Below are 55,284 nucleotides of genomic sequence, written 5' to 3'. Positions count from 1 at the left end.
AGCGCAACACCACGGTCCAGTCCGGGCTGCCGATTTCCAGCGACGTGAGCCCGCTGCCATGTCCGACCAAGGCGGCGATCACCAGGATCGGAGCGGCAAAGGCGGCAATGAACGCCTGCATCGCCAGCGGGCTGGCAGCCCCGGCAACGGCGCGGTTCGCCATGAACAGGATGCTCATCCCGGCAGCCGAACCGAGCGGCAGCAACGCAGCCAGTCCCAGCGCGGAGAAATTAGGCCGCAGCACGATCAGCACGCCGACAAAGGCGATGCCCGATGCGATCCAGGTCACCCGGCGGGATTTCTCCTTCAAAAAGATCGGGGCCAGCACCGCCGTCAGGACAGGGCTGACGAAGACGATCGTGGTCGCTTCTGCCAGCTGCATGACGAACAGAGCGGAAAAGAAGCACAGCGTGGCGAACGCCACCGCAGCCCCGCGCAGCAGCTGGAGGCCGGGATGCGGCATCCGGAAGCCCGCCCTGCCCTCGGCCATGAACAGCAAGGTGCACAGGCCGATGGCGCCAGCGACATAGCGCAGCGCGGCAATCGCGGTGGGCGCCCACATGCCGTTCATGGTCTTGATGATCGCGTCACCACTGCTGAGCAGGATGAACCCGCCCGCCGTGAACAACAGGCCGCTGCGGTCGTTCTGAAGCACGCAATTCCCCGGAAATCTGCCGGTCCGGCAAGTTTTGCAGGACCGCCGGACCGCGCCTAGCCGCATCCGCGGCCGAAAGAAAGGACGCAGGGCTTCGATGTTCCCCGGCCCGGCTTAGGGAATTGAAAAGGTTTCCCCGATATTCACCAATTCCGGGAAGGCGGCATCTACCAGTTTCTGGCTGATGCAGCCCCACATGAAGGATCAAGGGACGAGGCATGAGCGCATTCGGGCGGAAAAACGGACCGGCAGGGATGAACCCGGGCGGGCGGCCTTCCTTCGGAGTCGCGAAGCCCATGCGCGGTGGCAGCGGCAAAGCCGCGTCGCCCGATCGCGGCGGCGAACAGTTCCCGCCCCTGCCCGGCGACGATGCGAACCCCGTCGCACCGTCTATCGCAAACGACCGCAACGTCGATGCGATGACTCGTCTGGCCGACCGGGCCAACAATATTCACGAGCAGGTCGAAGTCGGCGGATTCGAAGCCAGCGTCCACAAGATCAAGGAACAGGTTCTTCCCCGCCTGCTCGAACGAGTCGATCCCGAAGCCGCCTCGACCCTGACGAAAGAGGAATTGTCGGAAGAATTCCGCCCGATCATCCTCGAGGTGCTCGCCGAACTGAAAGTCACCCTCAACCGCCGCGAACAATTCGCGCTGGAAAAGGTGCTGATCGACGAATTGCTCGGCTTCGGCCCGCTGGAGGAACTGCTCAACGATCCCGAAATTTCCGACATCATGGTCAATGGCCCCGACCAGACCTATATCGAGAAGAAGGGCAAGCTGGTCATGGCGCCGATCCGGTTTCGTGACGAACAGCATCTGTTCCAGATCGCCCAGCGTATCGTCAACCAGGTGGGCCGCCGCGTCGACCAGACCACGCCGCTGGCCGATGCCCGGCTGAAGGACGGCAGCCGCGTCAACGTCATCGTGCCGCCACTTTCGTTGCGCGGAACGGCCCTGTCCATCCGCAAGTTTTCGGAAAAGCCGATCACCATCGACATGCTCAAGGACTTCGGTTCGATGAGCGACAAGATGGCGACGGCGCTGAAGATCGCCGGCGCCTGCCGGATGAATGTCGTCATTTCCGGCGGCACCGGTTCCGGCAAGACCACGATGCTGAATGCGCTGTCGAAGATGATCGATCCGGGCGAACGCGTGCTGACGATCGAGGATGCCGCCGAATTGCGCCTGCAGCAGCCGCACTGGCTACCGCTCGAAACCCGCCCTCCGAACCTCGAAGGCCAGGGTGCGATTACCATTGGCGATCTGGTCAAGAACGCCCTGCGTATGCGCCCCGATCGCATCATCCTGGGGGAAATTCGCGGCGCGGAATGTTTCGACCTGCTGGCCGCCATGAACACCGGTCATGACGGTTCCATGTGCACGCTTCACGCCAACAGCCCGCGCGAATGTCTCGGCCGTATGGAAAACATGATCCTGATGGGCGACATCAAGATCCCGAAGGAAGCCATCAGCCGCCAGATCGCCGAATCGGTCGATCTGATCGTGCAGGTGAAGCGCCTTCGCGACGGTTCCCGCCGCACCACCAACATAACCGAAGTCATCGGCATGGAAGGCGATGTCATCGTCACGCAGGAATTGTTCAAATTCGAATATCTCGACGAGGGCGAGGACGGGAAGATCATGGGCGAATACCGCAGTTCCGGCCTCCGTCCCTACACTCTGGAGAAAGCGCGCCAGTTCGGGTTCGATCAGGCGTTTCTGGAGGCCTGCCTCTGACCGGCACCGTCAATTCGTGATCAGCCCCTTGACGGACAGGGTGATGAACGCCGCGGCGATTACGCCGCATATCAGGAACAGCCCCGTCCAGGGCACCCAACCGACCTGATCGATCCGGTCGCGCCGGATGCGCCGCCGTTCACCCAGCAGCGCCAGCACGATGAATGCGAGGCCCCAGAGACCGAGGATTTCGGCATCGCTGGCAAAGGTGAGATCGGTGGTAAGCCCCATGTCCGGCGGCATATGGCCACCCCTGCCTGCTGGAACAAGGCGGCGCCCGGCGAATACTTTTGCCGGGCATCGGCCTTGCGCTTGAACGTAGTGGCATCGGGCGTATGGCTGCCGGATGGACGGTTCTGTCGCGCTCCCTCGCCCCCTCCTTGCCCTTTCGCTGCGCCTGGCGACGGCGCTGGCGCTTGCCACCATGTCCATGCTGGTCAAGCTGGCGGCGTCGCGCGGGGTGCATCTCGCTGAACTGGTGTTCTGGCGGCAGGCGCTGACCTTCTGCCTCATCGCCGGCTGGCTGGCCCTGGCTGGACGGCTCGCCAGCGTGCGAACGACGAGGATCGGGGCGCATTTCCGCCGGTCGCTCTACGGCATCATCGGCATGGGCTTCGTTTACGGAGCCGTTATCCTGCTGCCTCTGGCGGAAGCGACTACCATCAGTTTCACCACCCCGATCTTCGCGGTTCTCCTGGCGATGGTGCTGTTCCGTGAAAAGATCGGTATCTATCGCTGGACGGCCATCGCGCTCGGCTTCGCGGGCGTTCTCTTCGTCACCCGGCCGGGCGGCGGCGCGATCGACCCGCTGGGACTCGGCGTCGGACTGGTCGCAGCCTTTCTGGTGGCCCTCATCTCGCTGCAGATCCAGGATCTGAACAGGACCGAGAGGCCGTTCACCATCATCTTCTGGTTCACGGCCATGACGGCGCCGCTGGCGGCCCTCGCCCTACCCTTCGTGACCGGGCCGCATGACGGGCTGACCTGGGCGATCATCGGCGGGATGGCGTTCTGCGGGGCCGTGGCGCAGATACTGCTGACCACCAGCCTTCGCTATGGATCGGCAGCGACCATCATCGTGATGGATTATACCGCCTTGATCTGGGCGACCCTGTACGGGTGGTTCGTGTTCGACAATATGCCGCCGGTCACCTTGTGGCTGGGTGCCCCGCTGATCGTCGCTGCCGGGCTGACCATCACCTTGCGCGAACATCATCTGTCACGAAAGAAGAAGCTTACGTCCCTCGAACTTTAGGAACCTAAGCGGCGATAATGCATTCCATCTGCGGCACCTATAACGATAATTCGGAGGAAAATATGGTACGCAAACTTATTCTGACATTCGGAATTTCCGTTCTCTCGCTCGGCGCGGCGGCATGCAACACGGTCGATGGCGCTGGCGAAGATATCGAATCTGTCGCCAATGAGGTTGACGAGGAAATATAAGCTCGCATGGATTGCGGCTGATCGGATGACGCTCGCCGGACCACCGGCGGGCGTTTTGTCTTATTTTCCCTGAGCGGCGGTTGCGCGGGACAAGGCAGGCGTAGCCCGCGCGATATCGGCCGCCTTAGAAGAACGCAGCCGGCGCAAACGGCCATGCAGCAGATGGTCGGCCCGGGGGTCGAGGAATGCCGCGGCATGTCGGCAGGACTGTTAGCGCCCTCGCGCCTGCCGGGCAGCAGGCCGGGCTGGAGGGTGTCGAACCTTTCGAAGCCAAGCCGCAAGACACACTCCGACCACCGCCATGCGCCGCATGTCAGACATTGCTCAATCCGCCGGGCCGAATGCCATAGATCTCGGCACAGCGTTCGATGGCGAAGCGATCCGTCATTCCCGCGACGAAATCCGCAATGTGGCGGCTTCGCATGGGTTCGAGTTCGGGCAGACTGCCCAGCCAGTCCTTCGGCAGCAGCGTGCTATCCTGCGCATAGGCTGCAAACAGCCGCGCGACGACATCCCCCGCCTTCTCGGCGGTTTCGCGCTGTTCGGGATGCAGATACAGACGTTCATACATGAAGGTTTTCAGCCGCCGTTCCTGCGCGGCCATGCCCGGCGAGAAGCAGGCAACCGCCTTTTCGGCCTGCCGTATATCGCAAGAGGAAGAGGCGTCCAGGCCGGCAATGGCATGGCGGGTGGTATCGATCACGTCGTTTACCATGATCCCGATCTGGCTGCGGATGAGTTCCCGCAGCTTGCGCTCATGCGGAGCGCCCGGAAAACGCCGGTCCACTTCCCGCCACTGATCCGCGACGAAATCCAGCGTCAGCAGATCGTCCAGGTCGAGGAACCCCGCCCGCAATCCATCGTCGATATCGTGATTGTCATAAGCGATATCGTCGGCAACCGCCGCAACCTGCGCTTCCAGTGACGGCCACTGGCCGAGCGCCAGCGGATAGGCTTCGTCCAGTTCCGCCAGCGCCCAGCCGGGCGCGGCGACCGGCCCATTATGTTTCGCCAGCCCTTCCAGAACCTCCCAGCTGAGATTCAGCCCGTCATGATCGGGATAGGGGCTTTCGAGGCGCATCAGCACCCGCAACGTATGGGCGTTATGATCGAAGCCGCCGTGCCGGATCATGGAATCGGACAAGGCATCCTCGCCCGCATGGCCGAAGGGCGGATGGCCGATATCGTGCGCCAGGCACAGCGCTTCGGTCAGATCCTCGTCGAGGCCGAGCGTCCGGGCGATGACGCGGCCGACCTGCGAAACTTCCAGACTATGCGTCAGCCGGGTGCGGTAATGGTCCCCGTCCGGCGCGATGAACACCTGCGTCTTGCCGCGCAACCTGCGGAAGGCGATGGAATGGATGATGCGGTCGCGATCGCGCTGAAAATGGCTGCGCGGCCCTCGCGCGCCGCCGCGAGCTGCGGGAAATTCGCGGCCGCGCGAACAGGCGGGATCGGCGGCATAGGGGGCAAGGTTCGGCACGGCGCCGGTTTAGGAGGGCAGCCTTCCACCGACAACGGGAACAATCGGGCAACATAAGCTCACGCGCGCCTATGCCTTTTCGCGCCCTGAGCGACGAAGCGGCAGCCCGAAGGTCCGTAATTACCTGGGCTCAGCTTATGTCCGCGCCGGAAAGTGTATCGTCCAGCATCCAGTCTGCGGCCGCTTCGCAATGGATCCGGGTGGAATCGAAGATCGGCAGGACATTGGCATCGACATCCACGACCAGCTCCAGTTCGGTACAGGCCAGCACGATGGCATCGGCACCGTCCTGTTCCTTGCGGGTGATGATAGTCTTCAACGCCCGTTCCGCATCGCGCGTCACCCGGCCCAGCAGCAGTTCCTTGTTGATGATGCCGTCGACCATGGCGACCGTGTCCATGTCAGGCGCGGTCAGATCGACGCCGTGGGACACCAGCCGTTGCCGATAGAAGCTACCCGTCATCACGTCGCGCGTGCCGATAAGGGCGGCGCTGTCGATCTTGCGCGCCGCCATTGCCTGTCCGACGCTTTCGGCGATGTGGATGACGGGCACCTGGACGGCAGCGGCGATTTGATCATAGACGCGGTGCATCGAATTCGCCCCGATCAGGATCGCGCCTGCTCCGGCCCGTTCCAGCCGCCGTGCCGAATCCGTCAGTATGCCTGCCGCACGGTCCCAATCCCCATTGCTTTCAAGCCCGTAAAGCTCCGTCATGTCGAGGCTGTCGATCACGAGCGGCGCACTGGCCAGTTTGGTCAACCGGCTTTGCACGATCTTGTTGATCCGTTCGTAATAGGTCCGGGTCGCAACCCAGCTCATCCCGCCGATAATACCCAATGTTCGCAAAACGCGAATCCCCTGCAATCCCGAAAGGTCCGATGGGCTGTGCCCGGTGGTCGTCTGGCTATAATGCATGGCAGACGGTGTTTTTCCCGAACAGTCCCAAAAAGGTGATCGGGCCGGGCAATCGGCGGCAATCCACAGCCATGTGGCATCCTTGTGGCGCGCCGGGCCGTATGGTGTATGTTGATTGCCGATATGGTCGACCAGACGATGTCCGTGGCCGGTCCGGCCGCGCATGAGTTTCCGGAGAATTCCTGTATGCGGATGATTGTCTCGTTCCTCGCCGCCGGCCTTGCCATGCTGCCTGCGTCAGCCATTGCGGCGCCTGCCGACATTACCGGTAAATGGAAAACTGACGATGGGCGGGCCGTGGTCGAGTTCTATCGCTGCGGTGACGCGATGTGCGGAAGGATATCCGATTTCCTGGTGCCGGAACCGGCAGGCGGCGTACGCGATACCGAAAATCCGGATGCAGCGAAACGATCGCGCAAATTACGGGGTTTGCGAATATTCTGGGGTCTCGCGCCCGATGGCGACAGGTACGAGGGCAAAGGCTACAGCCCCGAAGACGGGCGCTATTTCAATGCCGATGTCTATCGCAGCGGCACCAACCTCAGGATCAAGGGCTGCATCGCTGCCTTCCTGTGCCGGTCGCAGACCTGGAAGCCTGCCTGAACGCTCATGCAGATCGCTGGCGGCAGATCACCGGAAGCGGGTTACCGGGCCAGCCCGGTGGCGCACAGTGCGGCGGAACTGGCGGTGACCGTGATGACCTCGGCATCGCCGATATTGCGGACCCGCCGTACATAGCTGGCCAGGTCGGTGGGTTCGCCCTTGCGGGCCTTCATCGCCTCCAGCTTGCGGAGCTGGTCGATAGTCAACCGGTCGACCATGCGGCCCGCCATGCAGTCGGCATTGCTCTCGGACAGCCCGGCATCGACCAGCGCGCTCTGCACCCGGCCTTCCGCGATGGTCTGAACGCAGCCGGCGGACAGCAGGGCGACAACCGCCGCGGGAGCCAGAAGAAGCAGACGCATCAATCCAGCGCCTTCACGATTTCCTCGACCATCTTCTTCGCATCCGAAAGCAGCATCATCGTCTGATCCATGTAGAATACCTCATTATCGACACCGGCATAGCCCGCCCCGCCCATGCTGCGCTTGATGAACATCACGGTCTTTGCATTTCCCACGTCGAATACGGGCATTCCGTAGATGGGCGACCCCTTGTCCGTCTTGGCGGCAGGGTTCACCACATCGTTCGCCCCGATAATGAAGGCAACGTCGGCTTGCGCGAATTCGCTGTTGATATCCTCGAGTTCGAAGACCTCGTCATAAGGCACATTCGCCTCGGCCAGCAGGACGTTCATATGCCCCGGCATCCGCCCGGCGACGGGGTGGATGGCGTATTTCACGTTCACGCCTTCCGCCTTCAGCATGTCGCCCATTTCGCGCAGGGCATGCTGCGCCTGCGCGACGGCCATGCCGTAGCCGGGGATGATGATGACATTCTCCGCCTGCTTCAGCATGAAGGCCGCGTCCTCGGCGCTGCCGCGTTTCCAGGGCCGGTCGGTCTTCACCGCATCGCCCGAAGCGCCGCTGCTGTCCGCCCCGAAACCGCCCGCGATGACCGAGATGAAGCTGCGGTTCATCGCCCGGCACATGATATAGGACAGGATGGCGCCGGACGATCCGACCAAGGCGCCGGTGATGATCATCGCCGTATTGTGCAGGGTGAAGCCCATCGCCGCAGCCGCCCAGCCTGAATAGCTGTTCAGCATGGATACGACCACCGGCATATCGGCCCCGCCGATCGGGATGATCAGCAGGAAACCCACGATAAAGGCGAGGATGGTCAGCGCGGCGAAATATCCGCCTTCCGCGATGGTGCCAGTGGCAAACAGCGCGGTCAGCACGATGATCGCGGCGATGATGCCGAGATTGATCGCGTGGCGGCCGGGCAGCAGGATCGGCGCGCCGCTCATCTTTCCCGCCAGCTTCAGGAAAGCGATGACCGAGCCTGAGAAGGTTATGGCACCGATGGCGACGCCCAGCGCCATCTCGATGCGGCTGGCGGCGGCGATCGTCATCACGATCCCGACGAGGTCGCCCGAACGTTCGATGCCCCCCACCACCAGAAGATCGAAGGCGGCAGGATTGAGGAACGCGGCCCAGCCGACGAGGACCGCTGCCAGACCGACCAGGCTGTGGAAACCCGCGACCAGTTGCGGCATGTCGGTCATGGCGATGCGCCGGGCGATCAGCCAGCCGATCCCGCCGCCGATGCCGATGGCGATCAGCGTTTCGCCCAGCCCCGCGATGTCATGCGTCACCAGCGTGGTTACCACCGCGATCAGCATCCCCGCCATGCCGAGGCGGTTGCCCATGCGGCTGGTCGAGGGCGAGGACAGGCCGCGCAGGGCGAGAATGAACAGGACGCCCGCCGCCAGATAGGCGAACGCCACCCACGGATTTACCGCATGTGCGTTCATCATGTCCCCGATCTGCGGAAGGGCAGGCGCCGGAGATGGGGGCGGCGGCGGGGGTGGTGGCGGGGGCGGCAGGATGCTCATGAACGGGAGCCTTTCCCTGCCGCGTCGTCGCGGACAGCGGCAGGCGACGGCCGTTCCTTCTTCTTGTACATCGCCAGCATGCGTTCGGTAACGGCGAAACCGCCGAAGATGTTGATGCTCGCCAGGACGACCGCGATCAGGCCGAGCCATTTCGCCGCCGTGCTGCCGGCCTCTGCGCTGGCGATCAGTGCGCCCACGATGATGACGGAAGAGATCGCGTTGGTGACCGCCATCAGCGGTGTGTGCAACGCCGGGGTGACCGACCAGACCACGTAATAGCCGACGAAGCAGGCCATTACGAAAATCGACAGAATGGCGATGAAACTCATGCCTTGCTTACCCCCTCCAGCCGTTTCGGGCCTGTTTGCAGGCAGCCTATCGCAAGCCTTGCGGGTCTGTCGATGTAAAAAGGGTGCCGCTTGCCCGTCGGCAGCGGCACCCCGTTCGCGCGATGAAGCGCGACTGATTACATGCTCGGCATCAGAACGCCGTTCACCACATGGATGACGCCGTTCGACTGCATGACATTCGCCTGCGTGACATAGGCACTGCTGCCGCCCTTGCCCATGATCATGACATTGCCGTCACGCATGTGGAAGGTCAGCGCCTCGCCGGCCACGGTGTTGTACATGGCGGTCCCGCCGCCCGCGCGGATCTTCGCCGCGATGTCGGCCGCCGTGATCCGGCCCGGCACGACATGATAGGTCAGCACCTTGGTCAGCGCAGGTTTGTTGGCGGGCATCATCAGGCTGTTCAGCGCGGCCGCGGCAACCCGGTTGAAGGCTTCGTCGGTCGGCGCAAAGACGGTGAACGGCCCTGCGCTGTTCAGCGTATCGACCAGGCCAGCCGCCTGCACCGCCTTGACCAGGGTGGTATGAATGGGCGAATTGACCGCGTTCTGAACAATGGTCCGGCTGGAGTACATTTCCGCCCCGCCAACCAGCGAGACATCGGCACGGGCCGAAGTCTGCATTCCCATCTCGTCATCCATGCCGGTCTGCATATTCGCACATCCGCCGAGGGCGAGCAGTGCAGCGGCAGGCAGGATGGCTGTTCTTATAGTTTTCATCATGTTTACTTCCTCGTGAACCACTTCTGTGTGTTCTTACGTTCAAGGAAGTGAAACGGCTTCAATCCGGTGGGGATTGTCCGACAAGTTGCGGGTGAACCACCGCCCCGCCGCGCGTCAGGCGAATGGCGTCGCCGATCTCTTCATCAAGCTGGGGGCGTCCGCTTTCCTCGTCCCAGAAAGCGGAAAAGAAGTTGAACAGGTTTCGGGCGTAGAGCGCCGAGGCATCGGCGGCCAGCAGCCCTGCGGTATTGGCATGGCCGATCACCGTCACCCCGTGGATCGTCACCGCTTCGTCCGCACGGCTGCCTTCGACATTCCCGCCCTGCGCCGCGGCCAGGTCGTAGATGACGCTGCCCGCCTTCATGCTCGCGATCTGGCTGTCGGAGATCAGACGCGGTGCCGGTCTGCCAGGGATCAGCGCCGTCGTGATGACGATATCCTGTCTGGCGATGTGAGAGGATACGAGTTCGGCTTGCGCCGCGCGGTATTCCTCGCTCATTTCCGAGGCATAGCCGCCGCTGCCTTCGCCCTCGATCCCCTCGACATTTTCCACGAAGACGGGCTTTGCGCCCAGCGACTGGATCTGCTCCCTCGTGGCGGAACGCACGTCGGTGGCGGATACCTGCGCGCCGAGCCGCCTGGCCGTGGCGATTGCCTGCAATCCGGCGACCCCGACGCCCATTATGAAAACCCGCGCGGCGCTTACCGTACCTGCCGCAGTCATCATCATGGGGAAAGCGCGGCCATAGGCATTTGCAGCAAGCAATACGGATTTGTAACCTGCGAGGTTGGACTGGCTGGACAGCACATCCATGCTCTGGGCGCGGGTGATGCGCGGCATCAGTTCCATTGCCAGGGCCTCCAGCCCTGCTGTGGCGTAACCCTGCACCCGGTCCTGCCTGCCGAATGGATCGAAGATCGCCGCTACCATCGCACCGGGTTTCGCGCCCTGCAGATCGTCAGGGGGCGGCGCTTGTACGGCAAGGACAATGTCCGCCCCCTCGGCCGCCTGTGCCCTGCTCGTCACGCTGGCACCGGCCTCGACGTAATCGGCATCGGAGATCGCGGCGTTCTGTCCGGCCCCCGCTTCGACGGCGACATCCGCCCCTAGCGCGATGAATTTACGCGCTGTCTCCGGCGTCAGCGCCACACGGGATTCACGCTCCGCGCGTTCCCTCAGGACGGCTATCCGCAATTCAGCTGGCGATCAGGAGAACGACGATCGCCACGATCACGCAGACCAGCGGGACCGACCATTTCAGATTGGCGATAAACGATTCGTAGGTCTTGGATGCGGCCTTCATGTCATTGGCGGATTTCATCGTCTTCACCCTTGATGAGTCTGGATATTTGCACAACGATACCGCCATGAACGCCGGCACTCAAGGGGCCGTCACAACTCGCCTGCCCGGGCCCGTCCTGCGGCGAAAATCATTGAAACTGTTGCCGTTCGCTCGCATGGCCGCTACATTGCCGCTCAACAAAGCCGGTCGCTTGCAAACTTAATCACACCTTTACCTGTCCCCGATAAACCGGGGGCGCGTACCGCAACGGGACGGTTTGGGATACGGTTTAACACTTATGGCTGACAGCGACGATCGCCTGCTGATGCTTATCGATGACGAGCCGGCGCAGAGCAGGCTCATCACCGCGCTTGCCGCGCGGGAAGGCTGGCGTACGCTGGTGGTGAGTGATTCGGAAACGGCAATCGCCACGCTGGGCACCCGGCAGGGAATGCAGCTTTGCGCAATTATCCTCGATCAATGGGTGCCGGGCGACGAAGCCTGCGACCTGATTGCGGAACTCAAGAAGCGCCGTCCGGCCATGCCGATCCTGATGCTGACGGCCAGTGCCAGCCCGCTGCTGGCGGTGGAGGCGATGCGGGCCGGAGCCACCGATTACCTGATCAAGCCAGTCGCACCCGACCGGTTGATGCAGGCGCTGCGCAGCGCCACGAGGCGCGAGGCTCCGCGCGATGAATTGCAGCCCCTCACCGAAAAACTGGATGCGGAACTGGATTTCGACGCCATGATCGGCACGGCTTCCACGTTCCGTGCGGCACTCGCCCGTGCGGCCAAGGCCGCCCGCGGGCACGGCCCCGTGCTGATCGAAGGGGAGAGCGGCACCGGCAAGGAAATGCTGGTGCGCGCCATGCATGGTGCCAGCCCCCGTGCGAAATCGCCGCTGCGCATCATCAATATCGGCAGCGTGCCGGCAAATTCCATCGAATCGGTCCTCTTCGGGCATGAACAGAACGCCTTCCCCGGAGCCTTCGACCGCCAGATAGGCGCCCTGCAGAGCTGCGACGGCTCGACGCTGGTCCTCGACGAGCTCGATCGCCTGCCTGAAACCCTGCAGACACGCCTCGCCGAAATGCTGCAGACGGGCATTGTCAGGCCGGTGGGTGCGAAACATGGCTTCAAGGTCGATGTCCGGCTGATGGCGGCGAGCAATCTGCCGCTGGGAGACCTCGCGGCCCAGAACCTGTTCGAGCCGCGGCTCGTGGAGGCGATTTCGGCAACCCGCATCGTCCTGCCGCCGCTCCGCGAGCGGACCGGCGACATCGCTGCCCTTGCCCGACATTTCCTGGCGCGGATCGGTGAACAGCCCGGCCTGCTCCCACTCTCGATATCGGACAGCGCCCTGGCTCTGCTGGCAGCCTACGGCTGGCCGGGTAATGTGCGCCAGTTGCAGACCGTCCTCTTCCGCGCCGCCGTCTTCTGCGATGGCGAGACGCTGACACCCGAAAGCTTTCCGCAACTGCTGAAACTGATTGGCGATTGCGACGAGACGCGCAACGTCAGCCAGGAAGGGGTGGGCGTCCTTCTCTATACCGAAGACGGCAATCTTCGCCCGCTGGAGGAGATCGAGGCAGACGTGATACGCCTTGCCATCGGGCATTACCGCGGCAGGATGACCGAGGTTGCGCGCCGCCTCGGCATCGGTCGGTCGACACTTTACCGCAAGCTTGGCGATCTTGGCATAGACGACGCCGCCTGAAGAATATCGCCAGGAACTAGGCTGATTTCTGCCTGCCCGTCATCTCGTCGCTAAGATTACGTAGCGCATCGGCCAACTGCCCCAGCGTGTAGACCAGCGCGCCCTTGGCCGCGTGGTGAAGATCACCCCGCCCCTCGTCGTTCAGAGCCAGATCCCTCGCCTCCTGCACACCCCGGTCGATATCGTCCAGAATGCCGTAATCAGGCTGTTCGCCATTGCCGAGTGCGGTAAGCACCTTGCAACTATTCCTGCTGACGGCATCGATCCTGTCGATAAGCTCCTCGCCGAAACTGTCATCCGCCTTGCCGATCCGATCGATCGAACGCGCGGCTCCCCATATCTGGTCGACATTGTCGATCTGGTCGTCGTAAAATGCGCTATCGTTCATGTGAATGGCAGCGGACGCCTCGCGCGCGTCAGAAATGCTGGCGGTATAGTCGCCGCGCAAATCCTCGTCGCTGCTGCTCCTGTCACCCGCCCGGTCGCCCACCCGGTCAATGGCCCTGTCCACATAACCGGCCAGCGCGTCCATCGCGCGGCGCAGGTGGCGCATGGTCCGTTTTTCCGAACTTTCACGCCAGACGATCAGCGATACCAGCGTACCGATCACGACGCCCACACCGATCGCCAGACTTCGGTCGATGGCGGTCTGCATCACGTCGGAACCGGAACCCAGCGCAAGCGCGACCGCAGCGACGGTGCCGTAACGCCATTCCGGCTTGAAACCGGCCACGAAATTGATCGCCAGCATGGACAGTGCCAGCGCCGCTGCCGTGCCATAGCCGCTGGGCATCAGCGCCAGGCAGGCGAAGCCGATCGCTGCACCCACCAGTGTGCTGACGAACCGATCCTTCGCCTCGCTCATCGCCGCCCCGGCGGTGGGCTGGATGACCATGACCGCGCTCAGCACGCCGATGAAGCGTTCGGGCATCCCGGTCACTTTCATCAGCGAGAACATGATCGCGGCAGCCAGAGCGGATTGGAGGGCGAGGCGTGTTGCATCGCGCAATTCGCCTTTCGAAATGTCGATATCCGGTAATTGCATGGTCTGGTAACTGACCGGCACCCGACTCGTTTCAATTTTACCTGGCCGAGGGAGAGTCGGCGGGCGGATCGGCCAGCGGCGCAAACCCGGCTTGCCGCCCGCCGCGGCTGCGACTAGCCTTGCCTGATGGATGACGTTATGAATTTCACAGGCAAGACCGCGCTGATTACCGGCGCGGCTTCGGGTATCGGTGCCGCAGCGGCGCGGTGGCTGGACGGGCGCGGTATCGCGCGCCTGGTCCTTATCGATCGGAATGGCGAGGGACTGAACAGCCTGGACCTGTCCTGCAAAACCGACTGCCACGCCGCCGATATCTCCGATCCGCAATTCTGGCAAAGGCTGGAGCCGAAGCTGAAAGGCCTGGACTGCGCTCTTGCCAATGCCGGGATCGGTGCCAGCGGGCCGATGGCGGAACAATCCTTTGCGGACTGGCGCCGAATCATGGACGTGAACCTCGACGGCGCATTCCTGACCATGTCGACCGCCATCCGCGCCATGCGGGCATCGGGCGGTGGCAGCATCGTCGTCACCGCATCGGTCACCGGGATCAAGCCTGTAGCGGGCATCGGCGCCTATGGCGTGGCCAAGGCCGGTGTCGCCCACATGGCCCGTATCGCCGCAGCCGAGGTGGCGAAGGACGACATCCGCGTCAATGCGATCGCTCCGGGCGGCGTCGATACGGCGATCTGGGAGAGCGGCGAGGATTTCCGCAGGAATGTGGCCGCCCATGGCCGCGACGCCGTGCTGAAACAGATGGCGGCCACCACGCCCCGCGGCCGCTTCGCCACACCCGACGAACTGGCGGGCGAAATCGGCTTCCTGCTGTCTGACCTGTCAGCCAACATCACCGGCAGCGTGCTGGTAAGCGACGGCGGTTATTCGCTGTAAGTACCATGCGCGCGAGCAGAGCTTTTTTGCGATAGCCATGTCCGCTCGCACGCGCATTTTCGTAGTCGTCGGTTGACCGACTTTGGGGTGGTAAGCGGGCCCTAGCATCGCACCCTCTGCCACTGCTACGAGTAGACGACGGCATAGGAGGTGGAATTGGCTACGGTTAGTATTCCCGGCGGTCTTACTTGGCAGCTTTTGATGAATACCCTCGGCGACCAGCTAGTTGCTGGCTTCGGCAGCTTCGAAAACCTAGCCCAATTAGAGGAGGCCCTCTACATCGCACTTGAGCGGGATGGCCCCTCGGAAATCATGCACACTGGGCCGCTGAGCGTGACGACGGAGGAATTAGCAGCTTATCTCGAAGTCCTTGCTTCCGTGGCTGAAGATGAGCCCCTGAAGGTCAGCTTTGTCGACGCAGCGATTGGCGCATTCCTTGTGCGCCGCTCAAGTAAGTAACTTGCTAGGCCAACGTCCAGAAAGGAGTCGTTAGCTGTTAGGCAGTTTTTGGCAATAAAATGCAGAAAGCAGCCGGTCCGCTTTCGTGAAGGGAAATCATGAGTAAAGCGATTGATAAGCAGACCCTCATGACCGGAAAGTTACCCCTTGCGGCATCATCTGCGGTGCGACCGGTCGGCTCCGCCTAGCACAGACTTGCTGTTACAAGCTCAATCTGCGGGCAGATCGCTGAAGTCCGTCAGCGCCGCGTCCCGCAATCCGCGCCAGACATTGCGGGCCTGCACCGTTTCGAACACATCGTGCACGCGCAGGATGTGGACGCCGGCCTCCATGCCCTTCAGCGCCAGCGCGACGCTGCCGCCGAGGCGCTGGTGGCTCGCGACCTCGTTGGACAGCGCGCCGATCATCCGCTTGCGGCTGGCGCCCAGCAGCAGCGGCTGGCCCAGGGCATGGAACAGCGGCAGCGCATTCAGCAGCGCGAGATTGTCGGCGAGAGACTTGCCGAAGCCGATGCCCGGATCGAGGATGATGTTGGCCGCGGAAATGCCTGCTTCCAGCGCGGCGTCGCGGCGCGCTGCCAGCCAGTCGAACACGTCGAAGACGACATTGCCATAATCGGCATCGGCATGAAGATTGTCTGCGCCTGCACCCGGTGCATGCATCAGCACCACGGGACAGCCCCTTGCGGCGACCAGTTCGAGGCTGCGGGGATCATGGCGAAGGGCGCTGACGTCGTTGACCACCTGCGCGCCTGCGTCCAGTGCCGCCTCCATCACCGCAGGGCGGCGCGTGTCCACGCTGACGGCGGCGCCCATGGCGGCGCAATATTCCACGGCGGGAAGCACGCGATCAAGCTCGTCCCCTTCCCACACCGCAGGCGCGCCGGGGCGGGTGCTCTCGCCGCCGATGTCGATGATGGCGGCCCCGCTTTCCAGCATGGCGGCCGCGTGCTCCCGGCCTGCCTCCGCATCGTCGAGGAACTTGCCGCCATCGGAGAAACTGTCCGGGGTGACGTTGAGAATGCCCATCACCTGCGGCTGGTCCAGCCTGACGGTGCGCTGACCAAGCGTCAGCGGCGCATGAACGCTGCGCAGCCCCGCCCACTGAGCTTCGGCACTTTCTCCCACGCTGTCAGGCAACTGCCCCAGCACGCCTGCGATCCCGTCCGCATCGGTCAGCCAGCGCGCGACGACATCTCCGTCACGCCGCAGGGATATTGCGAAGCGGTGGGCATAGACCATGCCGCCGCCGATACGAACCGCATTGCCCTCCACCGACTGCGGGCTGGCGACCGGGCCGATGGGCCGGAGGTAGACCTTGTCCATGCGAGAGCCGATCAGTCTTCCGTCGCCAGCAGATACAACTGACGAATGGCGTCGACAGGTTCGACCTTGCCGTCCTTTTCAATGTGCCAGAACGTCCATCCGTTGCAGCTTGGCGCACCCTGCAGCTCCTTGCCCAGCCCGTGAATCGAACCGGTCTGCTTGCCATGGACCAGCGAGCCATCCGCGCGGACGATGGCGGTCCACTGCCGCTTCCTGTCGAAAAGCCGGGTGCCGGGCGTAATCATGCCATTCTCGACCAGGGCACCGAAAGCGATGCGCGGCGCGTTCGTCTTCGCCTGCATGGTTTCGAGCGCGCTTTCGTCGAGCGGCAACTCCTTCTCGATGCGGGCGGCGGCGATATCCCGGTAGAAATCCTCCCGCTCGCAGCCGATCCATTCACGGCCCAGACGCTTGGCGACGGCGCCGGTGGTGCCGGTGCCGAAGAACGGATCGAGCACGACATCGCCCTTCTCCGTCGTCGCCAGCATCACGCGGTAGAGCAGCGATTCGGGTTTCTGCGTCGGATGCGCCTTGCGCCCCTCGTGCTTCAGCCTTTCCTGCCCGCCGCAGATCGGCAGCAGCCAGTCAGACCGCATCTGCAATTCATCGTTCAGCGTCTTCATGGCGCGATAGTTGAAACGGTAGCGCGCCTTCTCACCCTGACTCGCCCAGATCAGCGTTTCATGCGCGTTGGTGAAGCGGGTGCCCTTGAAATTGGGCATCGGGTTGCTCTTGCGCCAGACGATGTCGTTGAGGATCCAGAATCCCAGATCCTGCAGGCTCGCGCCGACGCGGAATATGTTGTGATAGGAACCGATGACCCACAGCGATCCGTCGGGCTTCAGCACCCGCCGTGCTTCCGCCAGCCATGCGCGCGTGAAAGCATCATAAGCGGCGAAGCTGTCGAATTTGTCCCAGTGGTCGTTGACGGCATCGACACGGCTGCCGTCGGGCCGGTCCAGATCGCCGCCGAGTTGCAGATTATAGGGTGGATCGGCGAAGACCATGTCCACGCTGGCATCGGGGATGGCGCGCATCGCAGTGATGCAGTCGCCGGGCAGGATCTGGCCGAGCGGCAAATCTTCCCTGACGACCGGCAGCGGCTTGGCGACGCGAGGGCGGCGCGTGGTCACCACTGCTTCGCCCAGCTGTTTTTCCTTGCTGCGGACACGTGTTTCGGCGGTTTGCAGAACCCCCATTCATCCTTTCCCCCCTGCTGACTTATCCACAGGGTGAATCCTTGGGGACTCGAGGTCAAGATAACATTAACCTTGACGCTATCTTTACGTCGATACGGCTAGAGGGAACGAAAGGAGCCCACCCCAAACTCCTGATTGCAAAGGCATTCTTATCTAACCGCCGGCCACGGTGTTGCATGCAGGACTCACCTTGGGGGGTTCAGAACAGCGCCATCTGCGCCACCGGGGCGAAGCTGCGCCGATGCAGCGGCGTCGGCCCGTGGCGGCGCAATGCCTCCATGTGATCGCGCGTGCCGTAGCCCTTGTTGCTCTCCCAGCCATAGGAAGGATGAAGCCGGGCAGCATCCAGCATGATGCGATCGCGCCATTCCTTCGCCACGATGCTGGCGGCGGAAATGCAGGGTTCGATGGCATCGCCGCCCACGATCGGCCTTGCCCGCCAGCGCCACTGCCGGTTGCGGCCCTGCGGCGTCAGATTGCCGTCCACCAGAACCTCGTCCGCATCGCGTTCCATCGCGCGGCTGAGATTGTCCATCGCCAGGGTCATCGCCAGCATGGTCGCCCCGAAGATGTTCAGCCTGTCGATGTCGTGGACATCGACCACGCCCACCCCCCAGGCGCAGCGGCGGCGCACGGCTTCATCGAGTATCCGGCGGCGGGATGGACCGAGTTTCTTCGAATCGGCAAGACCGCCAGGTCGCGGCTTGCACAGCGCCACCGCAGCAGCCACAACCGGTCCGGCAAGCGGACCACGGCCAGCCTCGTCCACTCCGACGACGAGCGGGTCGGAGCCAAATCCGCAATGAGGGGTTCCATAGAACATGAGCATGACAGCCAGATTTATCGCGACCGCCTCCTTACCCCTTGCAGCCCTTCTCGCAAGCTGCGGCGCGCAGGCGGGCGGAGACAGCACCGTTGCCGCGCAATCCACGCCTTCCCCGCAGGCCGCGCGATCGGGCGCGCCGTTCGCCACCACGACCTATGGCACATTCGACGAACCCTGGGCCGCGGCCTTTGCACCGGGCACCGGCATGTTGTTCATCACGGAAAAGCCGGGCACGATGAAAGTCGTCGACACCACAACGGGCCGAACCGGATCGGTGACAGGATTGCCACGCGTCGATTACGGCGGCCAGGGCGGCCTTGGCGATATCGCCTTTCTGCCTAGCGAATCGGCGGACGCGGTTGGTCGCCGCACCATCTATCTCAGCTGGGTCGAAGCGGGCCGGGGCGACACGCGCGGTGCCGTTGTTGGCAAGGGAACGCTGGATTGCACGGCGGCGGCAAGCTGCCGCATCGAAGGCCTGAACATCATCTGGCGCCAAGCGCCCAAGGTCAGCGGCCGCGGCCATTATTCGCATCGGATCGCGTTTTCCCCGGATGAAAAATACATGTTCGTCTCCAGCGGCGACCGGCAGAAGCTGGAGCCTGCGCAGGACCGAGCCAACACGCTCGGCACCATTGTCCGGCTGACGCTCGATGGAAAGCCTGCGCCGGGCAACCCCTTCGCGAACCGGGGATCGCCCACCGACGAAATATGGTCCTATGGCCATCGCAATACGCTGGGCCTTGCCTTCGACAGCGCCGGACGGCTTTGGAACATGGAACATGGCCCCGCGGGCGGAGACGAGATCAATCTTATCGAACCCGGCACCAATTATGGCTGGCCCCTCGTTTCGGACGGCGAACATTACGACGGGCGGAACATACCGGATCACTCCACACGGCCCGAATTCCAGCCGCCGGCCATCGGCTGGACGCCGGTGATCGCACCGGGCGACTTCATCTTCTACAATGGCGATGCGTTTGCAGGCTGGCAGGGCGATGTCATCCTCGCTGGATTGAAGACCGAGGCGCTGATACGCGTGGACATGAACGGCACCACCCCGGTCGAGGTCGCCCGCTACAAGATGGACAACCGCCTGCGTGAAGTGGTCGAGGGGCCGGATGGCGCCATCTGGGTGCTGGAGGATCGCGAGGGCGCTAGGCTGATCAAGCTGTCGCCTTCCTGATTTTCAATGCAGGAGGCGAATTGGCGGGCAGGAAATAATGTCGACAGCATGACGCGGGCACCGTAACCGCTCCGCCATGCCTTCCATAATCCCCCTGAGCGCCGTTCCCGGTGACATGGTCGAACAATTGCTGGACCAGGCATTCGGGCCGCAGCGTCATGCCCGCACCGCCTACCGCATTCGCGATGGTGTGGACTGGCTTCCCGCCCTCAGCTTCGCTGCGCTGGACGACGACGATTATCTCGCGGCGACCATCCAGATATGGCCGGTCGCCCTGTTCGATCCCGATGGCCGTCCGCACCCGATGCTGATGGTCGGCCCGGTGGCCGTCCTGCCCCAGCTGCAAGGCCAGGGTTACGGAAAGGGGCTGGTTACAGCAGCACTTGCCGAAATGGACGAAGGCGCGCTGCCGCAGGTGCTGATTGGCGATGCAGCCTATTACGGGGCCTGGGGCTTTTCCGCAGAGCATACCGGCGGATGGCATTGCCCCGGTCCCTTTGATCGGAACAGGCTGCTGGTGCGTTTCGGCAATCCGGCGGTCCTGCCGCCTCGGGGCATGCTCGGCCCGTGGCGACCTGCCGACATGCCGCCGCAGACCGCAGACTGACATATCGGTTGGCGAGAGGCGGTCGATCTGGCATCTCGCGGCTTATGCCTTATGAACCGCCACCCGAGATTGCCGGCCTTTCCCTGGCGCAGATTGCAGAGCAGGTGAAGGCCCGCAAACTGCCCCCGCTGGAGGAATGGTCGCCGCAACAGATTGGTGACAGCCTGATGCTGATCGCGGCTGACGGCAGCTGGCTTCATAAAGGATCGAAGATCGAGCGCAAGGCCATGGTCCGCGCCTTTTCCAGCCTGCTGATGCGCGAAAGCGACGGCGGCTATTCCCTCGTCACCCCTTTTCAGAAATTGTCCGTCGAGGTGGAGGACGCCTGCTTCATCGCCGTCGACGTCGCCCGCCGCGAAGGCAATCTGGTGTTTCGCCTCAATACCGACGATCTGGTGATCGCGGGCCCGGATCACCGGCTGACCGCTCGCGGAGATCCCGATACGCCCACCCTGTACCTGCATGCCCGCCGTGGATGCGAAGCGAAGCTCGACCGTTCGACCTATCAGCAACTCGCCGCGCTGGCGCTGGAGGAAGGCGGCGACTGGACCGTCACCAGCAATGGCGAAACCTATTCCTTAAGGCCGCGATGAGCGCATTGTTCGACGATCTTTCGCGCCTGTTCGACGAAGGGCACCGCCAGGACGTGCCGGACCTGTTGACCGACCGGCAATTCGCGCGGGGCAAGCCGCGCGCCGCTGCCGTATTGATAGCGGTGACCGAACGCCCGGTGCCGGGCGCGCTGCTGATCCACCGCCCGCACGATATGCGCAGCCATCCCGGACAGGTCGCCTTCCCCGGCGGCAAGCTGGACCCGGGCGAAGACGCGATCACTGCCGCCCTTCGCGAAGCCCATGAGGAACTCGGCATACACCCGCAGGACGTGCGGATCATCGGTGCCACCGATCCATACCAGACCGGCACCGGTTTCGACGTCACCCCCGTGCTCGGCATCATTCCGCCCGACCTCGACATAAACCCCAACCCGGCCGAGGTTGCCGACTGGTTCGAGGCACCCTTGCGCTTCCTTCTGGACCCCGAAAGCCGCCGTGAGCGGCAGGCAAGATGGCGCGGCGATACGCGGCATTATTACGAGATGGACTGGCAGGGCCACCGGATCTGGGGGGTCACCGCGGCAATCATCGCCAATCTGTCGCGGCGGCTTGCATGGCAGGAACTGCTCGATGGCTAGGCACCTGCCGGCAGTGGAATGGACCCGGCGGGACGATCTTGCCGAACTGGTCGCCGCCTTGGGCGCAGGGCAGTTGCGCTGGGTGGGCGGCGCGGTGCGTGACACGCTGCTGGGATTGCCGGTTGCCGATATCGACGCTGCCACGCCCCTGCTGCCTGCGGTGGTCATGGCGCGGCTCAAGAAGGCCGGCATCCGCTGCATACCGACGGGCATCGATCATGGGACCGTGACGGCACTGCTGGCCGGTGGCCCGGTTGAAATCACGACATTGCGGCAGGATGTCGCGACCGACGGACGTCATGCCGTGGTCGCGTTTGCGGAAGATTGGCAGGCAGATGCGGCGCGGCGCGATTTCACCATCAATGCGCTCTATGCCGAACCCGGCACGCTGCTGATCCACGATTATTTCGGCGGGTTCGACGATCTGGCGGCCGGGCGCGTGCGCTTCATCGGCGATGCGGCCCGGCGCATCCGCGAAGATCATTTGCGGATCCTTCGCTATTATCGGTTCCAGTGCCGCTTCGGCGCCGCTCTCGATTCACATGCCGAAGCCGCCTGCGTTGAACTCGCGCCGCTGCTTGAAAAATTGTCGGCCGAGCGGGTGGCGATGGAATTGCTCAACCTGCTCGGCCTGCCGGACCCTGTCGCAACGGTCAGCCGCATGGCGGACAATGGTGTGCTGAATGTCATTCTGCCGGAAACCGGCGCGGCGGAACTGACCTGCCTCGCCTCTCTGGTGGCGAATGAATCCCGCGAAGGCGTGGCCGCCGACTCCATTCGCCGCCTTGCCGCCCTTTTACCGGCTTGTGCAGGCACCGCGCGCAAGGTTGCCAGGCGCCTGCGCCTCTCCAAACGGCAGCAGGATCGCCTCGCCTGCGCCGCCGGACGGGGCGGAGATTCAGGAACGCCGCCGCGCGAACTGGCCTATCGATTGGGGCTAATTTGCGCGCAGGATCGCCTGCTGCTGGCAGGAGGTCCGCTCGCGTCGTTGCAGGGCTGGAACGGCCCGACCCTGCCCGTGAGCGGGAAGGATGTTCTCGCCAGGGGCATCGCGCCCGGTCCGCAGGTCGCGCGCATTCTGAAGCAGGTCGAGGCATCCTGGATCGCCGAAGATTTTCCCGGGAATTGCCGTGCCGAAGAACTGCTCGACCAGATCCTCGCAAAAGAATAAGCAACCTTTGCGTAATTTGATTGCTTATTCCTGCACTCGCACCTATCTGGGTGTCCTGCCATCCGGTGCGAAGAATATCGCGCAATCGGCTGCGAGCGTGAACCTGCCTACAGGCTGGTCCCGCAGCGACTAGCGGACCTTGGCACTCGAAGCTTCCCCAAACACGCAAGGGTCGCATTGACCGACCCCCGGGCGCCCGGACAGCTTTTGCCTGTTCGCAACGGCGCTGCATGAAAGTATACTTATGTCCTATTTCGAAACTCTCGGCCTTACCGAACCCTTGCTACGCGCCCTGAAGGCGAAGGATTACAGCGAGCCCACCCCGATCCAGCGGCAGGCGATACCCGCTTTGCTGGAAGGCCGCGACCTGCTCGGCATCGCGCAGACCGGCACCGGCAAGACGGCGGCATTCTCGCTGCCGTCACTGCACCGGCTCGCCGCCAATCCCGTCGGGCGTCACCCCGCTTCCTGCCGGATGCTGGTACTTTCGCCGACGCGCGAGTTGGCAGCGCAGATTGCCGAAAACATCCGCGCCTATGCGAAGTTCCTCGACCTGTCGGTCCAGTGCATCTTCGGCGGTGTGCCTGCCAGCAAGCAGGCGAAGAAGCTGGTGCAGGGCTGCGATATTCTGGTGGCGACACCGGGCCGCCTGCTCGATCTGTGCGACCAGCGCGCGCTGACGCTGCGGAATGTCGAAATCTTCGTTCTCGACGAAGCCGACCAGATGATGGACCTCGGCTTCATCAAGCCGCTGACCCGCATCGCCAACATGCTGCCCGACAAGCGGCAGAGCCTGTTCTTTTCCGCCACCATGCCCAAGGCGATCGCCGATCTGGGCAAGCGGTTCATCAAGGATCCGGTGCGCGTCGAGGTCGCGCCGCAAGCCACGACGGCCGAACGGGTCGAGCAATATTCGACCTTCATCGACCAGAAGGAAAAGCAGGCGCTGCTTACGCTGAGCCTGAAGAAAGGCCTGGAAAGCGGCGAGATCGAGCGCAGCCTCGTCTTTACCCGCACCAAGCATGGCGCGGATCGCGTCGTTCGCCATCTGGTCGCGGCCGGCATCAATGCCGCCGCCATTCACGGCAACAAGAGCCAGGCGCAGCGCACCCGCGCTCTCGATGGTTTCCGCGACAATCGCGTGCCGGTTCTCGTGGCGACTGATATCGCCGCGCGGGGCATCGACGTTCCGGGCGTGAGTGCGGTCTTCAATTTCGAGCTGCCTAATGTCGCCGAACAATATGTTCACCGCATCGGGCGGACCGCGCGCGCCGGCCGCGATGGAATGGCGATTTCCTACGTCGCACCTGACGAGAAGCCCTATCTGCGCGATATCGAGAAACTGACCGGGGTGCGCCTGACTGCCGTTCCGATTCCGGAAAACTTCGTCACGCAGGCAGCAGCCCTGCCCGCCGCGAGCCGTCACCCCTCAGGTGCTGAACGCGCGGAAGGCGATCGTTCGCGCGCGCGCCGCGGCAATGGCGGCGGCAACGGAAGCGGCAGGCGCAAGCCCCAGGCTTCCGCCCGACCGGCCGGCAGTGGTGGCGGCCAGCGCAACCGCAGGCCCCGCGCCGGCGCCTGACGCCTCTGGGCGATCAGAAGCGGTAGAGACGGTTCGGCGGGGCAAGTTCGGCGCGGACTTGCCCCGCTTCGCATTCGCGCTCTAAAGAGGATGGCGGATGCGCCGCCCGCCGCCCGCCTTGTGCAGTTCAGCCCGATGTAATCTGCGCGGTGCCATGGTCGGAGCATCGGTCGCGCTTCGTGATTCCCGGACGCGCATGGTCCTGCGCCCTTCAGGGTGCGGGCCGTTCCGTTAGCCGGCGTGGCCGCTTCTGCACCGCTTGCGGCCTCGCCACGATAACACGATTTGGAGCTTTTCTTATGAAATTCGCGAAACTCGCCGCTGCTACTGCCATTGCATTTGGCGTTCCGGCAGCAGCTTCCGCCCAGGATGCCGCACCTGCCGTATCCGCCGCTGCAGAACTGACGATCGCCCCCGGCGTGACCATCTACGATCCGCAGGGCGGCCTCGTCGGCACCGTTCTCGAAGTCAGCGACGACGTGGTCCTGGTCAACACCGGCAAGCACACCGCTCCCCTGCCGAAGAATGCTTTCGCCAAGGGCCCGAATGGCCCCATCATCTCAGTCACCCAGACACAGCTGAACCAGATGTTGGACGAACAGATGGCACAGGTTTCAGCGCAGCGCGATGCCGCGCTGGTCGAAGGCGCCATGGTTCACACCGTCGACGATGCGATGCTGGGCACCGTGACCTCGGTCGATGGCGATAACATCATCGTCACCGGCGATAATGGCCCGGTTGCAATGCTGCGCGATCAGTTCGCGGTCAATCCGCAGGGCACGCTGATCGTCCTCTTCACAGAGGCGCAGATTGCCGAAGCGGCCGCCGCCGCGACGCCGGCAGGCTGATCGCCAGAGCCTGTAGTGCAGAGGGCCGGTTGCGACAATCGCGACCGGCCCTTGTCACGTCAGAAGCGATTGTCGCGCGGAAAACCTTGTGGCGGCATCCTGCCTGCGGCACCGCGCGCCACCTTCCACTGCCACATGTCGGTTTCCGTCCGCGTGCGCCCGGTTTCCCCGCCCATGGCCCAGCTGAGGCCGTCCTCCAGCTTGAAGGTCAACGCGTCGGACATGCCGCCATCGCGGTAGCGTTGCAGTTGCACGCCCTGACCACGTGCCAGCACCGGCAGTTCTTCCAGGCTGAACACGACCAGCTTGCGATTATCGCCCACGACCGCGACGTGATCGTGGTCGGGTGCGATTTCCCGAACCGTGACCAACCGGTTATCTCCCTTCAGATTGACCACCTGACGGCCCTTTCGCGTTTCGGCCAGCAATTCGGCAGTCTGTGCGGCGAAGCCCTTGCCGTTCGCCGCAGCCAGCAGCAATTGTGCTTCGGGACGGTGGCGGATCATGCCGACAATCCGCGCGTCGGCATCGATGTCGAGAGTGTTGCGCAGCGGTTCACCAAACCCGCGAGCGCCGGGCAGCTTATCCGCCCCCATCGTGAAGAACCGGCCATTATCCGCCGCAACCAGCAGCTTGTCCGTCGTCTGTGCGTGCAGGACAAAGCCCGCCTCGTCCCCTTCCTTGTATTTGAAATCGGTATCCAGCGGCACGTGGCCCTTCGCCGCCCGCACCCACCCCTTCTGCGACAGGATTACCGTGACCGGCTCTTTCTCGATCATCGCCTCGGGCGAGAATTCCACCGTTGGAGCAGCCTCGGCAATGGTCGTGCGGCGCGCGCCCAGCGGCGTACCCTTGCCATATTCCTTCTGTAGTTTTCGTAGGTCGCGCTTGAGGCGGGTCCGCTGGCGCGCCGGAGAATCGAGCAGTGCCTCCAGCTCCTCACGTTCCTTCAGCAGATCGTCGCGCTCGCCGCGCAGCTGCATTTCCTCCAGCTTGCGCAGGGAACGCAGCCGCATGTTGAGGATGGCTTCGGCCTGGCGGTCGGTCAGCTCGAATTCAGCCATCATCACCGGCTTGGGCTCGTCCTCGCCGCGAATGATCTCGATCACCCGGTCAAGATTGAGATAGGCCGCGATGTAGCCTTCGACCAGTTCGAGCCGCAGGGCGATCTTCTCCAGACGGTGACGGCTGCGCCGCTGCAATATGTCGATCTGGCTCGCGAGCCAGTTCGAAAGCAGTTCCTTCAACCCCATGACCAGCGGCGTGCGCGTGGCATCCAGCACATTCATGTTGAGGCCGAAGCGGGTTTCGAGATCGGTCAGCTTGTAGACCGATTCCTTCAGCAGTTCGGGATCCACCTTGCGGCTGCGCGGCACCAGCACCAGCCGGATTTGTTCATCGCTCTCATCGCGCACATCTTCCAGAATGGGCAGCTTGCGATCGGCGATGGCGGCGGCGATCTGTTCGATCAGCTTGCCCTTCTGTACCATATAAGGAATTTCGCTGATGACGAGCTGCCACTGCCCCCCGCTCAATCGCTCGATCCCGGCTTCGCGATCCGCTTCCTGCGTGGCTTCGGCAGCATGGAAGCGGCCCCGCACCCTGAACGACCCGCGCCCAGTGCGATAGGCTGCGGACACGGCCGCCTGGCTGTCGACGATCAGGCCTCCGGTGGCGAAATCCGGCCCCTGGAACAGTTCCATCAGCCTTTCGTGCTCGACCTGCGGATTGTCGATAACCTCCAGCGCCGCATCGATGATCTCATGCGCATTGTGGCTGGGAATGCTGGTCGCCATGCCGACGGCGATGCCGCTGGAACCGTTTGCCAGCAGGTTCGGGAACAGGCCGGGGAAGATCTCCGGCTCTTCCTCCTCGCCATTATAGGTCGGGACGAAATCGACCGTACCCTCGTCCAGCCCCTGCATCAGGCTCATCGCCGTGCGGGTCAGACGTGCCTCGGTATAGCGATAGGCAGCGGCATTATCGCCGTCGATATTGCCGAAATTCCCCTGCCCTTCCACCAGCGGGTAACGGAGCGCGAAATCCTGCGCCAGCCGCACCATCGCATCATAGACCGACGCATCGCCATGCGGGTGGTACTTGCCGATGACGTCGCCGACGACGCGCGCCGATTTCTTGAAGGCGTCGGTGGGGTTCAGCTTCAACTGACGCATCGCCCACAGCAACCGGCGGTGGACCGGTTTCAGCCCGTCGCGAAGGTCGGGCAGGGAACGCGCGGTGATGGTGGACAGCGCATAGACGAGATAGCGTTCGGACAACGCCGCGTCGAAAGGGGCATCGATTATGCTGTCGAAGGGATCGGGTTCGGCAAGGCCGGTCTTGTCGCTGGGCATGGTGCCCGCCCTAACACCGCTTTGCCCAGGTGACAAAGCGGGAACATTCAGATACCCTGCATATCCCTGCTTTCGGGCGGAATACGAACGGTCAGCCCGTCGAGGTCGCCAGTCAGGTCGATCTGGCAGGCAAGCCTGCTCGTCGGCCCGGCGCCCGTCGCCAGGTCGAGCATGTCCTCTTCTTCCTCGCTCGGCTCGGCGAGGCTGCCGAACCATTCGGGCGTGACGATGACATGGCAGGTCGAACACGCCATCTGCCCTTCGCAGGTTCCTTCCAGATTCATGCCGGAGGCCTGCGCCACGCGCAGCAGATTGTCGCCCTCGTCGGCCTCGGCCCTGATAGTCGTGCCATCGGGGGCGATGAATTGCACGGTAACACTCATGCGGTCTGCTCCCTTGCAGCGCGGTTGATCGCCGCCGCCGCCGTTTCGATATCGTCCAGGCTCGTATAACGTCCGAAGCCCAGCCGGATGGAATTGCGCGCCTCGACATCGGACAAGCCGATCGCTTTCAGCACGTGGCTGGTACGGCCCGATCCGCTGGCGCAGGCCGAACCGGCGGAGAAAGCCACATCGCGCACCTCGGACATCAGCCGGTTCACGTCCAGCCCGTCGCGGCGCAGGTTCAGATTGCCATGCCAGCGATCCTGCGCGCTGCTGTTGAGGGTCCAGTCGGAGAAGAGATCGCGCGCCGCCTGCCACAGGCGTTCCACATGCGCGGCGTCCTCCTCCATCCGCTCCAGCGCGAGGCTCGCTGCCGCACCGAAGCCTGCACACATCGCCGGGCTGAGTGTGCCTGAACGCACCGCGCCTTCCTGCCCGCCGCCGGTGATGACAGGATCCAGCGTGACGCCGTCCTTCATCCACAATGCGCCGATCCCCTTCGGCCCATGCAGCTTGTGCGCCGAGACGGCGATCAGATCGCCTTCGGCGATCGTCATTCGCCCCGCCGCCTGCACGGCGTCGACCAGCAGCAAGGCTCCGTGCTTTCTCGCCAGTTCCGCAGCCCGGCCGATGGGCTGGACGGTTCCGATCTCATTATTGACCTGCATGACAGCGACCATTCGCGGCGCAGCTTCGATCGGCGGAACTGGCAAGATCAGACCCTCGGCATCGACGGGCCAGATTGCATAAGGGCCAGCATCTCGCGCAGTGTCGAGCACGGCGGCATGTTCGATGGCGGAGGCGAGCACCGGGCTATCGGCGTCGCCAGCAGAACCGCGGATGGCCAGATTGATGCTTTCCGTCGCGCCGCTGGTGAAGATGATTCGCCCGCCCGGCGGAAACAGGCCCGCGACCTGTTCGCGCGCGACTTCCACCGCTGCCGCTGCGCGCCGCCCCATCCGGTGCGGGCTGTGCGGATTGGCGAAGCCCTCCCCCTCCGGCCCGTCCAGCCAGTGCAGCATGGCCGCTTTCGCTTCGGGAGCGAGCGGCGTGGTCGCCTGATAATCGAGATAGATCATGTCGTACCCGCCGCGATTTTCAGCCATTGGGCGGCAAATGCCTCCACATCCCCTGCAACGGTGCTCCAGCCGGCGCTGATCCGGATCACCCGGCTGGCCAGATCGTCCTCCAGCTGCATCGCCTTCAGCACATGACTGCCCTTCAGGCTGCCGGACGAACAGGCGGAGCCAAGACTGACGGCGAAACCCGCCATATCGAAGCGCATCAATTGCGCGCTGCCCGACAAGGCGGGCATGGCGATCCCGTGGATGAGCGGCGTTGGCCGGGGCAACCGGTCCGACAGCCAGATACCGCCAGCGCCGCGCACCGCATCGGCAAGCCGGTCAAGAGCCGCCAGCACAGCGGGCGGGCAGAACGGCTGCGTCGCCTGTTCCAGAGCGGCAGCGAAGCCGAGTGCGGCCGGCAGGTTCTCCGTTCCGCGGCGATAGCCCCGTTCCTGGCCGCCTGCGGGGGCGAGCATCGCGAAATCGCGCACCAGCAGCGCCCCTATCCCCGGCGGTCCGCCCAGCTTGTGCGCGGAGATGATCGCCATGTCGCAATCACCGGGCAGCGGGTATTTTCCTGCGGATTGGGCGCAATCGGCGATCAGCAACCCGCCGGTTGCATGAACATGGGCAGCAACAGCGTCCATGTCCTGCGCCGCGCCGGTCTCCGAATTCACCGCCTGCACCGCCACGACCGGCGATGCTGCGCCCGAGAGCGGCTCCAGATCGACCATGCCGTCCGGCTGCACGTCAAGCAGTTCCGCATCCGGCGCCGCACCGATCACCGCGTCATGTTCGACTGCGCTTACATAGCGCCTGTTGCCGCCTGCGCCGTCGCCGCCGCGACCCTGCCTTGCCGGGGGAACGGCACGGTGCAGCGCGAGCCAGGCCGCCTCGCTCGCGCCGCTGGTCAGGATGATCTCCCCGCTCCAGCCGAGCGCCTTTCCGATGCGGTCACGCGCATCTTCCAGCGCGATGCGCGCCTTGCGCCCCTCGGCATGGGGGCTGGAGGGGTTCGCCCAGCGGCTCATGCCCTCCGCCACCGCCGCCACCGCTTCGGGCCGCATCGGAGTCGTCGCTGCATGATCGAGGTAGATACGCCGGATGACAGGTTCCTTCGCTGCGCGCGTGTGCCGATTGCGAAACGCGCATCACGCACTATATAGCGCCGGTCCGCATATGCGCCACCGCATGTGCCCCTTACATTTCCGACAGGTTCCCGCAAATGCCCTCAGTCATCTTTCCCGGCCCGGAAGGGCGCCTCGAAGGCCGCTATTCCCCCGCTCCGCGCCCGCGCGCGCCCGTCGCCATGATCCTGCACCCGCATCCGCAGGGCGGCGGCACGATGAACGAACGCATCACGCAGCGCCTGTACAAGACATTCGTCGATCGCGGCTTTGCAACGCTGCGGTTCAATTTTCGCGGTGTCGGCCGCAGCCAGGGCAGCTTCGATAATGGCGTCGGCGAATTGAGCGACGCCGCCAGCGCGCTCGACTGGGTGCAATCCATCCACCCCGAAGCGCAGGTAACCTGGGTCGGCGGCGTCAGTTTCGGCGCGCTGATCGGCATGCAATTGCTGATGCGCCGCCCCGAAGTGCGCGGTTTCATATCTATCGCGCCGCCCGCCAACATGTATGATTTCAGCTTTCTCGCGCCCTGCCCGGCCAGCGGAATCTTCATACAGGGCGCGGCTGATACGGTCGTCCAGCCTGCCGCCGTGCAGAAGCTGGTCGACAAGCTGCGCACCCAGAAGCACATTACCATTCACCACGAGGAAATTCCCCGGGCGAACCATTTCTTCGAAAACGAGATCGAGGATCTGATGGGGTCGGTCGACAATTACCTCGATTTCCGCCTCTCGCCGGATTGTCCGATAAAATAGGCAAGAGCCGTATGGCTTAATGAAAAAGCCTGCTCCGACATTCGGGGCGGGCTTTTTCCTTGCGCGAAATTCAGTTGCGAAAGGCCACGCGAAATCTCTTGCTGGTGGTGATATCTTGTATCACTATGCAATGTTATATCATACGCAGAGGGATAGACTGGTGCGATGGTATAGAGAGAGGAGCCGCAAAATGGCCTATGTAAATCAAGTAGGGAACAACGCCCGAACCAAAGCGATCATCGGCGTCGTCGGCATCCATGCCATCATCGGGTATGGGCTGGTTACCGGATTGTCGTTCGAAAAGATCACTGCGGCGCTGGACAATCCCGAAGGTATCTTCATCCCCGTTCCGAAACCGACCGTCACGCCGCCACCGCCGCCCCCTGCCGATCAGAAGCCCCTGGAAAAAACCCTGCCCGTCCCCGCGCCGGCTCCCCATGTTCCGCCGGTGCCTGTGCCGCTCGCCACCAGTGCACCCGATGTATCGACGTCGGAAATCATCCTGCCGCCGCTCCCGCCGCTTCCGAAGCCGGGCAATGGGGGCGTTAAAACCGGCGGCGCGGGTGATCTGGTCCTCCCTCCGCCTGCGCCCAAGGCAACCCCCACCGGCGTGGAACCCAGCCCGGCGCGGGCGCGCGGGAATCCGGGCGAGTGGGTGACCAACGATGATTATCGTTCCTCCTGGATCGCCCGGGAGATGGAAGGGTCGGTAACGTTTCAGGTGGCGATCGACGCACGGGGGCGGGTTACGCAATGTTCTGTTCTGAAAGGGAGCGGCCATTCCGAACTGGACGCGGCAACCTGCGCCAATGTGAAGCGCCGCGCCCGGTTCGAGCCCGCACGCGATGCACAGGACCGCGCCGTACCATCGACCTACAGCAACACGGTACTCTGGCGAATTCCGGATTGATCTCCGGGTCGCGGGATCATTCTGCCACCTGCTCGGCGGGCACGCGCCCGTCGGGTGTCGGCACGATCCAGATAGCGACATTGACGGCGGCGATTACCACCAGAACCACCATCAGGATCACCTGCCTGCGCGGTCCGCCGCGCCTGTGCAGAAACCATGCACCGGCCAGCAGGGCGAGGGCCGCCAGCATGACGAGGGAAAGAACCATGTCCATGGCGGCGACCATAACAAGGCACGGGCTGCGGGGGAACCGCCGGCGACTCCCATCTGTTTGACAGGAAAGTGCGGCAACGGGCCGTGCTCAGGAGAGACGACATATGGGTATCTACAGTTCGATCAAGCGCGCGATCTTCGGCAAGGATGAGGACGCGACGGAGGGTGCGGGCAAGGCTCCGCCCGTTGCTGGCCGCCCGGCCACTGCTCCCCCGCGTCAGGCACCTGTCAACGCCCCGCCCCCTGGCGGCACCCCAACGAACCAATCCGTCCGCGTGTCGCAGGTCGATGTCGAGAACTCGCTGGATTCGATGCCGGGGGCCGAACGGTTGAACTGGCGCACGTCCATCGTCGATCTGATGAAGCTGATCGGCGTGGATTCCGATTTCGAAAGCCGCAAGTTGCTGGCGCAGGAACTCGGCCGCGCCGATTATTCCGGCGATGCGGAAGACAATGTCTGGCTGCACCGCAGGACGATGCAGGAACTGGCGCGCAACGGCGGCAAGGTTCCCGCCGAATTCCTCGACTGATCGCAACCGCCCGCAAGAAAGGCAGCGGCGTTATCCTGCGTGTTTGACACGCCGCATTCGCCGCGCCAGACGTTGTGCATGACAGTTAGACATGCGCCCGCCCTCACCCGCCGCCAGACCCTTGCCGGTATGGCCGCGGGTGTTTCCATGACCGCCCTGTCCGCCTGCACGAACGGGCTGGCACAGGCAGGCGGCCTCCGCGCCGATCCGGTAGACGGCCCGGCAGTCGGCCCGGCAGACGGTAATGCCCTGCTGGACGAAATCGCCTATAATCTGCTGGCGCATGAACCCGAGCGGGCAACCAGCCTCGGCGTCGATATCGGACCTTATGCGCGGCTGCGGTCCATGCTGGAAGATCAATCGCCTGACGGACAGCGGGCATACGCCGCGACGCTGCGCCGCGATCTTGCACGCGTTCGCGCCACTGATACGCAGGGCTTCACGCCCGAGACGCGTACCAGTTTCGAGGTGGTGGAAAGCGCCTATGCCACCGCGCTGGACGGCTTTGCCCTGCCCTATGGCGACGTGGCCGTCGGCAGTTGGCGAAACGCGCCTTACGTCGTCATTCAGAACGTCGGATCCTATCTTGACCTGCCGCGCTTCATGGATTCCGTGCATCCGCTGCAGGACAGCGCGGATGTCGATGCTTATGCTTCCCGGTTGCAGGCTGTTCCTGCCGTGCTTGATGGTGAATTGATCCGCATGGAGCAGGCGACGGCAATGGGCGTCGTTCCGCCCGATTTTCTGCTAGACAAGGCGATCGCCCAGATGGACAGCACTCTGGACGATGCGCGCAAGGGCACTCTGTTCATCGCCCAGATGCGGGAAAATCTTGCGAAGAGCGGCTTGCCCGAAGCGCCTGCAAGCAGCCTGACACCGCTGGTGACCGGCCCGATTGCCGCGGCGCTTGAACGCCAGCTGGCAGAATTGCGACGGCAGAGGGCAAGGGCGACGGGCGAGCCGGGAATGTGGGCGCAGCCCCGGGGCGATGAATGGTATGCCTGGGCGCTGCGGGCCAGCACCACAACGCCGCTTACCCCCGACGAGGTGCATGAGCGCGGCCTTGAAGAACTCGCCGCCCTGCACGGCAGGATGGAACCGATATTGCGGTCCATCGGCTATACGACCAGAACGGTAGGCGAAAGAATGCAGGCGCTATCGGACGATCCGCGCTACAAATTTGCCGAAGGTGATCCAGGACGCGCCGAGATCATGGCCTTTATCGAGGATCGCATCGGCTGGATCACCAGCCAGATGCCGCGCGCCTTCAATACTCTGGTCGACCCCAATCTGGAGGTCCGCCGCCTGCCCCTGGCGGAAGAACCCGGCGCGCCCGGTGCCTATGGGGGTGCGGGCAGCAAGGATGGATCCATACCCGGCCGCATGTGGATAAATTTGCGGACAACCGACTTGCACCGCAAATATGACCTTGCCGATCTGACCTATCACGAGACCATCCCCGGCCATGTTTGGGAAGGCGAATATTCCAATCGCCTGCCGCTCATTCGTTCCATCCTTGCGTTCAATGCCTTCTCAGAAGGCTGGGCGCTGTATGGCGAACAGATCGCGGACGAGCTCGGCGCCTATTACGATTTCGCGGTTGGTCGCCTCGGCTATCTGCAAAGCCTGGCGTTCCGCGCCTGCCGGATGGTCGTAGATACGGGCCTCCATGCCAAACGCTGGAGCCGCCAGCGTGCTGTCGATTTCTTCGTTCAGCGCAACGGTAGCAAGGCAGAGGAAGTCGCCAGCGAAGTCGATCGCTATTGCAGCTGGCCGGGTCAGGCCTGCGGATACAAACTCGGCCACAGCGAGATCTTGCGGCAGCGCGCCCGGGCGGAGGCCGCCCTCGGCGATGCCTATGATTCCCGTGCCTTCAACGATGCCGTAGTGCTGGGCGGCAATGCGCCGCTCGACGTGATGGCAAACAATGTCGGCCGCTATATCGAAGCTGCGCGCAGCTGATTTGCACCAACTTCGCAGGATCATGGAAAAGGGCGGCGGAACCGGGATGGTTCCGCCGCCCTTTTCCATTCAGTCGTCAGAAGTGTCAGGCCGCTTTCGGAGCGGCGTCGCGGACACCCTGATCGACGTGAGGCGAAAATTCGGCGAAATTGTCGACGAACAGGCGCACCAGCTTCTGCGCCGTCGCGTCATATTCCGCAGGATCCGACCAGGTGGAGCGTGGATCGAGGATCGTCTGATCCACGCCCGCTGCTTCCAGGGCGGGAACGCTGACCGGTACGTCGAAGCCGAAATTGGGATCGCGGCGGAACTCGACATCGTCCAGCCTGCCGTCCAGCGCCGCGTTCAGCAGCGCACGCGTGGCCTTGATCGGCATGCGATTGCCGGTGCCGTATTTCCCGCCGGTCCAGCCGGTATTCAGCAGCCAGCACTGCACTCCGCCCTTCGCGATGCGTTCCTTCAGCAGATTGCCATAGACGCTGGGATGGCGCGGCATGAAAGGCGCGCCGAAGCAGGTGGAGAAGGTCGCCTCGGGTTCGGTCACCCCGATTTCCGTGCCCGCGACCTTGGCGGTGTAGCCCGACAGGAAATGATACATCGCCTGGTCGGGCGTCAGCCGTGCGATCGGGGGCAGCACGCCGAAGGCATCGGCGGTGAGCATCACGACATTGGAGGGCACCGGACCCAGGTTCTTTTCCGACGTGTTCGGGATGAATTCGATCGGATAGGCACCGCGGGTGTTTTCCGCCAGGCTGTTGTCGTCGAAATCCAGTTCGCGGGTTTCGGGGTCCATCACGACGTTTTCAAGCACCGTGCCGAACTTCCGCGTGGTGGCGAAAATTTCCGGCTCGGCATCTTCGGAAAGGCGGATCATCTTGGCGTAGCAGCCACCTTCGAAATTGAAGACCGCCGTGTCCGACCAGCCATGTTCGTCATCGCCGATCAGCGTGCGGCTGGCATCGGCGGACAGCGTCGTCTTGCCGGTGCCCGACAGGCCGAAGAATACCGCCGTCTTGCCATCCGCGCCGATATTGGCGCTGCAATGCATCGGCATCACGCCCTTTGCAGGCAGCAGGTAGTTGAGGATGCCGAAAACGCTCTTCTTCATCTCGCCGGCATATCTGGTGCCGCCGATCAGGATCAGTTTCTCGGACAGGTTCACCGCGATGACGGTTTCGCTGCGGGTGCCGTGCCGCTGCGGGTCGGCCTGGAAGCTCGGCAGGTCGATGATCGTATATTCCGGCTCGAACCCCTCCAGTTCCTCTGCCGACGGGCGCACCAGCAGCGTGCGGATGAACAGATTATGCCACGCCAGTTCGTTGATGACGCGCACATTCACGCGGTGTTCCGGCTGCGAACCGCCGAACAGATCGGCGACGAACAATTCCTGCTTGTCAGCCAGCGCCTTCATGAAATCGGCCTTGAGCGCGGCGAAATGGTCGGGCGTCATCGACACGTTGACCTTGCCCCACCAGACGCTGTCCTCGGTCTCCGCATCGCGGACGATATATTTATCCTTGGCGCTGCGGCCGGTGTGCGATCCGGTCTCGACCACAAGGGGACCATCTTTCGCCAGCTGGCCTTCGCCATTCGCGAGCGCTTCTTCCACCAGCCGGGCGGTGTTCAGATTGGCGTGAATGAAAGCGTCGGTCGAAATGCCCTGAGCGGACAGGGAATGGGAAAGCGGGGCGTTCACGGCAAGCTCCTGACAAAAACCGGTGGACGGACGGATCGCTGCGGGATTCGCGAAGGTTCCAATCCGCCAATTGCCTGCGCATAGTCCGCCGCCTCCATATCGTCAAATCCCGCCCGCATATCGTCGGACCCCGCTTGTCACTGTCACCTCCGGGCCTTGCTTTGCGTTGTCTTGTGCGGCGGCAGGGGCTAGGTTCCGCCGCCATGACAGACCACCATGCAGCAGGCTCCGGAGACGGCGCAGCGGATGCAAGCAATTCCGCGATGCCAGTAGCAGAACGCGATGAGCGGGCCCAGCGCCGGGCAGACCGCCGCGTCATCGCGCTGGTCGATGATGATCGCAACATACTGACATCGGTTTCCATCGCGCTCCAGTCGGAAGGATATGCGACGCGGGTCTATTCCGATGGCGTGACCGCCCTCGCCGCCCTGGTCGACAATCCGCCCGATCTCGCCGTGTTCGACATCAAGATGCCGCGCATGGACGGGATGGAACTGCTGCGGCGGCTGCGCGAGACATCGGCGCTGCCGGTCATTTTCCTCACCAGCAAGGATGACGAGCAGGACGAGGAAGCCGGGCTGGAAATGGGCGCCGACGATTACATCGCCAAACCCTTCAGCCTGCGCCTGCTGCTCGCCCGTATTCGCGCGATCCTTCGTCGCGGCGGTGCAGGAACAGGCGATGGCACCGGGACGGTGCAGGCCGACGCCGTGACGGAGAAGATCTCGCGCGGGCGCCTGTTGATGGACCCGGCCCGGCATCAGGTCAGCTGGGATGGGCGCAACGTGTCCTTCACCGTCACCGAATTCCTGATCCTGGAGGCGCTGGCGATCCGGCCCGGCGTGATCAAGAGCCGCAACCAGTTGATGGATGCCGCCTATCCCGACGATGTCTTCGTCGATGACCGCACGGTGGACAGCCACATCAAGCGCGTCCGCCGCAAGTTCCGCGCAGTCGATCCAAATTTCGACGCAATCGAAACCCTCTATGGCGCAGGCTACAGCTTTACCGACGATGGGTGACAGCCGGCACGCTCGCGCCTCGGACGCAGGCGCGACAACCGACCAGCAGGCGCAGGACGCTCCCCGAAACACGGCCACCCCCCCCGGTTCGGTCAGCGGCGAGACGCGCCTGCGCCGGCTGGACAGCCTCGGCTGGTCGAGCCGCCTGTCGCTGACGGCCCGCATCCTCGCAGTCAATGTGTTGCCGCTGCTGCTGCTTGGCGGCGGAGTGTTCTATCTCGACACTTACCGCAAACAATTGCTGGACGAACGGTACAAGCTGGCCCGCATAGAGGCGCAGATCACTGCCGAGGCCCTGGCCGGTGCAACCCGCGAAAGGCAGGAGGCGCTGCTGATCCAGATCGGCAAGGAACAGGACATGCGGCTCAGGCTGTACGATGGTGACGGCCTGCTCACCGCCGACAGTTTCGAGCTCGATGCTCCCGCCTTCACTTTCGACAATGTCGCCACTTTGCCCTGGGACGAGGACATAGCCCTGGCGCTCGACCGCACCGTTGATACGATCGTCGGTGCGGAGCCCATCCCCGACTATATCGAACCGCGCAGCCTGCGCGCAGACGTATGGCCCGAACTGGCGCGCGCGCGCGAACAGGGGCTGACGCAGATCCAGTTGCGCGACGCACCCGATGGAACGCCCGTGATCAATGCCGCCGCGCCTGTGGGGGTGCAGGGTGCATCCCTGCTCACCACCCGCAACGCCGTGGATATTACCGAACGCGTGCGCCAGGCGCGCACCACCCTGGGCTTCGGCGTCGCGCTGGCGCTCGCAATGTCGATCCTGCTGTCCCTTTTCCTGGCGCGCACCATCGTCAGTCCGCTGCAATTGCTCGCCCGCGCGGCCATCAGGGTACGGCTTGGCCGCGACCGGGATGTCGTGGTGCCAAGATTGCCCGAAAGGCGGGACGAGATCGGCCTGCTGGCGCGCGCAGTGTCGGACATGGCGGATGCCCTGCGGCAGCGCATCGATGCGGTCGATCATTTCGCCGCCGATGTCGCCCATGAAATCAAGAATCCGCTGGCTTCGCTGCGCAGCGCGATCGAGTCGCTGTCACGCGTGGAAGACCCGGAATTACGAGCCCAATTGCATGACATCGCCAGCCACGACGTCCGCCGGATAGACCGGCTGATCACTGAAATTGCCGATGCCAGCCGCATCGATGCGGAAATGTCGCGCACCATCTTCGAAAATGTGGATATTGCGGCATTGGTCCGCAACATCGTCGGCACGCGCGAGGATCGGGCCGAGAACGAGGGGGTCAGGATCGCCCTCGATCTGCCACCCTACCCGCTGATCATTCCGGGCGCCCCCGCAAGGCTCGAACGAGTCATAGAAAATCTGCTCGACAATGCGGTGTCCTTCTCCTCGCCGGATGCGACCATTGAAATTCGCCTCGTCGATCAGGAGGATCACGTGACCCTTTCGGTGAGCGATCATGGCCCCGGCATACCGGAACACGCCCGCGACAAGGTGTTCGAACGGTTCCATTCGGACCGGCCGGAAGCGGAAGCCTTCGGCGATCATAGCGGGCTGGGTCTCGCCATCGCCCGCACCATCGCGACGGCGCATGACGGCACGCTGCTGGCGCTCGACCGAGTGGACGGCCTGCCTGGTGCGCGGCTCCAGCTGGAACTGCCCACGGGGCGGAGCGCCGAAGAATGACGGCGGTTCTGCACCAGGCCGGCTGCGTCGCGTTCGGAGGCCGCGGGATCGTGATCGAAGGTCCGCCGGGAAGCGGCAAGACGTCGCTGGCGCTGGCGCTGATCGACCGGGGCGCCAGCCTCGTGGGGGATGACGGGATCGCATTGTTCGAAAAAGATGCGCGACTTTGGGCGCAAGCAGCGCCTGCAACCGCCGGGCTCGTGGAAATTCGCAACGTGGGCATCGTGACGCTCGCGCATGTATCCGCCCGCGTCTGTCTGCGCGTCGTGCTTGACGATCACGCACCAAGATTTGTCGGCAAGCCTGCCGCGCACGAATGGCACGGTCATCCCGTTCCGCTGCTGCACATGTTCCCCGATACAGCCGCGCTGCCGCTGCGCGTTGTCCACGCTTTGCAGCTGCACGGAATGCCTTGAGCCTTTCCTCCGTTGCCAAAGACCCGCACAATCGGCCCATGCCGCTCGATCCGCCATCCACGACAGCCAGCACCCGGCCCCTGCCCGCCGCCGTGGACGAGCGCAAACGGATCGCGCTTGTCACCGGCATGTCAGGCGCCGGAAAGACGACAGCCCTGCGCGTTCTTGAAGATCTCGGCTGGGAAGCCATCGACAATTTCCCGATCCGGTTGCTCGATCGCCTGATCGACGGCCCCGAACCCTCCCCCGGAACCGGTCGCGGCGAAATGCATCCGATGCTGGCGATCGGCTTCGATTCGCGAACCCGGGATTTCGTCCCGGATGATATCATCGCCCTGGTGCGGAGCCTTGCCGAACGCAGCGATCTGGTCGTCACCACGCTGTTTCTGGACTGCAACAGCGCCGAACTGGAACGCAGATACAACGAGACCCGTCGCCGGCACCCCCTGGCGCATGGCCGCCCGGTGATCGACGGCATCAGGGCGGAGCGTGAACTGCTCGAACCCCTGCGCCGCTGGGCCGACGCCGTGATCGACACGTCGGGGCTGGCGACCAACCAGCTTCAGCAGGAGATACGCGAACGTTTCGCCGTCGCAGCCTCGGCGGAAACGGCGATCACCATCACCAGCTTCGGATTTGCCCGCGGGATGCCGCCGCTTGCCGATTTCGTGTTCGACATGCGCTTTCTCGATAATCCGCACTGGGTCACCGATCTGCGCGATCAGACCGGGCTGGATGCCGCCGTGGCCGATTACATCGCCGCCAATCCGGCCTTTGCCGCCGCTTTCGACCATATCCAGGGCCTGGTGCTGAGCGTCATCCCGGAATACAGGCGGCAGGGAAAAAGCTACCTCACCATCGCTTTCGGCTGCACCGGCGGCAGGCATCGCAGTGTCTATGCGGCACAGGAAATGGGGCGGGTCTTGCGCGAGGCGGGATTTTCTCCCACGGTGCTGCATCGTAATCTGGAGTCGCGTGCAGCGGACCAGATCGAAGGGCCGCAAACATGATCGTGCCGTACTGAACGCCCATCATGCAACGCACAGGATTCTTGGTTCGCTTATGATCGGCATGATCCTGGTTACGCACGGCCGCCTGGCCGAAGAGTTCGTCAGCGCGATGGAACATGTGGTCGGCCGGCAGGAGGCAATTGCCACCATCTGCATCGGACCGAATGACGATATGGAGGTCCGCCGCACCGAGATTTCCGATGCGATCGGCACTGTCGACAGCGGCAATGGCGCGATCATCCTGACCGACCTGTTCGGCGGCACGCCTTCCAATCTGGCGATATCGCTGCTGGATGCCGGCCGTGTCGAAGTGATCGCGGGTATCAATCTGCCGATGCTCATTCGTCTGGCGGGCGCGCGCAAGACCATGACGATCATGGCCGCCGTGCGTGCCGCACGCGATGCGGGCCGCAATTACATCACCATAGCATCGGAATTTCTCGGGCATGAGGCGCAGGCGTCGTGAGCGAGGTCCGGCGCAAAGTGGTCATCGTCAACCAGCGCGGTCTGCATGCCCGTGCCAGCGCCAAATTCGTCAATGCGGTGGCGGAATTGCCCGGCGACACATCGGTGCGCGTAGTAAAGGACGGTAACAGCGCCGTCGGAGGTTCGATCCTCGGTCTGATGATGCTGGGCGCGGCACGGGGCGACTGCGTCGATGTGGTGGTCGCAGGCGAAGATGCCGAAGATGTGCTGGGCAAGCTGTGTGCCCTGATCGAGGACGGTTTCGGCGAAAGCTGAAGCCTGTTCAGCAGATGCGCAGGGAAATTACAGGTTTCTCCAACCCGACCGTAAAATATCTGCGTTCGCTTCGGGAGAAGAAGCATCGCCGCAGGGAAAAGCGATTTCTTGCCGAGGGCCTGCGCCTTCTGACCGACGCGCGCGAAAGCGGACGCTTGCCGGCGATGCTCGTGATGGCAGCGGGGCGCGACCCGCATACGCTGCTGGATGCGCTGGAGAAGGATGTGCTGGCTGCGGGCGGCGAGGTAATCGAGACCACGCCCGACATACTCACCAAAATTACCGGCAAGGATAACCCGCAGGCCGTGACGGGCGTGTTCCGCGAATTCGATACCTCGCTTGGCAATCTCGACCGACATGCGGCACCGATCTGGCTGGTGGCGCAGGCGCTGCGGGATCCGGGCAACCTGGGGACGATGCTGCGGACTGCCGATGCCGTCGGTGCGGGCGGCGTGATCCTGATCGACGATTGCGCCGATCCCTTCAGCGTCGAGGCCGTTCGGGCGAGCATGGGCGCGATCTTTACGAAATCCGTCGCGCAGGCCCGCTGGGACGAGTTCCTTCTATGGCTCAGGAGCGGCCCCGGACAGTTGGTCGCGGCCAGCCTGCGCGATGCGGTGGCCTATCGTGGAGCAGATTATACGGCGCCGTGTTTCCTGCTGGTGGGCAATGAATCGCGCGGACTGCCACAGGAATATGAAGATGCCTGCGATCTCCGTGTCACCATGCCGATGCGCGGGCGGGCTGACAGTCTGAATGCCGCCGTCGCTGCGGCGGTGCTGGCCTATGAGGCGCTTGCCCGTCTCGACCCCTGATTCGCCTTGTCTGCATCAGGACGATCGCCTTCCGCATCATCGCCATCTGCGGGCACCGTTGCGAAATTGACCAAAGCTCGCGGCGTCGTGTTCAGAGGCGGTGCTTCGGGCAGTTCCTTGGCCGAGGTATCGACCGACAGTTCTTCGAACCGTTCGCCCGTCCGCCGCAGATTGGTGTCGAAACTGCCGACCATCTTGTCGAAATGCTGGTTGGCCGATTGCAGGCTCTTGCGCAATTGCGCGATGTGCCCCGCGACCACCGCCAGACGGTCGTACAGTTCCTTGCCGAGCGATGCGATTTCCGCCGCGTCGGCCTGTACGCCCGCCTGCCGCCAGACGGTTGCGATGGTTAATGCAATCGACATGAAATTTAGCGGCGAGGATAGCACAACCTTGCGCTTCAATGCGTAATCCAAGAGTCCTGCATCCTGCGTCAAAGCGGCATAGAGGACATGTTCGCCGGGAATGAACATGACCACGAAATCGGCGGAACCTTTCACATGATCCTGATAGCGCTTGCCCGACAGATCGTCGATATGCCCTCGTAACTCGCGCGCATGGGCACGCAGCAGCGTGTTGCGCTCTTCCTCACTATCCGCTTCATTCGCGCGGGCGTAGGTGTTGAAGACGTTCTTCACATCGACGATCAGCCGCCGCCCGCCGGGTATGTTGATGACCGCATCAGGACGCAGCAGCCCGTCTTCGCCCGCCACGCTGACCTGGCAGTCGAAATCCGCCTGATCGTAGAGGCCGCAGCTTTCGAGGAGGTTCTCCAGCTGCAATTCGCCCCAGTCGCCGCGCGCCTTGGTCGCGCCCCGCAAGGTCGTGGTGATCCGGTTCGCGCCTTCCATCACCCTTTCCTGCCCCGCGCGCACTTCGCCGATCACGCCGTGCAATTGCTGGAAATCGGTGACACGGCTCTTCTCCAGTTCCTCGACCCGCTTGCGGTAGCGTTCCAGCGTTTCGCCCACCGGGCCAACCTTCTTCTCCAGTTCGGCGAGGCTTTCCTTGTTGAGCGCCTCCAGCCTTCCATGCGCAGTATCAAGAAACTTCGTCTGCGCGCCCGTAAGCAGCTTTTCGCCGATTTCGTTGAACTTTGCCTGCAATTTCTCTTCGGCAGCGACGAGGCGGGCGAGTTCGCGAGCAGACTGTTCTTCCCGGTCGGCAAGGCGCGCTGTGAAGGCTTTCTCACGCTCGTCCAATTCGCTCCGGAGCGAGTGAAGCGCATTATCGGCAGCGCGCCGTCCCTCCACTTCGCTCTCGTAACGCGAGTTGAGGCGGTCGAAATCGGCGCGGAGCAGACTGGCGGCTTTCTCACGCTCGGCCACTTCGCTGCGCAGTCCTGCCGCCATCCCGCTTATCTCTCCACGCGCGGCATCGCTTTCCTGCAGCCGCTTTTCCAGATCGTCGGCCCGGCCTGCGCGAACGCTTGCATTTTCAAGGTCGATCACCGCGCGCCGGAACTTCTCGTCCACCTCCCGCGCCTCGGCATCGCGCGTGGCGTGCCGTTCCCGCCATTCGGCGACCGGGCGCGATCCGCCATACCAGCCAAGGCCGAGGCCCAGCAGCAATGCGACGATGGCGATGAGAACAGCAGTCATGGTCATCGCAGGAACATAGCTGGAACATGGACCGGCGCAAGCCATGATCGTAACAAATGCGGAACAAGCCTGCGTTCTGCACGCTGCAATGGCACACGATGAGCGAAACGGAGTAGCATGTATGTCGATCAAGGAAATGATCCAGGATCACCCGCAGGTCGGGTCCGATTACAACGAACAGCTGGGAGAGGCGATCAAGCACGCGATGTATGGCGCGGCGATCATGAACAGCTGCGCCGATGCCTGCAATGCCGAGGAAGGCGACATGCGCACATGCATCCGTCGCTGCTCCGACGCATCCGATCTGTGCGAAGCCTTCTACCGCGTCGCCAGCCGCCGCACTGCAGGCAATGTCACGGTCATCAAGTCGCTGATGGAAGCGGTGATCATCGGTGTCAAAGTCTGCGCGGAGGAATGCGCGAAGCATGACAATGACCATTGCCGGCGCTGCGAACGCATGTGCCGCGAAGTCATGGAAGATGTGATCAAGGCGCGCGAGGGCATGCTCGACGCCGCCTGAGCAAGGTTGGAAACGAAAGGGGCTTCGCAAACGTTCTGCGAAGCCCCTTTCTTGTCGTCAGATGCCGGCACGGCGCTGCTCGGGCGCAGGGCTCAGGCGTAATCTTCAGGCGTAGGCGCGCATTTTGTTCAGCTTCTTTATCGCCATCTGCCGTTTCAGGCGTGACAGGTGATCGATAAACAGAATGCCTTCCAGATGGTCCATCTCGTGCTGGATGCAGGTAGCGAGCAGGCCTTCCATCGCTTCCTCATGCACCTTGCCATCCAGATCCTGCCAGCGGACCCGGCAGCTTTTCGGACGGTCCACGTCGGCGTAGATCTCGGGAACGGAAAGGCAGCCTTCCTGATAGGTGGCGAGTTCGTCGGCCGGGTCAATGATTTCGGGGTTTATGAACACGCGGGGGTCGTTCTTCACCGGCCGGTGGTCGTGATCGCAGGCCTCGACATGGCAGGCTTCGGGCTGTTCGGCATCGCCGTCCGGTTCCTGCAGATCGATGACCAGCACCCGCAGCGGCACGCCGACCTGGATCGCGGCCAGCCCGATACCGGGCGCGTCATACATGGTATCGAACATGTCATCGACAAGCGTGCGCAGTTCGTCGTCAAAAGTCTCGACCGGCCTGGAGACGGTCTTCAGCCGGGAGTCCGGCACCTCAAGGATTTCGCGTATCGCCATGCGGCCTCAGATAGGGGCTGCCAGCCTCCATCGCAAGAACAGTTGGCATCGCAAGCCGGTCGGTAAAGCGCCTAGCCGGTCATCGGACGCCGGGCGCGCAGGGCCTGCGCCAGGGTGCCTTCGTCCAGATAATCCAGCTCTCCCCCCACCGGCAATCCATGCGCGAGCTGCGTGAGGCGCACGGGCAGGTCCTCCAGCCGTTCGGCGATATAATGCGCGGTGGTCTGCCCTTCCAGCGTGGCGTTCATGGCGAGTACCACCTCGTCCACCCTGTTGTCGTCCTCGCGGTCGGCAACTCGTTCCATGAGAGCGGCGATGTTAAGGTCTTCCGGGCGAACGCCGTCCAGCGCCGACAATCTGCCGCCGAGAACGTGATAGCGCCCGGTGAAAAGCCGCGCCCGGTCCAACGCCCAGAGATCCGCCACATCCTCCACCACACAGAGCGCGTGACGGTCGCGCTTGGGGTCGGCACAGATGCCGCAGGGGTTCTGCGTATCGACATTGGCACAGACGTCGCATTCCACCAGCGTGTCGCGCACCGTTTCCAGCGCAGAGATCAATTGCAGCAAGGCTCCCGTGCGGCGCTTGACCAGCCAGAGCACGGCCCGCCTTGCGGAACGGGGGCCCAACCCCGGCAATCGGGCCAGCGCGGAGGCCAGCGTGTCGATCTCTTGCGATGCCATGTCACGGCAGATAGGGCGCGTGCAGGAATTAGGAAAGGCCGGTCGGAAATATGCGCGTCATCTTCATGGGCACTCCGGATTTCGCCGTGCCGACGCTGGCTGCGCTGCACGAGGCGGGGCACACGATCGTCGCCGTCTACACGCAGCCGCCGCGCCGCGCCGGGCGCGGGAAGAAGGTGCAGCCCTCTCCCGTCCAGATTGAGGCGGAGAGGCGTCATATTTCCGTCCGCCATCCGGCTTCGCTGAAGGATGCGGACGCACAGGCCGGACTGGCGGCGCTGGAGGCTAACATTACCGTGGTCGCCGCCTATGGGCTGATCCTGCCGCAGGCCGTGCTCGACATGCCGAGGCTGGGCTGCGTGAATGTCCACGCATCGCTGCTGCCGCGCTGGCGCGGGGCCGCGCCCGTGCAGCGTGCCATCCTTGCCGGGGACGCGGTGACCGGCATCACGATCATGCAGATGGAAGCCGGGCTGGACACCGGACCGATGCTGGCGACGGCGCGCGTCCAGACGGACCGCAAATCTGCGGGCGAACTGACCGACGAACTGGCGCAGGTGGGCGCACAGCTGCTGGTCGGCACTCTCATCGATATCGAGGCGCTGCGCGCGGTGGAGCAGGACGATACGCAAGCAACCTACGCCGCAAAGATCGACAAGGCGGAGGCGCAGATTGACTTTACCCGTGCGGCGGAAGCGCTGGAACGGCAGGTCCGCGCTTTCGCTCCGTTTCCGGGGGCGTGGTTCACGCTGGATGGCGAACGCATCAAGGTGCTGGAAGCCACCGTGCTGGGCCTTGAGGGAAAGCCGGGCACGACGCTGGACGACCGGCTGACCATCGCCTGCGGCCATGCCGCGTTGCAGCCGACGCTTGTGCAGCGGGCGGGCAAGCCGGCGATGGAGGTCGAGGCGTTCCTGCGCGGGAAGGCGGTTCCGGCGGGGGTGCAGCTGGGCTGACCCCCGCCGACTCACTGGCCATGTCAGGCGTTGGCGGCCTGCCTGGCATGTTCGCCTTCGCAGAATTCCTCGACGATCTTGTCGCAGAATGCGGGCAGATCGCCCGGATTGCGGCTGGTGATCAGACCCTGATCGACGCAGACTTCCTGATCGACCCAATTGCCGCCTGCATTGCGGATATCGGTCTGCAATGTGGGAAAGCTGGTCAGCTTGCGGCCCTCGACCTGACCCGCCTCAACCAGCGTCCATGGGCCGTGGCAAATCGCCGCGACCGGCTTTTTCGCGGCAAAGGCAGCCTTGATGAAGGACACGGCATCGTCATTGCCGCGCAACCTGTCCGCACCGACAGTACCGCCCGGAATGACGATCCCGTCGAAATCCTCCGCCGCAACCTGATCGAAGGTCTTGTCGATCGCGTAGCTGCCGCCGCTGTCGAGATCGTTGTTAACCGTCTGTGCCTTGCCGCTTTCGAAGCTGAGTACCGTCACCTTGGCGCCCGCCTGTTCGACCGCCTGCTTCGGCTTAGTGAATTCCGGCTCTTCGGTGCCCTTGGGCGCGATGAGGATGGCGATGTTCTTTCCGTCGAGTTTCATGTTTTTTCCTGATTTGCGTTCACCGGATTTACGCATGTGAACGGTGCTGGGTTCCGACCTGCCCTTGCCTCGCGCGGCGAATTGGGCCAGCGCCGCGACCAGCATGGCCCGCTTCGTACTCACCCTCGAATTCGACGGCACACCGTTCATGGGGCTGCAGCGCCAGGCACATGGCCCCACCGTTCAGCAGGCTGTCGAGGAAGCGATCCTTGCCGTTACAGGTGAAGACGTGCGGCTGCATGTCGCCGGGCGCACGGACGCAGGCGTTCACGCCCTTGCGATGCGGGGGCATGTCGACGTGGAGAAACCCTTCGCGCCCTTCCGCCTGATGGAAGCCGTGAATGCGAAATTGCGACCTGATCCGGTGGCGGTCATCGCCTGCGAGCAAAAGCCTGGCGACTGGCATGCGCGCTTTTCCTGCACCGGCCGAAGCTATCTCTACCGTATCGCCAATCGCCGCGCGCCGCTGGCGCTGGACAGGGGGCGGATGTGGCACCTCGCCAGACCGCTCGATGACCGGGCCATGCACCGTTCCGCGCAGGCGCTGGTCGGGCGGCATGATTTCACGACCTTCCGTTCCGCCCATTGCCAGTCGGCCAGCGCGGTGAAGAGCCTCGACCGGCTGGAGGTCCGCCGCGAAGGCGACGAGGTGCTGATCGAGGCGGAGGCACGCAGCTTCCTGCATCACCAGGTCAGGTCGATGGTCGGTTGCATTGCGCTGGTTGGCATGGGACGCTGGAGCGAAGGCGAGATCGCCGCCGCCCTCGCCGCGCGCGACCGGCAGCGGCTGGGCCTGAATGCACCGCCCCACGGGCTCTATTTCGTGAAGGCGCATTATCCGGACGAAGACGCAACATGACAGGAGAAGCAGTATGAGCACGACGGGCAAACAGATATTCACCACCCTCTCGGCCGAAGGGAAACTGACGGTCGAAATCGCGGAGACTACCTTCCCCGATCCCCGCCCCAGCCAGGTGCTGGTGAAGATGGAGGCGGCACCGATCAACCCGTCCGACCTTGCCCTGCTGTTCAGCGCCGCCGATCTGGAGAATGCCGAATTTTCCGATGGCAGGATCGTGGCCGAAATGCCCGAACCGTTCCTGTCGGGTGCGAAGGGCCGCCATGGACAGCGCCTGCCGGTCGGCAACGAAGGTGCGGGTACGGTCGTCGCGGCAGGCAGCAGCGACGCGGCACAGGCCTTGATGGGGCAGCGGGTGGCCTGCGTGCCCGGCTCCGCCTTCAGCGAATATGCGCTGGCCGAAGCGGCCATGTGCCTGCCGCTGGGCGACCATTCCGCCGCCGATGGCGCCTCCGCCTTCGTCAACCCGATGACGGCGCTGGGCTTTGCCGAAACTGCGCGAATGGAAGGGCAGAAGGCCATCATCCATTCCGCCGCCGCCTCCAATCTCGGCCAGATGCTCAACCGCATCTGCCAGGAAGACGGGCTCGCGCTGGTGAATATCGTGCGCAAGCAGGAACAGGCCGATCTGCTGAAAGGCCTGGGTGCCGAACATGTCGTGAATTCGTCGGACGACGATTTCATCAGCCAGCTTCGCGATGCCATCGACGCGACTGATGCCTATTTCGGCTTCGACCCGATCGGCGGCGGCAGGATGGTCGACAGCTGCTTCAAGGCAATGGAGCAGGTGGCGGCGGCGAAGATGAAGGAATTCAGCCGATATGGGTCCGATCAGCCGAAGAAGATGTATATCTATGGCCGGCTGGATCTCGGCCCGACGATCCTGACGCCTGCCTACGGCTTCGGCTGGACGCTGTCGGGCTGGCTGCTGACGCCGTTCCTGCGAAAGGCGGGGATGGAAACGGTGGGCCGGATGCGCAAGCGCGTGCTCGACAATCTTACCACGACATTCGCCAGCAGCTACAAGCGCAAGGTGACGCTGGAAGAAATGCTGACGAAGGAAGCGGCGCTCGATTACCGGCAGATGAAGACGGGCGAGAAATATCTCGTGACGCCGCACGGCTGAGGCATCCGCCGCCCGGTCCTAGCGCCGGTTGAATTCCTGTTGCGCGCGGGCGGGGTCGGTGATCCCGTCCGCCAGCAGCAATTGCAGCAGGATGCGGCTTTTCTGGGGATTGAGCGAACGCGCGGCAATGAAGCCGCAGGCCGCATCGTCGGGTTCGATGTCGACGAGTCCCTCGTCCACCCTTGTGGACCGGACCACCAGCAGCCCGGCCCCCGCCGCTTCGCTCAAGACCGCGCGGATCGTCTGCGGCATGTTGCCGGTTCCGAAACCTGCCAGCACGATTCCTTTTGCCCCGGTCGCCACCGCCTGTTCGACCAGCACCGGCTCCATTCCGGCAAAAGCGTAGAGCATCGCGATATCGGCAAGCCGTTCGGGAAAGGCGAAGCGCGCCTCTTCGCCCTTCCTCCAGGGTTCGCCGAACCATTCCAGCGAAGCGGGCGTCACCATGGCGATGGGGCCGCGGGGGAAGCCCCGGAATGCATCCGTGCCGCTGGTATGCGCCTTGCGGACGTCGCGGGCGGAATGGACAAAATCGTTCATCACCACCATCACGCCCCTTCCCGCCGCATCGGGATCGCCCGCGACCTGCATGGCATTGGCGAAATTGCGCAAACCGTCGCTGCCCACCGCATCCGCCGCGCGCATGGCTCCGACGATGATGACCGGCTTGCTGCTCGGCAAGGTACGGTCGAGCAGGAAGGCCGTCTCCTCCGCCGTGTCGGTGCCATGCGTTATGATGATGGCGTCGAAATCGGGATCGTCCATCGCCGCAGCGATGGCGGTGTGCAGCCGGTGCCACACGGGCCAGCCGATATCCTCGGACCCCATGTTGGCGATCTGCCGGCCCGTAAACCGTGCATCCAGCCCGAGCGCCGCCACATCGCCCAGGAAATCGTCGATGGCGATCTGGCCGGGCCGATAGTCGCGGCGAATGGCCGATCCCGCGCTGCCGGCGATGGTGCCTCCGGTGCCGAGTACCAGGAAATGCTGTGTCATCGTTTCTCGGATTAGCCCCGCGAGGCCCGTACTTCCACCGCCAAACCGCGAGCTTGGCGGACGGGGGCATTAGTTAGCCAGTTCCCGGGATGATGGTGGGTGATGGTGGGCGATGACGGGCTCGAACCGCCGACCCTCTCGGTGTAAACGAGATGCTCTACCAACTGAGCTAATCGCCCATGCCGATTTCGGCAGGGCCTGCGTCCATAAAGGCTGGGGTGCATAAAGCAATATCCCATCGCACCGGCAGCGTTGCTTTTTGCCGAAGTGTCTCCCGCGCAATGGGAGATTTACGAGGCGTTGCGGCCAAGTCCTTCCTCGATTAACGCACGCGCCTCCGGCGATGCCCAGTCATATTCGCCCAGCATCCGCCAGACCTCGCGGCCTTGCGCGTCATAGAGGACCGTCACCGGCAACTGCCCGCCGAAGGTGAAGCTCAGCCGGGTTTCGGGGTCCATCCAGGGCTCCAGGTTCGACAGCCCGGCTTCTGCAAAGAATGGCACGACCTTTTCCGCCCCCTGCAGATCCTGGCTGGCGGCGATCACGCGCAAGTCACCGTCGTAATCGCCGGCCAGATCGTCGAGCAGCGGCATCTCGCGCACGCATGGCGCGCACCAGGTGGCCCAGACGTTCAGCAGCACCGGGGTGCCTTGCAGCGCCGCCATGTTCAGGCTGCGCCCGTCGGGATCGGTCAGATCGACAGCCGGCATCAGCGCGCCCGCTTCGCTCCTGTCCACACTGCCTGCGAAGGATTGGTTGCCGCCCCGCAACCCGGCCTGTTCTTGCGCGTCTTCCCCGCCACGACTATCGCACGCGGCCAGGCCGGCAATCAGCGCGAGTGGGGCGAGTGACTTGAACGAGACGGAACAGGGCAAGGCAATCTCCGATGGGCGGGACGATACGGGCACCAATGCGATGTGGGGCGGACGCTTCGCCGACGGACCTAGCGCGATCATGCGCGAAATCAACGCTTCCATTCCCTTCGACAAGGCCCTGTGGCGACAGGACATCGCCGCCAGCAAGGCCCATGTCGCGATGCTGGCGGATTGCGGCATCGTCAGCAAGGCGGATGCGGAGGCCATTGCGTCGGGCCTCGACCGCATCGCTGCCGAATATGAGGCGGACGGCGTGCCCGAAGACTGGGATCTCGAAGATATCCACATGACCACTGAAAGCCGCCTTGCCGAACTGATCGGTCCGGCGGCAGGCCGCCTGCATACCGCGCGCAGCCGCAACGATCAGGTGGCGACGGATTTCCGCCTGTGGGTGCGCGACGCGATCGACGAGATGGATGCGGGCCTGACAGGCTTGCAGAATGCGCTGGTGCGCCGGGCGGGTGAACATGCCGACACGATCATGCCCGGCTTCACGCATCTGCAGACGGCGCAGCCGGTCACTTTGGGGCATCATCTGATGGCCTATTACGAGATGCTGCGGCGCGACCGCTCGCGCTTTGCCGATGCCCGCCTGCGACTGAATGAAAGCCCGCTGGGCTGCGCGGCGCTCGCCGGAACGGGGTTTCCCATCGACCGCGAGGCCACCGCCGCTGCGCTGGGTTTCGACAGGCCGACTGCGAACAGCCTCGATTCCGTATCCGACCGGGATTTCGCGCTGGATTATTTGATGGCCGGCAGCCAATGCGCGCTGCATCTGTCGCGGCTCGCGGAAGAGATGATCCTGTGGGCCAGCCAGCCCTTCGGCTTCATGCGGATGCCCGATGCCCTGTCCACGGGCAGTTCGATCATGCCGCAGAAGAAGAACCCCGACGCCGCCGAACTGGTGCGCGGCCATGCCGGGCGCATCGCCGGATGCCTCACCGCGCTGATGATGACGATGAAGGGACTGCCGCTCGCCTATTCGAAGGATATGCAGGACGACAAGCCACCGGTTTTCGAAGCGCATCATCTGCTGGGCCTGTGCGTCGCCGCGATGACCGGCATGGTCGCCGATGCCGCTTTCGACCGGGCGCGGATGCGGCAGGCGGCGGAGCTTGGCTATGCCACGGCGACGGACCTTGCCGACTGGCTGGTGCGCGAAGCCGATATCCCATTCCGCGAGGCGCATCACATCACCGGCGCGGCGGTTCGTCTGGCAGAGGGCGAAGGCAAGGCGCTGGATGCGCTCACCCTCGCCCAGTTGCAGGCGATCGACGGCAGGATCGACGAACGGGTGTATCAGGCGCTTTCGGTGGAAGCATCGGTCGCCGCACGGTCCAGCCATGGCGGAACCGCGCCGGACCAGGTAAGGCTGCGCGTGGCCGAAGCACGGCAGGCATTGGAGAACGGGTCGTGAAGCAAGTCGCCAGCACTGCGCTGTGCGCCGGAATGGCGCTGCTGCTGCTGTCCGGATGCGGGCAGAAGACCATGCTGACCCCGCCGCCGGGCGCCACATTGCCGCCCGCGCCTTTCGGCACGACCACACGGCGCGATGCCGACGCCTTGCTGGAACTGGACCCGCAGGCAGCGCCCGAACGCAGCGTGGAATTGCGGAAACGTTCGGAAGTGCGCGAGGAAGACCCTTTCGATCTGCCCCCCGAATAAGCGCCGAATAGCGAAGAGAACATGGATCATTTCTCACTGCGGGACGGCGTCATGCATGCCGAGGATGTCTCGCTCGTCACCATTGCGGAAAAGGTCGGCACGCCGGTCTATGTCTATTCGCGTGCCACGCTGGTGCGCCATGCGCGCGTGTTCCGCGACGGCCTGGCTGCGCTCGGATCCCCGCACATCGCCTTTGCGGTGAAGGCCAATCCGAACCTTGCCGTGCTGAAGGTGCTGCAGCGGGAAGGCTATGGCGCGGACGTCGTTTCGGGCGGCGAACTCGCCCGTGCGCTGAAGGCCGACATGGCCCCTGCCGACATCGTCTTTTCAGGTGTCGGCAAGACGCAGGCCGAACTCACCTTCGGCCTCGACACCGGTATCGGGCAGTTCAATCTCGAATCGGGGGAAGAAGCGCGCGAACTGTCGGCGATTGCCGCCACGCGCGGGCAGAGGGCACCCTGCGCGCTGCGGATCAACCCCGATGTCGATGCCGGAACGCATGACAAGATCTCAACCGGCAAGGCCGATAACAAGTTCGGGATTCCGCTGCCCGATGCCCCTGCGCTATACGCCGAACTTGCCGCATTGCCGGGGCTCGATCTACGCGGGCTGGCCATCCACATCGGCAGCCAGCTCAGCTCGCTCGATCCGCTGGAAACTGCGTTCTTGAAGATCGGCACATTGCTGAAGCGATTGCGCGCCGCCGGGCAGACGGTGAGCCATGTCGATCTGGGTGGCGGGCTGGGCGTCCCTTACAAGGCGGGCGAGGTGCTGCCGTCGCCGGCCGAATATGGCGCTATGGTGGCGCGGATCACGCGCGATTGGGACGTCCGGCTCAGCTTCGAACCGGGCCGGGTCATCGCCGGTAATGCCGGTGTCCTGCTGACCCGGGTGATCCGGGTGAAACGCGGTTTGAACGATCCGTTCCTGATCGTCGATGCCGCAATGAACGACCTCGCCCGCCCGGCGCTCTATGGTTCGTGGCACGATTTTGCCGCAGTCGAACCTGCAGGCGAGAGGATGACCGCCAATATTGTCGGCCCCATCTGCGAAACCGGCGACACCTTCGCCATGGGCCGCGAATGCGACCGTCTGCAAGCTGGCGACCTTGCGGTGTTCCGCACCGCCGGTGCCTATGGGGCGACAATGGCGTCCAGCTACAACAGTCGCGGCTTCGTGCCCGAGGTGCTGGTGGATGGCGACAGATTCGCCGTGGTGGCGGACCGGCTGGACGCGGCCAGCATCATGGCGGCCGAAACACTGCCGGACTGGCTCTGATGCTGTCGCTGCCGCTGTTTCACCGCATCGCCGGCAAGCGAGTCGTTGTCATCGGCGCTGGCGACATGGCCGATGCCAAGCGGCGACTGATTGAACGTGCCGGCGGCATCTGCTGCGGCGAGACCGAGGCGCACCATGCCGATCTGGGTTTCGTCGCGCTGGACGATGCGCGTGTCGCCGAAATCGCCGCGCGGCGCCTGAAAGCACAAGGCCTGCTGGTCAATGTCGCGGATCGGCCCGATCTGTGCGATTTCACGCTGCCGAGCGTGCTGGACCGCGAGCCGGTGCAGATCGCCATCGGCACGTCGGGGGCTTCGGCAGGGCTGGCCAAGCATATACGCCTGCGGCTGGAGACCTTGCTGCCGCAGTCGCTGGGGCAATTGGCAGAGGCGCTGGCGGCCGTGCGCGACCGGATGCGTGCTCATTATCCCGATGGGAATCAGCGACGCAAGGCGCTGGATGCGGCGCTGTCCCCGAACGGCTTTCTCGATCCCATGCAGGAAGCATCGGCCGGAAGAGTGGAAGCGTGGCTTGGCAGGGCCTCGCCGCCCGCAGGCAGCCGGACCGAGACGATCAACATCACCAGCGCGGACCCTGACGACCTTACACTGCGGCAGGCCCGCTTGCTGGGTGAAGCCGATCTGGTCGTCTTTGCACCCACGATCGCCGAACCGATCCTAGTCCGGGCTAGAGCCGATGCCGTGCGCCGCACCTTGGCCGATTATAACGCACGCGACCCGGACGAGCCTCCGCCGGGGTTGACGATCATCTTGACGGATCGGGCATTCTGACGAAATCGCGCCGTTCAGATCGTGCGAACGGCATCCTTGCCCAGTTCCACGAAATAGCGCGCCATGCTGTCGGCGGCCTTGTCCGTCAGGGCGATGAAAGCCCGGCGGCGATCGGTTTCGTCCTCCACCCGTTCGAGCAGGCCGGCGTCGACCATCTGCGAAATCCAGCGCAGGGCCGTGGTCGGCGGAACGCCGGAAGCGATGCAGAGCGAGGTGACGGAAACCCGCAGATGCTCCACCCTTGCCGCGGTCAGATCCAGCAGGATATCCCAGGCGGGATCGGCGAAAAGATCGCCGTCGAAGAAACGTGCGCGCAACTGCCTTTGCCGGATGATGCGGCGCAGCAGGCGCGGGTCGGGCAGGGGCGGCTTGCTCGCGCGCACCAGCCGGTCCGACCCGTCGCCATCGGCGCTGCGGTAATCGCTGCCCGGAGATTCGAAGCGGAACGCGCTCGAACCTGAGCTTACCCCTGCGGCCATCGCTTCTAAGCGGTTTGCCATTCGGCTGACCTCTTCGGTTAGATGGAACAAAACACTTCGCTCCTCTTCATTCATCTCCCGAAGTGCCGAATGCGAACTGCGCAAACGTGCGCGGCCCAGAACGAGTAGTCTCTCGATACGATTGGTCGCTACCAGAATATGCGTGCTAGGTTTCGTGGACAAAGGGTATCCAGAGTTTGATTGAAGCGAGGGCGACGAAGCCAAGGTAGGATTCTTTGGTTTTGTCGTAGCGAGTGGCGATGCGGCGCCAGTTCTTCAGCTTGTTGAACAGCCGCTCGACCAGGTTGCGCCAGCGGTATTTCTCCCGGTCGTGCGGGGCTGGGTTGCGGCGGTTGCTCCTAGCCGGGATCACCGCCTCGACGCCGGCAG

Annotated in this window: 60 protein-coding genes, 1 tRNA gene and 1 pseudogene (1 of these 62 only partly in view); 33 read left to right on the top strand and 29 right to left on the bottom strand. The window is 63.8% G+C overall.

Annotated elements, in window-relative coordinates; translation table 11 throughout:
- Positions 1-655 carry the 5' portion of an EamA family transporter gene (locus tag HG250_RS11110; protein ID WP_170005394.1) on the bottom strand. Its footprint begins 245 nt before the window's first position, so 655 of the gene's 900 nt are visible here — the first part of the coding sequence; it begins with the start codon at positions 653-655; its stop codon lies off the left edge, out of view.
- A gap of 218 nt (positions 656-873) precedes the next feature.
- Here HG250_RS11110 and HG250_RS11105 point away from each other — a divergent pair, with 218 nt between their 5' ends.
- Positions 874-2,394 (top strand): TadA family conjugal transfer-associated ATPase, encoded by a 1,521-nt coding sequence (locus HG250_RS11105; RefSeq protein ID WP_170005393.1) that lies wholly within the window; start codon positions 874-876, stop codon positions 2,392-2,394.
- A 9-nt stretch (positions 2,395-2,403) separates the two neighbouring features.
- On the opposite strand, the gene HG250_RS11100 is transcribed toward HG250_RS11105, so the two are convergent.
- Positions 2,404-2,637: a hypothetical protein gene (locus HG250_RS11100; RefSeq protein WP_240957086.1), complete on the bottom strand. Its 234-nt coding sequence runs from the start codon at positions 2,635-2,637 to the stop codon at positions 2,404-2,406.
- A 103-nt stretch (positions 2,638-2,740) separates the two neighbouring features.
- On the opposite strand from HG250_RS11100, the gene HG250_RS11095 reads away from it, so the two are divergent.
- Positions 2,741-3,649, top strand: coding sequence for a DMT family transporter (locus tag HG250_RS11095; protein ID WP_170005392.1), 909 nt, complete (start codon positions 2,741-2,743; stop codon positions 3,647-3,649).
- Between the two features lie 62 nt (positions 3,650-3,711).
- On the top strand, positions 3,712-3,840 hold the full coding sequence (locus HG250_RS13055) for a hypothetical protein (RefSeq protein ID WP_277348096.1): 129 nt from the start codon (positions 3,712-3,714) through the stop codon (positions 3,838-3,840).
- A 313-nt stretch (positions 3,841-4,153) separates the two neighbouring features.
- Here the strand turns inward: HG250_RS13055 and HG250_RS11090 are convergent, their stop codons facing one another.
- Both HG250_RS11090 and HG250_RS11085 read right to left on the bottom strand, forming a co-directional pair.
- Positions 4,154-5,323, bottom strand: coding sequence for a deoxyguanosinetriphosphate triphosphohydrolase (locus HG250_RS11090; RefSeq protein WP_170005391.1), 1,170 nt, complete (start codon positions 5,321-5,323; stop codon positions 4,154-4,156).
- A gap of 130 nt (positions 5,324-5,453) precedes the next feature.
- A complete protein-coding gene (locus HG250_RS11085; RefSeq protein ID WP_170005476.1) occupies positions 5,454-6,170 on the bottom strand; it encodes an aspartate/glutamate racemase family protein in 717 nt (238 codons plus the stop codon).
- 177 nt (positions 6,171-6,347) lie between these two features.
- On the opposite strand from HG250_RS11085, the gene HG250_RS11080 reads away from it, so the two are divergent.
- Complete coding sequence (locus tag HG250_RS11080; protein WP_170005390.1) at positions 6,348-6,842, top strand: DUF2147 domain-containing protein; 495 nt, start codon at positions 6,348-6,350, stop codon at positions 6,840-6,842.
- A gap of 41 nt (positions 6,843-6,883) precedes the next feature.
- Here the strand turns inward: HG250_RS11080 and HG250_RS11075 are convergent, their stop codons facing one another.
- The 6 genes from HG250_RS11075 to HG250_RS11050 all read right to left on the bottom strand — a co-directional run bounded on the left by HG250_RS11075 (position 6,884) and on the right by HG250_RS11050 (position 11,133).
- Positions 6,884-7,204: a hypothetical protein gene (locus HG250_RS11075; protein WP_240957085.1), complete on the bottom strand. Its 321-nt coding sequence runs from the start codon at positions 7,202-7,204 to the stop codon at positions 6,884-6,886.
- The gene (locus tag HG250_RS11070) at positions 7,204-8,658 is read right to left on the bottom strand and encodes an NAD(P)(+) transhydrogenase (Re/Si-specific) subunit beta (protein WP_170005474.1); all 1,455 of its coding nucleotides are present in this window, start codon (positions 8,656-8,658) and stop codon (positions 7,204-7,206) included. Before HG250_RS11070 ends, HG250_RS11075 begins: the two co-directional genes overlap by 1 nt.
- Positions 8,659-8,735: 77 nt before the next feature.
- The gene (locus tag HG250_RS11065) at positions 8,736-9,068 is read right to left on the bottom strand and encodes an NAD(P) transhydrogenase subunit alpha part 2 (RefSeq protein WP_170005389.1); all 333 of its coding nucleotides are present in this window, start codon (positions 9,066-9,068) and stop codon (positions 8,736-8,738) included.
- A gap of 137 nt (positions 9,069-9,205) precedes the next feature.
- Positions 9,206-9,811, bottom strand: a complete 606-nt coding sequence (locus HG250_RS11060) for a fasciclin domain-containing protein (RefSeq protein WP_170005388.1) — start codon at positions 9,809-9,811, stop codon at positions 9,206-9,208.
- Between the two features lie 58 nt (positions 9,812-9,869).
- The gene (locus HG250_RS11055; protein WP_170005387.1) at positions 9,870-11,006 is read right to left on the bottom strand and encodes an NAD(P) transhydrogenase subunit alpha; all 1,137 of its coding nucleotides are present in this window, start codon (positions 11,004-11,006) and stop codon (positions 9,870-9,872) included.
- Between the two features lies 1 nt (position 11,007).
- Complete coding sequence (locus HG250_RS11050) at positions 11,008-11,133, bottom strand: aa3-type cytochrome c oxidase subunit IV (RefSeq protein WP_170005386.1); 126 nt, start codon at positions 11,131-11,133, stop codon at positions 11,008-11,010.
- A gap of 259 nt (positions 11,134-11,392) precedes the next feature.
- Here HG250_RS11050 and HG250_RS11045 point away from each other — a divergent pair, with 259 nt between their 5' ends.
- On the top strand, positions 11,393-12,811 hold the full coding sequence (locus HG250_RS11045; RefSeq protein ID WP_170005385.1) for a sigma-54-dependent transcriptional regulator: 1,419 nt from the start codon (positions 11,393-11,395) through the stop codon (positions 12,809-12,811).
- Positions 12,812-12,827: 16 nt separating this feature from the next.
- Here the strand turns inward: HG250_RS11045 and HG250_RS11040 are convergent, their stop codons facing one another.
- Positions 12,828-13,856, bottom strand: coding sequence for an FUSC family protein (locus HG250_RS11040; RefSeq protein ID WP_170005384.1), 1,029 nt, complete (start codon positions 13,854-13,856; stop codon positions 12,828-12,830).
- Positions 13,857-13,982: 126 nt separating this feature from the next.
- Between HG250_RS11040 and HG250_RS11035 the strand changes: the two genes are divergently transcribed.
- Entirely contained in the window at positions 13,983-14,744 is a 762-nt protein-coding gene (locus HG250_RS11035; protein WP_170005383.1) for an SDR family NAD(P)-dependent oxidoreductase, read from the top strand.
- Positions 14,745-14,900: 156 nt separating this feature from the next.
- Complete coding sequence (locus HG250_RS11030; RefSeq protein WP_170005382.1) at positions 14,901-15,203, top strand: hypothetical protein; 303 nt, start codon at positions 14,901-14,903, stop codon at positions 15,201-15,203.
- A gap of 209 nt (positions 15,204-15,412) precedes the next feature.
- Here HG250_RS11030 and folP read toward each other — a convergent pair whose 3' ends face one another.
- The 3 genes from folP to HG250_RS11015 all read right to left on the bottom strand — a co-directional run bounded on the left by folP (position 15,413) and on the right by HG250_RS11015 (position 18,550).
- Positions 15,413-16,528, bottom strand: coding sequence for a dihydropteroate synthase (folP, locus tag HG250_RS11025; protein WP_170005381.1), 1,116 nt, complete (start codon positions 16,526-16,528; stop codon positions 15,413-15,415).
- An 11-nt stretch (positions 16,529-16,539) separates the two neighbouring features.
- Complete coding sequence (locus tag HG250_RS11020) at positions 16,540-17,727, bottom strand: site-specific DNA-methyltransferase (protein WP_170005380.1); 1,188 nt, start codon at positions 17,725-17,727, stop codon at positions 16,540-16,542.
- A gap of 199 nt (positions 17,728-17,926) precedes the next feature.
- Positions 17,927-18,550 carry a ribonuclease HII gene (locus HG250_RS11015; protein WP_170005473.1) on the bottom strand — a complete coding sequence of 208 codons (624 nt, stop codon included), beginning with the start codon at positions 18,548-18,550 and terminating at the stop codon, positions 17,927-17,929.
- Between the two features lie 4 nt (positions 18,551-18,554).
- Between HG250_RS11015 and HG250_RS11010 the strand changes: the two genes are divergently transcribed.
- The 7 genes from HG250_RS11010 to HG250_RS10980 all read left to right on the top strand — a co-directional run bounded on the left by HG250_RS11010 (position 18,555) and on the right by HG250_RS10980 (position 25,139).
- The gene (locus HG250_RS11010; protein WP_240957083.1) at positions 18,555-19,739 is read left to right on the top strand and encodes a PQQ-dependent sugar dehydrogenase; all 1,185 of its coding nucleotides are present in this window, start codon (positions 18,555-18,557) and stop codon (positions 19,737-19,739) included.
- 76 nt (positions 19,740-19,815) lie between these two features.
- Positions 19,816-20,346: a GNAT family N-acetyltransferase gene (locus HG250_RS11005; RefSeq protein ID WP_170005378.1), complete on the top strand. Its 531-nt coding sequence runs from the start codon at positions 19,816-19,818 to the stop codon at positions 20,344-20,346.
- 44 nt (positions 20,347-20,390) lie between these two features.
- A complete protein-coding gene (locus tag HG250_RS11000; RefSeq protein ID WP_170005377.1) occupies positions 20,391-20,939 on the top strand; it encodes a DUF1285 domain-containing protein in 549 nt (182 codons plus the stop codon).
- On the top strand, positions 20,936-21,538 hold the full coding sequence (locus HG250_RS10995; RefSeq protein WP_170005376.1) for a CoA pyrophosphatase: 603 nt from the start codon (positions 20,936-20,938) through the stop codon (positions 21,536-21,538). The genes HG250_RS11000 and HG250_RS10995 overlap by 4 nt, the downstream gene beginning before the upstream one ends.
- Complete coding sequence (locus HG250_RS10990) at positions 21,531-22,709, top strand: CCA tRNA nucleotidyltransferase (protein ID WP_170005375.1); 1,179 nt, start codon at positions 21,531-21,533, stop codon at positions 22,707-22,709. The genes HG250_RS10995 and HG250_RS10990 overlap by 8 nt, the downstream gene beginning before the upstream one ends.
- A gap of 244 nt (positions 22,710-22,953) precedes the next feature.
- Positions 22,954-24,291 (top strand): DEAD/DEAH box helicase, encoded by a 1,338-nt coding sequence (locus tag HG250_RS10985; protein WP_170005374.1) that lies wholly within the window; start codon positions 22,954-22,956, stop codon positions 24,289-24,291.
- A 299-nt stretch (positions 24,292-24,590) separates the two neighbouring features.
- Positions 24,591-25,139 (top strand): hypothetical protein, encoded by a 549-nt coding sequence (locus tag HG250_RS10980; RefSeq protein WP_170005373.1) that lies wholly within the window; start codon positions 24,591-24,593, stop codon positions 25,137-25,139.
- Between the two features lie 59 nt (positions 25,140-25,198).
- Here HG250_RS10980 and parC read toward each other — a convergent pair whose 3' ends face one another.
- The 4 genes from parC to HG250_RS10960 are packed head-to-tail and all read right to left on the bottom strand — an operon-like array spanning position 25,199 to position 30,046.
- Entirely contained in the window at positions 25,199-27,493 is a 2,295-nt protein-coding gene (gene parC, locus HG250_RS10975) for a DNA topoisomerase IV subunit A (RefSeq protein ID WP_170005372.1), read from the bottom strand.
- A 47-nt stretch (positions 27,494-27,540) separates the two neighbouring features.
- The gene (locus HG250_RS10970) at positions 27,541-27,876 is read right to left on the bottom strand and encodes a 2Fe-2S iron-sulfur cluster-binding protein (protein WP_170005371.1); all 336 of its coding nucleotides are present in this window, start codon (positions 27,874-27,876) and stop codon (positions 27,541-27,543) included.
- Entirely contained in the window at positions 27,873-28,955 is a 1,083-nt protein-coding gene (locus HG250_RS10965; RefSeq protein ID WP_170005472.1) for a cysteine desulfurase family protein, read from the bottom strand. Before HG250_RS10965 ends, HG250_RS10970 begins: the two co-directional genes overlap by 4 nt.
- Positions 28,952-30,046 (bottom strand): aminotransferase class V-fold PLP-dependent enzyme, encoded by a 1,095-nt coding sequence (locus tag HG250_RS10960; protein ID WP_170005471.1) that lies wholly within the window; start codon positions 30,044-30,046, stop codon positions 28,952-28,954. The genes HG250_RS10965 and HG250_RS10960 overlap by 4 nt, the downstream gene beginning before the upstream one ends.
- Positions 30,047-30,165: 119 nt before the next feature.
- On the opposite strand from HG250_RS10960, the gene HG250_RS10955 reads away from it, so the two are divergent.
- Positions 30,166-30,822, top strand: coding sequence for an alpha/beta hydrolase (locus HG250_RS10955; RefSeq protein ID WP_170005370.1), 657 nt, complete (start codon positions 30,166-30,168; stop codon positions 30,820-30,822).
- Between the two features lie 190 nt (positions 30,823-31,012).
- Entirely contained in the window at positions 31,013-31,732 is a 720-nt protein-coding gene (locus HG250_RS10950) for an energy transducer TonB (protein WP_170005369.1), read from the top strand.
- Between the two features lie 16 nt (positions 31,733-31,748).
- Here HG250_RS10950 and HG250_RS10945 read toward each other — a convergent pair whose 3' ends face one another.
- A complete protein-coding gene (locus HG250_RS10945) occupies positions 31,749-31,946 on the bottom strand; it encodes a hypothetical protein (RefSeq protein ID WP_170005368.1) in 198 nt (65 codons plus the stop codon).
- Positions 31,947-32,049: 103 nt separating this feature from the next.
- Between HG250_RS10945 and HG250_RS10940 the strand changes: the two genes are divergently transcribed.
- The gene (locus HG250_RS10940) at positions 32,050-32,475 is read left to right on the top strand and encodes a DUF3597 domain-containing protein (protein WP_170005367.1); all 426 of its coding nucleotides are present in this window, start codon (positions 32,050-32,052) and stop codon (positions 32,473-32,475) included.
- 78 nt (positions 32,476-32,553) lie between these two features.
- Positions 32,554-34,437, top strand: a complete 1,884-nt coding sequence (locus HG250_RS10935; protein WP_170005366.1) for a DUF885 domain-containing protein — start codon at positions 32,554-32,556, stop codon at positions 34,435-34,437.
- Between the two features lie 85 nt (positions 34,438-34,522).
- On the opposite strand, the gene HG250_RS10930 is transcribed toward HG250_RS10935, so the two are convergent.
- Positions 34,523-36,133 (bottom strand): phosphoenolpyruvate carboxykinase, encoded by a 1,611-nt coding sequence (locus HG250_RS10930; protein ID WP_170005365.1) that lies wholly within the window; start codon positions 36,131-36,133, stop codon positions 34,523-34,525.
- 263 nt (positions 36,134-36,396) lie between these two features.
- Here HG250_RS10930 and HG250_RS10925 point away from each other — a divergent pair, with 263 nt between their 5' ends.
- The 7 genes from HG250_RS10925 to HG250_RS10895 all read left to right on the top strand — a co-directional run bounded on the left by HG250_RS10925 (position 36,397) and on the right by HG250_RS10895 (position 41,797).
- Positions 36,397-37,155, top strand: a complete 759-nt coding sequence (locus HG250_RS10925; protein WP_170005470.1) for a response regulator transcription factor — start codon at positions 36,397-36,399, stop codon at positions 37,153-37,155.
- Positions 37,148-38,815, top strand: coding sequence for a sensor histidine kinase (locus tag HG250_RS10920; RefSeq protein ID WP_170005364.1), 1,668 nt, complete (start codon positions 37,148-37,150; stop codon positions 38,813-38,815). Before HG250_RS10925 ends, HG250_RS10920 begins: the two co-directional genes overlap by 8 nt.
- Positions 38,812-39,231, top strand: coding sequence for an HPr kinase/phosphorylase (locus tag HG250_RS10915; RefSeq protein WP_170005363.1), 420 nt, complete (start codon positions 38,812-38,814; stop codon positions 39,229-39,231). Before HG250_RS10920 ends, HG250_RS10915 begins: the two co-directional genes overlap by 4 nt.
- A gap of 92 nt (positions 39,232-39,323) precedes the next feature.
- The gene (gene rapZ / locus HG250_RS10910) at positions 39,324-40,241 is read left to right on the top strand and encodes an RNase adapter RapZ (protein WP_420821334.1); all 918 of its coding nucleotides are present in this window, start codon (positions 39,324-39,326) and stop codon (positions 40,239-40,241) included.
- A gap of 52 nt (positions 40,242-40,293) precedes the next feature.
- Positions 40,294-40,707: a PTS sugar transporter subunit IIA gene (locus tag HG250_RS10905; protein ID WP_170005362.1), complete on the top strand. Its 414-nt coding sequence runs from the start codon at positions 40,294-40,296 to the stop codon at positions 40,705-40,707.
- Positions 40,704-40,982, top strand: coding sequence for an HPr family phosphocarrier protein (locus HG250_RS10900; protein WP_170005361.1), 279 nt, complete (start codon positions 40,704-40,706; stop codon positions 40,980-40,982). Before HG250_RS10905 ends, HG250_RS10900 begins: the two co-directional genes overlap by 4 nt.
- 14 nt (positions 40,983-40,996) lie before the next feature.
- Complete coding sequence (locus tag HG250_RS10895) at positions 40,997-41,797, top strand: TrmH family RNA methyltransferase (protein ID WP_170005360.1); 801 nt, start codon at positions 40,997-40,999, stop codon at positions 41,795-41,797.
- On the opposite strand, the gene HG250_RS10890 is transcribed toward HG250_RS10895, so the two are convergent.
- The gene (locus HG250_RS10890) at positions 41,767-43,404 is read right to left on the bottom strand and encodes a DNA recombination protein RmuC (RefSeq protein WP_170005359.1); all 1,638 of its coding nucleotides are present in this window, start codon (positions 43,402-43,404) and stop codon (positions 41,767-41,769) included. The two genes, HG250_RS10895 and HG250_RS10890, sit on opposite strands and share 31 nt — an antisense overlap.
- Before the next feature lie 115 nt (positions 43,405-43,519).
- On the opposite strand from HG250_RS10890, the gene HG250_RS10885 reads away from it, so the two are divergent.
- Positions 43,520-43,918, top strand: a complete 399-nt coding sequence (locus HG250_RS10885) for a four-helix bundle copper-binding protein (protein WP_170005358.1) — start codon at positions 43,520-43,522, stop codon at positions 43,916-43,918.
- A gap of 105 nt (positions 43,919-44,023) precedes the next feature.
- Here HG250_RS10885 and def read toward each other — a convergent pair whose 3' ends face one another.
- Together def and recR are read right to left on the bottom strand one after the other, a co-directional pair.
- Entirely contained in the window at positions 44,024-44,593 is a 570-nt protein-coding gene (def, locus tag HG250_RS10880; protein WP_170005357.1) for a peptide deformylase, read from the bottom strand.
- 71 nt (positions 44,594-44,664) lie between these two features.
- Positions 44,665-45,276 carry a recombination mediator RecR gene (gene recR, locus HG250_RS10875; RefSeq protein ID WP_170005356.1) on the bottom strand — a complete coding sequence of 204 codons (612 nt, stop codon included), beginning with the start codon at positions 45,274-45,276 and terminating at the stop codon, positions 44,665-44,667.
- Between the two features lie 50 nt (positions 45,277-45,326).
- Here recR and fmt point away from each other — a divergent pair, with 50 nt between their 5' ends.
- The gene (fmt, locus tag HG250_RS10870) at positions 45,327-46,232 is read left to right on the top strand and encodes a methionyl-tRNA formyltransferase (RefSeq protein WP_170005355.1); all 906 of its coding nucleotides are present in this window, start codon (positions 45,327-45,329) and stop codon (positions 46,230-46,232) included.
- 23 nt (positions 46,233-46,255) lie between these two features.
- Here the strand turns inward: fmt and HG250_RS10865 are convergent, their stop codons facing one another.
- A complete protein-coding gene (locus HG250_RS10865; protein WP_170005354.1) occupies positions 46,256-46,825 on the bottom strand; it encodes a type 1 glutamine amidotransferase domain-containing protein in 570 nt (189 codons plus the stop codon).
- A gap of 103 nt (positions 46,826-46,928) precedes the next feature.
- Here HG250_RS10865 and truA point away from each other — a divergent pair, with 103 nt between their 5' ends.
- Positions 46,929-47,684, top strand: a complete 756-nt coding sequence (truA, locus tag HG250_RS10860; protein WP_170005468.1) for a tRNA pseudouridine(38-40) synthase TruA — start codon at positions 46,929-46,931, stop codon at positions 47,682-47,684.
- 13 nt (positions 47,685-47,697) lie between these two features.
- Complete coding sequence (locus tag HG250_RS10855; RefSeq protein WP_170005353.1) at positions 47,698-48,810, top strand: zinc-binding dehydrogenase; 1,113 nt, start codon at positions 47,698-47,700, stop codon at positions 48,808-48,810.
- Positions 48,811-48,828: 18 nt separating this feature from the next.
- Here HG250_RS10855 and HG250_RS10850 read toward each other — a convergent pair whose 3' ends face one another.
- The 3 genes from HG250_RS10850 to HG250_RS10840 form a co-directional block, all read right to left on the bottom strand.
- Complete coding sequence (locus HG250_RS10850) at positions 48,829-49,806, bottom strand: asparaginase (protein ID WP_170005352.1); 978 nt, start codon at positions 49,804-49,806, stop codon at positions 48,829-48,831.
- Between the two features lie 103 nt (positions 49,807-49,909).
- A tRNA-Val gene (locus HG250_RS10845) sits at positions 49,910-49,985 on the bottom strand.
- Positions 49,986-50,096: 111 nt separating this feature from the next.
- Positions 50,097-50,681 (bottom strand): TlpA family protein disulfide reductase, encoded by a 585-nt coding sequence (locus tag HG250_RS10840; protein ID WP_240957082.1) that lies wholly within the window; start codon positions 50,679-50,681, stop codon positions 50,097-50,099.
- A gap of 40 nt (positions 50,682-50,721) precedes the next feature.
- Between HG250_RS10840 and argH the strand changes: the two genes are divergently transcribed.
- Genes argH through HG250_RS10820 form a run of 4 tightly spaced genes read left to right on the top strand, consistent with a single transcriptional unit; the run spans position 50,722 to position 54,415 of the window.
- Positions 50,722-52,098: an argininosuccinate lyase gene (argH, locus tag HG250_RS10835; protein ID WP_170005350.1), complete on the top strand. Its 1,377-nt coding sequence runs from the start codon at positions 50,722-50,724 to the stop codon at positions 52,096-52,098.
- Positions 52,095-52,346, top strand: a complete 252-nt coding sequence (locus HG250_RS10830; RefSeq protein ID WP_420821331.1) for a lipoprotein — start codon at positions 52,095-52,097, stop codon at positions 52,344-52,346. The genes argH and HG250_RS10830 overlap by 4 nt, the downstream gene beginning before the upstream one ends.
- Positions 52,347-52,367: 21 nt before the next feature.
- Positions 52,368-53,624 carry a diaminopimelate decarboxylase gene (lysA, locus tag HG250_RS10825; RefSeq protein ID WP_170005349.1) on the top strand — a complete coding sequence of 419 codons (1,257 nt, stop codon included), beginning with the start codon at positions 52,368-52,370 and terminating at the stop codon, positions 53,622-53,624.
- Entirely contained in the window at positions 53,624-54,415 is a 792-nt protein-coding gene (locus tag HG250_RS10820) for a precorrin-2 dehydrogenase/sirohydrochlorin ferrochelatase family protein (RefSeq protein ID WP_170005348.1), read from the top strand. Before lysA ends, HG250_RS10820 begins: the two co-directional genes overlap by 1 nt.
- Positions 54,416-54,429: 14 nt before the next feature.
- Here HG250_RS10820 and HG250_RS10815 read toward each other — a convergent pair whose 3' ends face one another.
- A complete protein-coding gene (locus HG250_RS10815; RefSeq protein ID WP_240957081.1) occupies positions 54,430-54,915 on the bottom strand; it encodes a winged helix DNA-binding protein in 486 nt (161 codons plus the stop codon).
- A gap of 145 nt (positions 54,916-55,060) precedes the next feature.
- Positions 55,061-55,284 (bottom strand): annotated as a pseudogene (locus HG250_RS12995) (IS5 family transposase); the annotation flags it as partial.

Source organism: Pseudopontixanthobacter vadosimaris (assembly GCF_012979275.1).
GTDB lineage: Bacteria > Pseudomonadota > Alphaproteobacteria > Sphingomonadales > Sphingomonadaceae > Pseudopontixanthobacter > Pseudopontixanthobacter vadosimaris.
This window is presented reverse-complemented; position numbering and strand designations above follow the sequence as displayed.

Coding starts and splice junctions, on each gene's coding strand:
- HG250_RS11105 (WP_170005393.1), top strand. CDS start 874: ATGAGCGCATTCGGGCGGAAAAACGGACCGGCAGGGATGAACCCGGGC.
- HG250_RS11100 (WP_240957086.1), bottom strand. CDS start 2,637: ATGCCGCCGGACATGGGGCTTACCACCGATCTCACCTTTGCCAGCGAT.
- HG250_RS11095 (WP_170005392.1), top strand. CDS start 2,741: ATGGACGGTTCTGTCGCGCTCCCTCGCCCCCTCCTTGCCCTTTCGCTG.
- HG250_RS13055 (WP_277348096.1), top strand. CDS start 3,712: ATGGTACGCAAACTTATTCTGACATTCGGAATTTCCGTTCTCTCGCTC.
- HG250_RS11080 (WP_170005390.1), top strand. CDS start 6,348: ATGTTGATTGCCGATATGGTCGACCAGACGATGTCCGTGGCCGGTCCG.
- HG250_RS11075 (WP_240957085.1), bottom strand. CDS start 7,204: ATGCGTCTGCTTCTTCTGGCTCCCGCGGCGGTTGTCGCCCTGCTGTCC.
- HG250_RS11070 (WP_170005474.1), bottom strand. CDS start 8,658: ATGAACGCACATGCGGTAAATCCGTGGGTGGCGTTCGCCTATCTGGCG.
- HG250_RS11065 (WP_170005389.1), bottom strand. CDS start 9,068: ATGAGTTTCATCGCCATTCTGTCGATTTTCGTAATGGCCTGCTTCGTC.
- HG250_RS11060 (WP_170005388.1), bottom strand. CDS start 9,811: ATGATGAAAACTATAAGAACAGCCATCCTGCCTGCCGCTGCACTGCTC.
- HG250_RS11050 (WP_170005386.1), bottom strand. CDS start 11,133: ATGAAATCCGCCAATGACATGAAGGCCGCATCCAAGACCTACGAATCG.
- HG250_RS11045 (WP_170005385.1), top strand. CDS start 11,393: ATGGCTGACAGCGACGATCGCCTGCTGATGCTTATCGATGACGAGCCG.
- HG250_RS11040 (WP_170005384.1), bottom strand. CDS start 13,856: ATGCAATTACCGGATATCGACATTTCGAAAGGCGAATTGCGCGATGCA.
- HG250_RS11035 (WP_170005383.1), top strand. CDS start 13,983: ATGGATGACGTTATGAATTTCACAGGCAAGACCGCGCTGATTACCGGC.
- folP (WP_170005381.1), bottom strand. CDS start 16,528: ATGGACAAGGTCTACCTCCGGCCCATCGGCCCGGTCGCCAGCCCGCAG.
- HG250_RS11020 (WP_170005380.1), bottom strand. CDS start 17,727: ATGGGGGTTCTGCAAACCGCCGAAACACGTGTCCGCAGCAAGGAAAAA.
- HG250_RS11015 (WP_170005473.1), bottom strand. CDS start 18,550: ATGTTCTATGGAACCCCTCATTGCGGATTTGGCTCCGACCCGCTCGTC.
- HG250_RS11010 (WP_240957083.1), top strand. CDS start 18,555: ATGACAGCCAGATTTATCGCGACCGCCTCCTTACCCCTTGCAGCCCTT.
- HG250_RS11005 (WP_170005378.1), top strand. CDS start 19,816: ATGCCTTCCATAATCCCCCTGAGCGCCGTTCCCGGTGACATGGTCGAA.
- HG250_RS11000 (WP_170005377.1), top strand. CDS start 20,391: ATGCCTTATGAACCGCCACCCGAGATTGCCGGCCTTTCCCTGGCGCAG.
- HG250_RS10995 (WP_170005376.1), top strand. CDS start 20,936: ATGAGCGCATTGTTCGACGATCTTTCGCGCCTGTTCGACGAAGGGCAC.
- HG250_RS10990 (WP_170005375.1), top strand. CDS start 21,531: ATGGCTAGGCACCTGCCGGCAGTGGAATGGACCCGGCGGGACGATCTT.
- HG250_RS10985 (WP_170005374.1), top strand. CDS start 22,954: ATGTCCTATTTCGAAACTCTCGGCCTTACCGAACCCTTGCTACGCGCC.
- HG250_RS10980 (WP_170005373.1), top strand. CDS start 24,591: ATGAAATTCGCGAAACTCGCCGCTGCTACTGCCATTGCATTTGGCGTT.
- parC (WP_170005372.1), bottom strand. CDS start 27,493: ATGCCCAGCGACAAGACCGGCCTTGCCGAACCCGATCCCTTCGACAGC.
- HG250_RS10970 (WP_170005371.1), bottom strand. CDS start 27,876: ATGAGTGTTACCGTGCAATTCATCGCCCCCGATGGCACGACTATCAGG.
- HG250_RS10965 (WP_170005472.1), bottom strand. CDS start 28,955: ATGATCTATCTCGATTATCAGGCGACCACGCCGCTCGCTCCCGAAGCG.
- HG250_RS10955 (WP_170005370.1), top strand. CDS start 30,166: ATGCCCTCAGTCATCTTTCCCGGCCCGGAAGGGCGCCTCGAAGGCCGC.
- HG250_RS10950 (WP_170005369.1), top strand. CDS start 31,013: ATGGCCTATGTAAATCAAGTAGGGAACAACGCCCGAACCAAAGCGATC.
- HG250_RS10945 (WP_170005368.1), bottom strand. CDS start 31,946: ATGGACATGGTTCTTTCCCTCGTCATGCTGGCGGCCCTCGCCCTGCTG.
- HG250_RS10940 (WP_170005367.1), top strand. CDS start 32,050: ATGGGTATCTACAGTTCGATCAAGCGCGCGATCTTCGGCAAGGATGAG.
- HG250_RS10935 (WP_170005366.1), top strand. CDS start 32,554: ATGACAGTTAGACATGCGCCCGCCCTCACCCGCCGCCAGACCCTTGCC.
- HG250_RS10925 (WP_170005470.1), top strand. CDS start 36,397: ATGCCAGTAGCAGAACGCGATGAGCGGGCCCAGCGCCGGGCAGACCGC.
- HG250_RS10920 (WP_170005364.1), top strand. CDS start 37,148: ATGGGTGACAGCCGGCACGCTCGCGCCTCGGACGCAGGCGCGACAACC.
- HG250_RS10915 (WP_170005363.1), top strand. CDS start 38,812: ATGACGGCGGTTCTGCACCAGGCCGGCTGCGTCGCGTTCGGAGGCCGC.
- HG250_RS10905 (WP_170005362.1), top strand. CDS start 40,294: ATGATCGGCATGATCCTGGTTACGCACGGCCGCCTGGCCGAAGAGTTC.
- HG250_RS10895 (WP_170005360.1), top strand. CDS start 40,997: ATGCGCAGGGAAATTACAGGTTTCTCCAACCCGACCGTAAAATATCTG.
- HG250_RS10890 (WP_170005359.1), bottom strand. CDS start 43,404: ATGACCATGACTGCTGTTCTCATCGCCATCGTCGCATTGCTGCTGGGC.
- HG250_RS10885 (WP_170005358.1), top strand. CDS start 43,520: ATGTCGATCAAGGAAATGATCCAGGATCACCCGCAGGTCGGGTCCGAT.
- def (WP_170005357.1), bottom strand. CDS start 44,593: ATGGCGATACGCGAAATCCTTGAGGTGCCGGACTCCCGGCTGAAGACC.
- recR (WP_170005356.1), bottom strand. CDS start 45,276: ATGGCATCGCAAGAGATCGACACGCTGGCCTCCGCGCTGGCCCGATTG.
- fmt (WP_170005355.1), top strand. CDS start 45,327: ATGCGCGTCATCTTCATGGGCACTCCGGATTTCGCCGTGCCGACGCTG.
- HG250_RS10865 (WP_170005354.1), bottom strand. CDS start 46,825: ATGAAACTCGACGGAAAGAACATCGCCATCCTCATCGCGCCCAAGGGC.
- truA (WP_170005468.1), top strand. CDS start 46,929: ATGGCCCGCTTCGTACTCACCCTCGAATTCGACGGCACACCGTTCATG.
- HG250_RS10855 (WP_170005353.1), top strand. CDS start 47,698: ATGAGCACGACGGGCAAACAGATATTCACCACCCTCTCGGCCGAAGGG.
- HG250_RS10850 (WP_170005352.1), bottom strand. CDS start 49,806: ATGACACAGCATTTCCTGGTACTCGGCACCGGAGGCACCATCGCCGGC.
- argH (WP_170005350.1), top strand. CDS start 50,722: ATGTGGGGCGGACGCTTCGCCGACGGACCTAGCGCGATCATGCGCGAA.
- lysA (WP_170005349.1), top strand. CDS start 52,368: ATGGATCATTTCTCACTGCGGGACGGCGTCATGCATGCCGAGGATGTC.
- HG250_RS10820 (WP_170005348.1), top strand. CDS start 53,624: ATGCTGTCGCTGCCGCTGTTTCACCGCATCGCCGGCAAGCGAGTCGTT.
- HG250_RS10815 (WP_240957081.1), bottom strand. CDS start 54,915: ATGGCAAACCGCTTAGAAGCGATGGCCGCAGGGGTAAGCTCAGGTTCG.